At 69.3% G+C, this 56,420-nt stretch carries 54 protein-coding genes (2 of these 54 only partly in view); 37 read left to right on the top strand and 17 right to left on the bottom strand.

The genetic code is table 11. From position 1 onward, the window contains the following. Together xseA and BLS97_RS02305 are read right to left on the bottom strand one after the other, a co-directional pair. Positions 1-1,249, bottom strand: partial view of an exodeoxyribonuclease VII large subunit gene (xseA, locus tag BLS97_RS02310; protein ID WP_090474393.1) — the 5' portion only. 89 nt of this gene lie to the left of the window's left edge; the window shows 1,249 of its 1,338 coding nt (coding positions 1-1,249); the start codon lies at positions 1,247-1,249; the stop codon falls past the left edge of the window. Next, positions 1,246-1,827 carry a lipid droplet-associated protein gene (locus BLS97_RS02305; RefSeq protein ID WP_090474391.1) on the bottom strand — a complete coding sequence of 194 codons (582 nt, stop codon included), beginning with the start codon at positions 1,825-1,827 and terminating at the stop codon, positions 1,246-1,248. Before BLS97_RS02305 ends, xseA begins: the two co-directional genes overlap by 4 nt. A 105-nt stretch (positions 1,828-1,932) precedes the next feature. Here BLS97_RS02305 and BLS97_RS02300 point away from each other — a divergent pair, with 105 nt between their 5' ends. After that, the gene (locus BLS97_RS02300; RefSeq protein ID WP_090474389.1) at positions 1,933-2,901 is read left to right on the top strand and encodes a 4-hydroxy-3-methylbut-2-enyl diphosphate reductase; all 969 of its coding nucleotides are present in this window, start codon (positions 1,933-1,935) and stop codon (positions 2,899-2,901) included. Between the two features lie 58 nt (positions 2,902-2,959). Here BLS97_RS02300 and BLS97_RS02295 read toward each other — a convergent pair whose 3' ends face one another. Beyond that, entirely contained in the window at positions 2,960-3,421 is a 462-nt protein-coding gene (locus BLS97_RS02295; RefSeq protein WP_331710770.1) for a DUF6542 domain-containing protein, read from the bottom strand. A 117-nt stretch (positions 3,422-3,538) separates the two neighbouring features. Beyond that, positions 3,539-4,684: a DNA recombination protein RmuC gene (locus BLS97_RS02290; RefSeq protein WP_090481119.1), complete on the bottom strand. Its 1,146-nt coding sequence runs from the start codon at positions 4,682-4,684 to the stop codon at positions 3,539-3,541. A gap of 351 nt (positions 4,685-5,035) precedes the next feature. Here BLS97_RS02290 and BLS97_RS02285 point away from each other — a divergent pair, with 351 nt between their 5' ends. Genes BLS97_RS02285 through BLS97_RS02240 form a run of 10 tightly spaced genes read left to right on the top strand, consistent with a single transcriptional unit; the run spans position 5,036 to position 14,361 of the window. Then, positions 5,036-6,796, top strand: coding sequence for a nitrite/sulfite reductase (locus tag BLS97_RS02285; RefSeq protein WP_231988314.1), 1,761 nt, complete (start codon positions 5,036-5,038; stop codon positions 6,794-6,796). 31 nt (positions 6,797-6,827) lie between these two features. After that, positions 6,828-7,061 carry a hypothetical protein gene (locus tag BLS97_RS02280; RefSeq protein ID WP_090474383.1) on the top strand — a complete coding sequence of 78 codons (234 nt, stop codon included), beginning with the start codon at positions 6,828-6,830 and terminating at the stop codon, positions 7,059-7,061. Further along, positions 7,058-7,762 carry a phosphoadenylyl-sulfate reductase gene (locus tag BLS97_RS02275; RefSeq protein WP_090474382.1) on the top strand — a complete coding sequence of 235 codons (705 nt, stop codon included), beginning with the start codon at positions 7,058-7,060 and terminating at the stop codon, positions 7,760-7,762. Before BLS97_RS02280 ends, BLS97_RS02275 begins: the two co-directional genes overlap by 4 nt. Further along, positions 7,759-8,340: an adenylyl-sulfate kinase gene (cysC, locus tag BLS97_RS02270; RefSeq protein ID WP_090474381.1), complete on the top strand. Its 582-nt coding sequence runs from the start codon at positions 7,759-7,761 to the stop codon at positions 8,338-8,340. Before BLS97_RS02275 ends, cysC begins: the two co-directional genes overlap by 4 nt. Continuing rightward, on the top strand, positions 8,337-9,269 hold the full coding sequence (gene cysD, locus BLS97_RS02265) for a sulfate adenylyltransferase subunit CysD (RefSeq protein ID WP_090474379.1): 933 nt from the start codon (positions 8,337-8,339) through the stop codon (positions 9,267-9,269). The genes cysC and cysD overlap by 4 nt, the downstream gene beginning before the upstream one ends. A gap of 8 nt (positions 9,270-9,277) precedes the next feature. Beyond that, positions 9,278-10,741, top strand: a complete 1,464-nt coding sequence (locus tag BLS97_RS02260; protein ID WP_231988313.1) for a sulfate adenylyltransferase subunit 1 — start codon at positions 9,278-9,280, stop codon at positions 10,739-10,741. A 25-nt stretch (positions 10,742-10,766) separates the two neighbouring features. Then, complete coding sequence (locus tag BLS97_RS02255; protein ID WP_090474377.1) at positions 10,767-11,873, top strand: ABC transporter substrate-binding protein; 1,107 nt, start codon at positions 10,767-10,769, stop codon at positions 11,871-11,873. A gap of 4 nt (positions 11,874-11,877) precedes the next feature. Further along, a complete protein-coding gene (locus tag BLS97_RS02250; protein ID WP_090474376.1) occupies positions 11,878-12,723 on the top strand; it encodes an ABC transporter ATP-binding protein in 846 nt (281 codons plus the stop codon). After that, on the top strand, positions 12,710-13,630 hold the full coding sequence (locus BLS97_RS02245; RefSeq protein ID WP_090474374.1) for an ABC transporter permease: 921 nt from the start codon (positions 12,710-12,712) through the stop codon (positions 13,628-13,630). Before BLS97_RS02250 ends, BLS97_RS02245 begins: the two co-directional genes overlap by 14 nt. Next, positions 13,627-14,361 (top strand): sirohydrochlorin chelatase, encoded by a 735-nt coding sequence (locus BLS97_RS02240; protein ID WP_090474372.1) that lies wholly within the window; start codon positions 13,627-13,629, stop codon positions 14,359-14,361. The genes BLS97_RS02245 and BLS97_RS02240 overlap by 4 nt, the downstream gene beginning before the upstream one ends. A gap of 174 nt (positions 14,362-14,535) precedes the next feature. Here the strand turns inward: BLS97_RS02240 and BLS97_RS02235 are convergent, their stop codons facing one another. Both BLS97_RS02235 and BLS97_RS02230 read right to left on the bottom strand, forming a co-directional pair. Beyond that, positions 14,536-15,045, bottom strand: a complete 510-nt coding sequence (locus BLS97_RS02235; RefSeq protein WP_090474371.1) for a methylated-DNA--[protein]-cysteine S-methyltransferase — start codon at positions 15,043-15,045, stop codon at positions 14,536-14,538. Beyond that, positions 15,042-16,634, bottom strand: a complete 1,593-nt coding sequence (locus BLS97_RS02230; RefSeq protein WP_090474370.1) for an AlkA N-terminal domain-containing protein — start codon at positions 16,632-16,634, stop codon at positions 15,042-15,044. Before BLS97_RS02230 ends, BLS97_RS02235 begins: the two co-directional genes overlap by 4 nt. Positions 16,635-16,998: 364 nt before the next feature. Here BLS97_RS02230 and BLS97_RS02225 point away from each other — a divergent pair, with 364 nt between their 5' ends. Then, positions 16,999-17,730, top strand: coding sequence for a class I SAM-dependent methyltransferase (locus BLS97_RS02225; protein ID WP_090474369.1), 732 nt, complete (start codon positions 16,999-17,001; stop codon positions 17,728-17,730). Between the two features lie 11 nt (positions 17,731-17,741). Continuing rightward, on the top strand, positions 17,742-18,821 hold the full coding sequence (gene ychF / locus BLS97_RS02220) for a redox-regulated ATPase YchF (RefSeq protein WP_090474367.1): 1,080 nt from the start codon (positions 17,742-17,744) through the stop codon (positions 18,819-18,821). Here the strand turns inward: ychF and BLS97_RS02215 are convergent, their stop codons facing one another. The 3 genes from BLS97_RS02215 to BLS97_RS02205 are packed head-to-tail and all read right to left on the bottom strand — an operon-like array spanning position 18,822 to position 22,748. After that, positions 18,822-19,814 (bottom strand): helix-turn-helix transcriptional regulator, encoded by a 993-nt coding sequence (locus BLS97_RS02215; protein WP_090481113.1) that lies wholly within the window; start codon positions 19,812-19,814, stop codon positions 18,822-18,824. A gap of 55 nt (positions 19,815-19,869) precedes the next feature. Further along, the gene (locus BLS97_RS02210) at positions 19,870-21,012 is read right to left on the bottom strand and encodes a cytochrome P450 (RefSeq protein ID WP_090474365.1); all 1,143 of its coding nucleotides are present in this window, start codon (positions 21,010-21,012) and stop codon (positions 19,870-19,872) included. Further along, positions 21,009-22,748, bottom strand: a complete 1,740-nt coding sequence (locus BLS97_RS02205) for a hypothetical protein (RefSeq protein ID WP_157695123.1) — start codon at positions 22,746-22,748, stop codon at positions 21,009-21,011. The genes BLS97_RS02210 and BLS97_RS02205 overlap by 4 nt, the downstream gene beginning before the upstream one ends. 278 nt (positions 22,749-23,026) lie before the next feature. Between BLS97_RS02205 and BLS97_RS02200 the strand changes: the two genes are divergently transcribed. Then, complete coding sequence (locus BLS97_RS02200; RefSeq protein WP_157695122.1) at positions 23,027-24,292, top strand: mannosyltransferase; 1,266 nt, start codon at positions 23,027-23,029, stop codon at positions 24,290-24,292. 10 nt (positions 24,293-24,302) lie between these two features. Next, entirely contained in the window at positions 24,303-25,124 is an 822-nt protein-coding gene (locus tag BLS97_RS23335) for a (deoxy)nucleoside triphosphate pyrophosphohydrolase (RefSeq protein ID WP_197676367.1), read from the top strand. Between the two features lie 154 nt (positions 25,125-25,278). Here BLS97_RS23335 and BLS97_RS22585 read toward each other — a convergent pair whose 3' ends face one another. Continuing rightward, on the bottom strand, positions 25,279-25,584 hold the full coding sequence (locus BLS97_RS22585) for a hypothetical protein (protein ID WP_157695121.1): 306 nt from the start codon (positions 25,582-25,584) through the stop codon (positions 25,279-25,281). A gap of 4 nt (positions 25,585-25,588) precedes the next feature. On the opposite strand from BLS97_RS22585, the gene BLS97_RS22580 reads away from it, so the two are divergent. The 3 genes from BLS97_RS22580 to BLS97_RS02180 all read left to right on the top strand — a co-directional run bounded on the left by BLS97_RS22580 (position 25,589) and on the right by BLS97_RS02180 (position 28,056). After that, complete coding sequence (locus BLS97_RS22580; RefSeq protein WP_157695120.1) at positions 25,589-26,254, top strand: ABC transporter substrate-binding protein; 666 nt, start codon at positions 25,589-25,591, stop codon at positions 26,252-26,254. A 93-nt stretch (positions 26,255-26,347) separates the two neighbouring features. Further along, positions 26,348-27,184 (top strand): amino acid ABC transporter permease, encoded by an 837-nt coding sequence (locus tag BLS97_RS02185; protein ID WP_197676366.1) that lies wholly within the window; start codon positions 26,348-26,350, stop codon positions 27,182-27,184. Positions 27,185-27,186: 2 nt separating this feature from the next. Further along, complete coding sequence (locus tag BLS97_RS02180; RefSeq protein ID WP_197676365.1) at positions 27,187-28,056, top strand: amino acid ABC transporter ATP-binding protein; 870 nt, start codon at positions 27,187-27,189, stop codon at positions 28,054-28,056. An 88-nt stretch (positions 28,057-28,144) separates the two neighbouring features. Here BLS97_RS02180 and BLS97_RS02175 read toward each other — a convergent pair whose 3' ends face one another. Next, positions 28,145-28,939 (bottom strand): maleylpyruvate isomerase family mycothiol-dependent enzyme, encoded by a 795-nt coding sequence (locus BLS97_RS02175; RefSeq protein ID WP_090474353.1) that lies wholly within the window; start codon positions 28,937-28,939, stop codon positions 28,145-28,147. Between the two features lie 596 nt (positions 28,940-29,535). On the opposite strand from BLS97_RS02175, the gene BLS97_RS02170 reads away from it, so the two are divergent. Then, the gene (locus BLS97_RS02170) at positions 29,536-30,513 is read left to right on the top strand and encodes a hypothetical protein (protein ID WP_090474352.1); all 978 of its coding nucleotides are present in this window, start codon (positions 29,536-29,538) and stop codon (positions 30,511-30,513) included. Positions 30,514-30,595: 82 nt separating this feature from the next. On the opposite strand, the gene BLS97_RS22575 is transcribed toward BLS97_RS02170, so the two are convergent. Next, a complete protein-coding gene (locus BLS97_RS22575) occupies positions 30,596-30,745 on the bottom strand; it encodes a hypothetical protein (protein ID WP_157695119.1) in 150 nt (49 codons plus the stop codon). A gap of 479 nt (positions 30,746-31,224) precedes the next feature. On the opposite strand from BLS97_RS22575, the gene typA reads away from it, so the two are divergent. The 5 genes from typA (at position 31,225) to BLS97_RS02145 (ending at position 39,996) form a co-directional block, all read left to right on the top strand. Then, on the top strand, positions 31,225-33,120 hold the full coding sequence (gene typA / locus BLS97_RS02165) for a translational GTPase TypA (protein ID WP_269457486.1): 1,896 nt from the start codon (positions 31,225-31,227) through the stop codon (positions 33,118-33,120). Between the two features lie 81 nt (positions 33,121-33,201). After that, positions 33,202-34,884 (top strand): ABC transporter substrate-binding protein, encoded by a 1,683-nt coding sequence (locus tag BLS97_RS02160; protein ID WP_090474349.1) that lies wholly within the window; start codon positions 33,202-33,204, stop codon positions 34,882-34,884. A gap of 333 nt (positions 34,885-35,217) precedes the next feature. Next, positions 35,218-37,227 (top strand): ABC transporter substrate-binding protein, encoded by a 2,010-nt coding sequence (locus tag BLS97_RS02155; protein WP_157695118.1) that lies wholly within the window; start codon positions 35,218-35,220, stop codon positions 37,225-37,227. Between the two features lie 187 nt (positions 37,228-37,414). After that, positions 37,415-38,929, top strand: a complete 1,515-nt coding sequence (locus BLS97_RS02150) for an ABC transporter permease subunit (protein ID WP_197676364.1) — start codon at positions 37,415-37,417, stop codon at positions 38,927-38,929. Beyond that, positions 38,929-39,996: an ABC transporter permease gene (locus BLS97_RS02145; RefSeq protein ID WP_090474343.1), complete on the top strand. Its 1,068-nt coding sequence runs from the start codon at positions 38,929-38,931 to the stop codon at positions 39,994-39,996. Before BLS97_RS02150 ends, BLS97_RS02145 begins: the two co-directional genes overlap by 1 nt. A 32-nt stretch (positions 39,997-40,028) precedes the next feature. Here BLS97_RS02145 and BLS97_RS02140 read toward each other — a convergent pair whose 3' ends face one another. After that, on the bottom strand, positions 40,029-40,637 hold the full coding sequence (locus BLS97_RS02140) for a PH domain-containing protein (protein ID WP_090474341.1): 609 nt from the start codon (positions 40,635-40,637) through the stop codon (positions 40,029-40,031). 92 nt (positions 40,638-40,729) lie between these two features. Here BLS97_RS02140 and BLS97_RS02135 point away from each other — a divergent pair, with 92 nt between their 5' ends. The 6 genes from BLS97_RS02135 to dapC are packed head-to-tail and all read left to right on the top strand — an operon-like array spanning position 40,730 to position 46,589. After that, positions 40,730-42,547 (top strand): ABC transporter ATP-binding protein, encoded by a 1,818-nt coding sequence (locus tag BLS97_RS02135; RefSeq protein ID WP_197676363.1) that lies wholly within the window; start codon positions 40,730-40,732, stop codon positions 42,545-42,547. A 59-nt stretch (positions 42,548-42,606) separates the two neighbouring features. Beyond that, on the top strand, positions 42,607-43,740 hold the full coding sequence (locus tag BLS97_RS02130) for an MFS transporter (protein ID WP_090474339.1): 1,134 nt from the start codon (positions 42,607-42,609) through the stop codon (positions 43,738-43,740). Between the two features lie 20 nt (positions 43,741-43,760). Further along, positions 43,761-44,597, top strand: coding sequence for an N-acetyl-1-D-myo-inositol-2-amino-2-deoxy-alpha-D-glucopyranoside deacetylase (mshB, locus tag BLS97_RS02125; protein ID WP_090474338.1), 837 nt, complete (start codon positions 43,761-43,763; stop codon positions 44,595-44,597). Next, positions 44,594-45,076, top strand: coding sequence for a hypothetical protein (locus BLS97_RS02120; RefSeq protein WP_090474336.1), 483 nt, complete (start codon positions 44,594-44,596; stop codon positions 45,074-45,076). Before mshB ends, BLS97_RS02120 begins: the two co-directional genes overlap by 4 nt. A 53-nt stretch (positions 45,077-45,129) precedes the next feature. Next, positions 45,130-45,456, top strand: coding sequence for a ferredoxin (gene fdxA / locus BLS97_RS02115; RefSeq protein ID WP_090474335.1), 327 nt, complete (start codon positions 45,130-45,132; stop codon positions 45,454-45,456). A gap of 32 nt (positions 45,457-45,488) precedes the next feature. Further along, positions 45,489-46,589, top strand: a complete 1,101-nt coding sequence (gene dapC / locus BLS97_RS02110) for a succinyldiaminopimelate transaminase (RefSeq protein WP_090474333.1) — start codon at positions 45,489-45,491, stop codon at positions 46,587-46,589. A gap of 40 nt (positions 46,590-46,629) precedes the next feature. Here dapC and BLS97_RS02105 read toward each other — a convergent pair whose 3' ends face one another. The 3 genes from BLS97_RS02105 to BLS97_RS02095 all read right to left on the bottom strand — a co-directional run bounded on the left by BLS97_RS02105 (position 46,630) and on the right by BLS97_RS02095 (position 49,643). Then, positions 46,630-47,655: a CHAD domain-containing protein gene (locus tag BLS97_RS02105; RefSeq protein ID WP_157695117.1), complete on the bottom strand. Its 1,026-nt coding sequence runs from the start codon at positions 47,653-47,655 to the stop codon at positions 46,630-46,632. A gap of 68 nt (positions 47,656-47,723) precedes the next feature. After that, on the bottom strand, positions 47,724-48,680 hold the full coding sequence (gene dapD / locus BLS97_RS02100; protein ID WP_090474331.1) for a 2,3,4,5-tetrahydropyridine-2,6-dicarboxylate N-succinyltransferase: 957 nt from the start codon (positions 48,678-48,680) through the stop codon (positions 47,724-47,726). Between the two features lie 39 nt (positions 48,681-48,719). Beyond that, a complete protein-coding gene (locus tag BLS97_RS02095) occupies positions 48,720-49,643 on the bottom strand; it encodes a hypothetical protein (RefSeq protein WP_157695116.1) in 924 nt (307 codons plus the stop codon). A gap of 249 nt (positions 49,644-49,892) precedes the next feature. On the opposite strand from BLS97_RS02095, the gene dapE reads away from it, so the two are divergent. Continuing rightward, complete coding sequence (gene dapE, locus BLS97_RS02090; RefSeq protein ID WP_197676362.1) at positions 49,893-50,972, top strand: succinyl-diaminopimelate desuccinylase; 1,080 nt, start codon at positions 49,893-49,895, stop codon at positions 50,970-50,972. A 4-nt stretch (positions 50,973-50,976) separates the two neighbouring features. Here the strand turns inward: dapE and BLS97_RS02085 are convergent, their stop codons facing one another. Then, entirely contained in the window at positions 50,977-51,615 is a 639-nt protein-coding gene (locus BLS97_RS02085) for a GPR1/FUN34/YaaH family transporter (RefSeq protein ID WP_090474326.1), read from the bottom strand. A gap of 151 nt (positions 51,616-51,766) precedes the next feature. Here BLS97_RS02085 and BLS97_RS02080 point away from each other — a divergent pair, with 151 nt between their 5' ends. From BLS97_RS02080 to BLS97_RS02055, 6 genes are all read left to right on the top strand, one after another. Next, positions 51,767-52,546, top strand: a complete 780-nt coding sequence (locus BLS97_RS02080) for an LOG family protein (RefSeq protein ID WP_090481105.1) — start codon at positions 51,767-51,769, stop codon at positions 52,544-52,546. Between the two features lie 73 nt (positions 52,547-52,619). Next, positions 52,620-53,846: a chorismate synthase gene (gene aroC / locus BLS97_RS02075; protein ID WP_090481102.1), complete on the top strand. Its 1,227-nt coding sequence runs from the start codon at positions 52,620-52,622 to the stop codon at positions 53,844-53,846. Positions 53,847-53,851: 5 nt separating this feature from the next. Next, entirely contained in the window at positions 53,852-54,493 is a 642-nt protein-coding gene (locus BLS97_RS02070) for a shikimate kinase (protein WP_231988312.1), read from the top strand. Beyond that, entirely contained in the window at positions 54,490-55,605 is a 1,116-nt protein-coding gene (gene aroB / locus BLS97_RS02065; RefSeq protein WP_090474324.1) for a 3-dehydroquinate synthase, read from the top strand. The genes BLS97_RS02070 and aroB overlap by 4 nt, the downstream gene beginning before the upstream one ends. Before the next feature lie 119 nt (positions 55,606-55,724). Continuing rightward, on the top strand, positions 55,725-56,198 hold the full coding sequence (gene aroQ / locus BLS97_RS02060; RefSeq protein WP_090474322.1) for a type II 3-dehydroquinate dehydratase: 474 nt from the start codon (positions 55,725-55,727) through the stop codon (positions 56,196-56,198). Then, positions 56,195-56,420, top strand: partial view of a M24 family metallopeptidase gene (locus tag BLS97_RS02055; protein ID WP_090474321.1) — the beginning only. It continues 866 nt past the right edge of the window; only the first 226 of its 1,092 coding nucleotides appear in the window; the start codon lies at positions 56,195-56,197; its stop codon lies beyond the right edge, outside the window. The genes aroQ and BLS97_RS02055 overlap by 4 nt, the downstream gene beginning before the upstream one ends.

Raw genomic sequence — 56,420 nt, 5'->3', positions numbered from 1 at the left:
AACTCCGGGCCCGCACCACGCCGTCAGCGACCCGGATCCGGAGCGCTGTACCGTCCGGCGCCTGGTGTACCGATCGCAGGACGTGGGCTCCGACCTGGACGACCGCGTACCCGCGGGCCAGGGTGGCCGCCGGGCCGAGCGCGAGCAGCTGGGCCCGGCGGTGGGCCAGATCACGTTCGATTCCGTCCAGGGTGCCGGCGATGACGGCTCGTCCGCGCTGCCGGGCCCGCGCCACCTGCTCGGCCCTGATCTCGATCGGGCCGAGCGGATCGGTGAGCACGGTGGCCGCGGTGAGGCGGGCCAGCCTTGCCGCCTCGGTCTGCACCCAGTTGGTCAGCGCCCGGCGGCCCCGCATCCGGAGCTGTTCGACGCCGCGCAGCTCGGCCGCGGCATCGGGCACGATGCGCTTGCCGGCGTCGGTCGGTGTCGAACACCGGACGTCGGCCACGTCGTCGACGATCGGGTGGTCAGGTTCGTGGCCGACGGCCGACACCACCGGGGTCCGGCAGTCGACCACCGCGCGGCACAGTGCCTCGTCGGAGAACGGCAGCAGATCCTCGACGCTGCCGCCGCCGCGGGCCAGCACGATCACGTCGACCTCGGGGTCCCGGTCCAGCCGCTGCAGGGCCTCGATCATCGAGGTGACCGCGGTGATGCCCTGCACCGGAGTGTTCTCGATGCGGAACCGGACGGCCGGCCAACGAGCCCTGGCGTTGGCCAGCACGTCGGACTCGGCGGCGCTGGCTCGCCCGGTGATCAACCCGACGGTGCGGGGCAGGAACGGCAGCGGCTTCTTGCGCTCCCGGGCGGTCAGGCCCTCGGCCGCGAGCAGCCGGCGCAGCCGCTCCAGGCGGGCCAGGAGTTCGCCGAGCCCGACCGGGTGCAGTTGGTCGACGCGGAAGCTCAGTGACCCGCGGGGTGCGTAGAACTCGAACTGGCCGTGCACCACCACCCGGGAACCCTCGGCCGGCGGCGCGGCCTGAGCGGCGAGCAGGTTCTTGGAGCAGGTGACGCTGATCGAGAGGTCGACCAGCGGATCGCGCAGGGTCAGGTACACGGTGGACGCCCGCACGCTCAGCTGCGCGATCTGGCCCTCGATCCAGGCGGCCGGGGCCTTGGAGACGTACTCGACCATCCGTTGCGAGAGGGCCCGCACCGGCCAGGGGTTCTCCCGGGACGTGTCGCCGGCCTTGAGCGGACGGGGGAGCGGGGCCGCCGGATCGGCGCCCGGAGGGGTTGGGCGGTTCACGACGACTGCGGTTGCCCGTTCTGCTGGCCGAGAGTGGTGAGCCGGTTCTCCAGGAGGGTCAGGTAGGCCGCCCGGCCAGGGCCGGACCGTTCCAGCACCAGCAACTCCTGGACGACCGTGATGTCCATGTCCTGCAACCGATCCTTGAGCTCGGCCAGGCTGAACAGGTGATCGCCCCGGATGGGCGTCGGTGAGGGCGTCGGCGGCTGGTCAGGATCAGCGGTCGCGGTCGGGCGCCGGGCCGGCCGCGGCTTCCGCGGGCCAGGGGCGGACGCGGGCGAGCCGGCGGCGGGGTTCGCGGTCGGGGCGTCGGGTCCGGGGGTCGCCTCCTCCTCGTCGTCGAAGGTGGCCCACGCCGGGTGCTCCTCGGGTCGGCCGGTGATGCCGGAGAGCAGTTCGTCCCCGCGGGTGGCCAGTTCGGCCAGCTCCTGCTGGACACGCAGCGAGGTCCGGACGGCCTGGCCGGCCAGGGAGACGCCGATGGCGGGGAGTTCTCTGGGCAGGGTGACGAGACGGTCGACGGCGGCGCCGAGGACGCCGACGGCGACGCGGACACCGAAGGGCAACGTGATGGCCATGGCATCTACAGTGCCTCATCGTCGGCGCCGGTGGTTGTCCGGGTTCGCTCCGGCTCGGTCCGCGGTGATCCGGCCCGCGGGCCCGACCCGCCTACGATGGGTCCCATGAGCCCCACCAAACGAGTCCTGCTGGCCCGCCCGCGTGGATACTGCGCCGGTGTCGACCGAGCGGTCGTGACGGTGGAGAAAGCGCTCGAGCAGTACGGCGCCCCGGTCTACGTGCGCAAGCAGATCGTCCACAACAAGCACGTCGTGGCGACGCTGGAATCGCGGGGGGCGATCTTCGTCGAGGAAACCGACGAGGTCCCGGAGGGGGCCCTGGTCGTGTTCTCCGCCCACGGGGTCTCACCGGCCGTCCACGAAGAAGCGGCCAAGCGTGAGCTTCGCGTGATCGACGCCACCTGCCCGCTGGTGACCAAGGTGCACAAGGAAGCCCGGAAGTTCGCCTCCGAGGGTTACGACATCCTGCTGATCGGCCATCGCGGCCATGAGGAGGTCGAAGGCACCCAGGGCGAGGCTCCGGACGTCATCCAGCTGGTGCACGACGCGTCCGATGTGGACCGGGTCGACGTCCGTGATCCGGAGAAGGTGATCTGGCTGTCCCAGACCACGCTCTCGGTGGACGAGACGCTCGAGACGGTCGACCTGCTGCGGCGCCGTTTCCCGCTGATGAGTGCGCCGCCCAGCGACGACATCTGCTACGCCACGCAGAACCGTCAGGAGGTGGTGAAGCAGATCGCCGCCGACTGCGACCTGGTCATCGTCGTCGGCTCGCAGAACTCGTCGAACTCGGTGCGGCTGGTGGAGGTCGCCCTGGATGCCGGCGCCCGGACGTCCTACCTGGTCGACTTCGCCCACGAGATCGACGAGGCGTGGCTCGCCGACGTCAACACCGTGGGCGTCACCTCGGGCGCCTCGGTGCCGGAGGACCTGGTCGAAGGGGTCCTGGACTGGCTGGCCCAGCGTGGCTACGCCGACGTCCAGGAGTTCACCGCGGCGACCGAGACGCTGACCTTCTCGCTGCCCAAGGAATTGCGCAAGGATCTGCGGCCGGCCGGTTCACCGCAGGTGTGACGCCGAGGTTCCTGGGCGACTCGTCGGTCCTGAGATCGATCAGGCGTCGTGAGATCGATCAGGCGTGCGAAGGGTGCGCCATCGGTGTCTTGCGCGAATTCCGGAGCGGCTGCGCGAAGATCCGGACCACGCACAGCAGCACGGCCAGCACGGTGCCGATCAACATGGTCGGGAACGCGTCCACGACCTGAATCAGGGTGATGGTCGTCCGGGTGTTGGGCGAGGCGATCAGGCGCAGCGCGATGAAGATGATGACGACCATCACCAGAGGCGGCTGCACCATGGCCGTGAAGATCGATCCGCGCCGGACCAGGACGGCGGCCAGGCAGACCCCGAGCACGAATCCGATCTTGAAGCCCCAGGTGACGACGCCGTTGACCAGACCGTCGAAAGTGGCTCCGGCGGCCGTCAGCACGACCGCGACCAGAACCGCACCCCAGGCCCGCAGACCGGTGATGGTGGGCACCGCGGACGCGTTGACCACGGTCGGCCGGGAGGTCGCCGGGCGCGGCGCAGGCATGTTCACCCCTCCACGGTAACGGGCCGACGTCAATTCTCGGTGATTGGCGCCGCCGGAGAGCCCGTTCGGGTCATGCCGGGCGGGGCTCCGTGCGCAGGTCCGTCGTGCCCAGGCCGGTCAGCCGGCCGCCTCGTCCTCGGCCTGGGGGCCCGATCGCAGCACGCCGGACGCCACGTCCTCCAGGGTGGGCCGCCTCCGCGACGGCTCCTCGATCCATTCGGCCGCCTGCACCCGCCGCGCCGCGGTCTGCACCGGCTCCGGGCCGGGCAGATCACCGGTCGTCACCCCGAGGTCGTTGAACTTGCGGGCGGTGACGAAGACGCGGCTCTCCACCGAGCCCACCGCGGCGTTGTACGACTCGACCGCCCGGTCCAGGTTCGACCCGAGGCGACCCAGATGTCCGCCCAGGGTGGCCAGGCGGGTGTGCAGTTCCCGCCCCAGGGCCAGGATCGACGCGGCCGAGGCGGAGAGCTTGTCCTGGCGCCAGGTGAAGGCGATTGTCCGCAGCAGCGCGATCAGGGTGGTCGGCGTGGCGATCACCACGTGCCGGGCGAAGGCGTATTCCGTCAGGCCGGGGTCGATCGTCATCGCCGCGTCCAGCAACGGCTCACCCGGGACGAACATCACCACGAACTCCGGAGCCGGCTGGAAGTGCTGCCAGTAGGCCTTCGATGCCAGGGCGTCGACGTGGGCCCGCATGGCCCGGGCGTGCATCGTCATCAACTGGACCCGCCGGTTCTCGTCGACCCCCTCGCGGGACTGCAGCCAGGCATCGAACGGGACCTTGGCGTCGACCGGGATGTGTCGGCCTCCGGCCAGCCGCACGATCATGTCGGGCCGCACTCCGGCCGCGTCGGCCACGGCCGCGCTGACCTGTGTGTCGAAGTCGCAGTGCTCGACCATGCCGGCCAACTCGACGATGCGCTGCAGTTGCACCTCGCCCCACCGACCGCGGACCTGCGGGGCGCGGAGAGCGTTGACCAACGAGCGGGTCTGCTGGCCGAGGTCGGCCGATGTGCGGTGCAACGCAGCGACCTGTTCGTAGAGCCCGGCGTAGGCGCCGGTCCGATCGCGTTCGACCTCGCGGAGCCGTTGCTCGACCCGCACCAGGGCATCGGACGCCGGGGCCAACAACGCCGCCACCTCGAGCGTCGGATTGCCGCGCCCGGCATGGGGGCGCCACCAGCCGGCGGCCAGGGCGATGCCGATGCCGATGCCGACCACCAGCAGCAGGGCGCCGATCAGAAGTCCGGTCGCGTTCATGACACGCAGCATGCCCGGGGGGACCGACAGTGGCGCCGGAGGCGCTCCGGGCTGGCTCCGCCTCCCGATCTCTCCCACGGACTGAACGAGCATCCCAACCAGTGAAACGAGGCATGGGGTCGAATCGGCCCGGGGACGGTATGCTGCCAGACATGTCCGTTCAGGGAGTGCCTCTGGTGTGCCGGCGCGAGGTTGACCTCGTGCGCGTCGCCAGCTCTGCCTGTCGCGCCATTCGCTGAATCCCGCCGCTCATCGAGCCGTCGGGTGTTCCTCGATGGCGCCGGATCGCCGATTCCGGACTGACTTGTATCTGTCGAGGCACGCCCAGGCCAATTCCGCAAGGACTGCCCCGTGCCTGCTGCTTCACTCCGGACCATCGCGTCCGATCACGCCACCGCACCCGCCGTCGGGAACGACGGCGCGGCCGCGCGCCCGGCGGGCGCGCCGCGTCCGGCCCGCAAACGTCCTGACGCGGGCCGCGGCCAGGGTCAATGGGCGCTCGGTCACCGGGAGCCGCTGAACCCCAACGAGCGGATGAAGAAGGACGATGACGGGCTGCACTGCCGGTCGCGGATCGAGAACATCTACCGGTACACCGGTTTCGACGGCATCGACCCGGGCGACCTCCGGGGCCGCTTCCGCTGGTGGGGTCTGTACACCCAGCGCGCGCCGGGCATCGACGGCGGCCGCACGGCCGTCCTGGAACCGCACGAGCTCGAGGATCCGTTCTTCATGCTGCGGGTCCGTGTCGACGGTGGGCTGCTGACCACGGACGCGCTGCGCACCATCGGCCAGGTGTCCACCCGGTACGCCCGGGACACGGCCGATCTGACCGACCGGCAGAACATCCAGCTGCACTGGGTCCGCATCGAGGACGTTCCGGACATCTGGGAGGCCCTGGAAGGGGTCGGGCTCAGCACCGCCGAGGCCTGTGGCGACGTCCCGCGGGTGGTGCTCGGATCTCCGCTGGCCGGCATCGCGGCCGACGAGATCATCGACGGTACCCCGGCCATGCAGGCCATCCTGGAGAAGTTCATCGGGACCGACGAGTTCTCGAACCTGCCCCGCAAGTTCAAGACCGCCATCTCCGGGTCGCCCCGTCAGGACGTCGCCCACGAGATCAACGACATCTCCTTCATCGGCACCGTACATCCGGAACTCGGCCCCGGGTTCGACGTCTGGGTGGGCGGCGGGCTGTCGACCAACCCGATGCTGGCCCAGCGCCTCGGTGTGTTCGCCACCCTGGAGGAGATCCCGGAGATCTGGAAGGGTGTCATCTCGATCTTCCGTGACTACGGGTATCGCCGGCTGCGCAACCGCGCGCGGCTGAAATTCCTGGTCGGCGACTGGGGTATCGCCAAGTTCCGTGAGGTGCTGGAAACCGAGTACCTGCACCGGACACTGACCGACGGCGACGCCCCGCCGGTGTACGACGGGCCGCGGGACCACGTCGGCGTGCACCTCCAGAACGACGGCCGCTTCTACGTGGGCATCGCGCCGACCGTCGGCCGGGTGAGCGGGAAGCTGCTCACCGACCTGGCCGACCTGGTCGAGGCCCACGGGTCCTCCCGTCTGCGGGCCACCACCGAGCAGTCGCTGGTGATCCTGGACATCGAGGCCGACCGGTTGGACTCGCTGCAGGCCGGACTGGCCGAGTTGGGACTCTCGACCACCCCCAGCACCTTCCGTCGGAACATGATGGCCTGCACCGGCTTGGAGTTCTGCAAGCTGGCCATCGTGGAGACCAAGGCCCGCGGTATCGCCCTGGTCGACGAATTGGAGCGGCGCCTGGGAGACCTCGACGTGCCGCTCACGATCAACATCAACGGCTGCCCGAATGCCTGCGCGCGCACGCAGATCGCCGACATCGGGCTCAAGGGAATGATCGTCACCGATGCCGACGGCGAGCAGGTGGAGGGTTTCCAGGTGCACCTGGGCGGCGGTCTCGGGTTGGACGCCGGATTCGGCCGCAAGGTCCGCGGCCACAAGATCACCGGCGACGAGCTGCCCGACTACGTGGAACGGATCGTCAACTCCTACACCGCATCTCGTGAACCGGGCGAACGGTTCGCCAGCTGGGTCGCGCGATCGGACGAGGACGCTCTCCGATGAGGCGACGGCCCGGCCGCCGTCAGGATCCGGCATGAGCGAGAACCGGGCTCCGGCGCAGTACTGCCCCTACTGCGGTGAGACGAACCTGTGGCCGCACGAGGAGTCCCACGGCGCGTGGAGCTGCCGCGACTGCCGGCGCGTGTTCGCCGTCCGATTCATCGGTCTGGCCGGCGCGGGCGGGCCCGATTCCGGACGCCCCGCCGGAGATTCCGCCGGCGCGGGTGCCCCCAGCGATACCTCGGCTCTGGAAGGAGCATCCGAATGATCACCACGGTGCGTTCGCCGGAGGACCTGGCGGCCGTGGCTGCCCGGGGCGCGACCGACCTCGAAGGGGCCACCGCCCGGGAGATCCTCGGCTGGGCGGCGGAGGAATTCGGCGACGGGCTGGCCGTGACGGCGTCCATGCAGGACACGGTGCTCGCGCACCTCGCGGCCCAGGTCAAACCGGGTATCGACGTGCTGTTCCTGGAAACCGGCTACCACTTCATCGAAACGATCGGCACCGCCGACGCCGTCGAAGCGGTTTACGACATCACGCTGCGGCGGCTGCTGCCGTTGCAGACGGTGGCCGAACAGGACGCGCAGTACGGGCCGGACCTGTTCTCCCGCAACCCCGATCTGTGCTGCGCGTTGCGGAAGGTGGCTCCGCTGAATGCGGCCATGAGCGGGTACGACGCCTGGGCCACCGGGCTGCGACGGGCCGAGTCGGCTGCGCGGGCCGACACCCCCGTCGTCTCGTTCGACGTCAAGCGGGGGCGGGTCAAGATCGCTCCGCTGGCCGCATGGTCCGACGAGGACGTCGACCGCTACATCGTGGAGAACAACGTTCTGGTGAACCCGTTGCTGTCGAACGAGTACCCGTCGATCGGGTGCGAGCCCTGCACCCGCCGGGTTGCCCCCGGCGAAGACGCCAGAGCCGGTCGCTGGGCCGGCCTGACCAAGACCGAATGTGGGTTGCACACATGACGAGCACGCAGACCGCCGAGGCGAAGACGTTGGCGCCCAGCGCCGACGGCCTGACCCTCTGGCTGACCGGACTGCCGAGTGCCGGCAAGACGACCTTGGCTTTCGCGGTGGCCGAGAAGCTCCGCGGGGCCGGGGTCGATGTCGAGATCCTCGACGGTGACGAGGTCCGGACGCATCTGTCGGCCGGCCTCGGGTTCACCCGGGCCGACCGGGACACTCACGTCGACCGGATCGGGTTCGTCGCGGAACTGCTGGCCCGGCACGGGGTGGTCGTCATCGTCCCGGTGATCGCGCCCTACGCCGCGGCGCGGGACAAGGTGCGGGCGCACCACGCCGCCCACGGGACCGCCTTCGCCCTGGTGCACGTCTCGACCCCGGTCGAGGTCTGCGCCGAGAGGGACGTCAAGGGGCTGTACGCCAAAGCGTTCCGCGGCGAGATCACTTCGATGACCGGGGTCGACGACCCCTACGAGATCCCGGAGAACCCGGAACTGCGGATCGACACCGCCGTGGTCGACCAGGCCGGTGCGGTCGATCGGCTGCTGGGCCTGCTGGCCCGGGAAGGAGTACAACGGTGACACTCGAGGCCATTGCCGGGCTGTCCGCGGCCGGCCACGCCCGGGGCCACCTGCGTGCGCTGGAATCGGAGGCCATCCACATCCTCCGGGAGGTGGCCGGCGAGTTCGAGCGGCCGGTGATCCTGTTCTCCGGCGGCAAGGACTCGATCCTGGTGTTGCACCTGGCGCGCAAGGCCTTCCATCCGGCGCCCATCCCGTTCTCGTTGCTGCACGTGGACACCGGGCACAACTTTCCCGAGGTCATCGCCTACCGCGATGCCGTGGTCGCCGACGGCGACTTCCGGCTGAAGGTCGCCCATGTCCAGGACTGGATCGATGACGGGCGGCTGACCGAACGTCCGGACGGAACCCGCAACCCACTGCAGACCGTCCCGTTGGTCGACACCATCGCCGACGAGCGATTCGACGCCGTCATCGGTGGTGCCCGCCGCGACGAGGAACGCTCGCGGGCCAAGGAGCGGATCTTCTCGCTGCGAGACGCGTTCGGCGGCTGGGATCCCCGTCGTCAGCGACCGGAGCTGTGGGATCTGTACAACGGCCGGCACGCGCCGGGCGAGCACGTCCGGGTGTTCCCGATCTCGAATTGGACCGAGCTGGATGTCTGGAACTACATCGAAGCGGAACAGATCGTGCTGCCGGACATCTACTACGCCCACCAGCGCGAAGTGTTCCTGCGCAACGGTATGTGGCTGGCGCCGGGACAGTGGGGTGGCCCGGTCGGTTCCGAAGTGCTGGAGTATCGACAGGTCCGGTACCGCACGGTCGGGGACATGTCGTGCACCGGCGCGGTGGAGTCGTCGGCATCCGACGTCGGGTCGGTGATCGAGGAGATCATCGCGACCCGGATCACCGAGCGTGGCGCGACCCGTGCCGACGACAAGCTCAGCGAGGCGGCCATGGAAGACCGCAAGAAGGAAGGCTACTTCTAATGGTCGAAATGACGGGCGAGATCCTCATGACCGAACCGAAACTCCCAGCCTCCGACCGTGATCGCGCGTCGTCGTCCCCGCCCCGGGGGTTGCTGCGGTTCGCGACCGCCGGTTCAGTCGACGACGGCAAGTCCACCCTGGTCGGCCGGTTGCTGCACGACTCCAAGTCCGTGCTCTCGGACCAGCTCGACGCGGTGGAACGAACCTCGGCAGCGAGAGGGCTGGACAGTCCCGACCTCTCGCTCCTGGTCGACGGACTGCGGGCCGAACGCGAACAGGGCATCACCATCGACGTGGCCTACCGGTACTTCGCCACCGGGGTCCGCAGTTTCATCCTGGCCGACACCCCCGGACACGTGCAGTACACCCGGAACACCGTCACCGGTGCCTCCACCGCCGACCTGGTCATCATCCTGGTGGATGCCCGCACCGGTGTGGTCGCCCAGACCCGTCGGCACGCCGCGGTGGCCGCCCTGCTGGGCGTCCCGCACCTGCTGCTGGCGGTCAACAAGATCGACCTGGTCGACTTCGACGAGCAGGTGTTCGACACCATCGCCGCCGAGTTCGACCGGTACGCGGTTGATCTCGGGATCGGCGAGATCACCGCGATCCCGATCTCGGCGCTGCACGGCGACAACGTGGTGACCCGGTCGGAGCGGATCGACTGGTACACCGGCCCGAGCATCCTGGAACACCTCGAGCAGGTCGAACTGACCGACACGGCCAGTGCCGGGGCCCTGCGCTTCCCGGTGCAGTACGTCATCCGGCCCCGGTCGGAGGCCTACCCGGACTACCGCGGGTACGCCGGCCGGGTCACCGCCGGGAGCGTGCGGCCCGGTGACGAGATCGTGGTGCTGCCGTCCGGGCGGCGCAGCGTCGTCTCGGCCATCGACACCGCCGACGGGGTTGTGGATGTCGCCGTCGCCGGGGACTCGGTCACCCTGCTGCTGGCCGACGACGTCGACCTGTCGCGCGGAGATCTGATCTCGGGTGTAGCCGATGCGCCGGAGGTCGTCACCGAGTTCTCGGTGACGGTGACGCAGTTGGCCGACAAAGGTCTGCGGCCCGGCCTGCGCGCTCTGCTGCGGTACGGGACGGCGACCTACCGGGTCATCGTCGGATCCGTCGACCACCGGCTGGACATCGACACCCTGGCCGAGGTCGAGGCGCCGAACGTGTTGTCCCTCAACGACATCGCCCAGGTCACGCTGCGCACGGTCGAACCCGTCCCGGTGGAGCCGTTCCGGCCCGGGGGTGCGGTCGGCTCGCTGCTGATCATCGACCCGGCGGACGGCACCACCCTGGCCGCCGGGATGGTCGGCGACCGCCGCGGGGCCCTGCGCCGGGCGCCGGCCTCCACCACCGACGACGTGCGATGTCGTCCCGACACCGATCTCCTTCCCCCGGGTACCGCGTCCGCGCCTCGTGAGGTGGCCGTCCCGTCCAACAGCTTCCCGACTCCCGGTCCGTAACCGACGGGCTGTGAAAGGTTCTGCCATGTCCCGCATCTCCATCTCGCACCGCACTCGTCACCGATTCCTCACCGCGCCCCTGCTGGCCGGCCTGGTCGTGCTGGCCACCGCCTGCGGGTCCAGTTCGGCCAGCACCCCGTCGTCCTCCGGCGCGACCGGGACGCCGACCGGCGCCGCCGGCACGCTGCGCCTCGGCTACTTCGCCAACGTGACCCACGCGGCCGCCGTGCTCGGCGTGGCCGACGGGTCCTTCACCAAGGCCTTGGGAAGCACCAAGCTGGAGACCCAGGTGTTCAACGCCGGACCGGCGGCCATCGAAGCGCTCAACGCGGATGCCATCGACGCCGCGTTCCTCGGGCCCAGCCCGGCCATCAATTCCTACGTGAAGTCCGGCGGCGACTCTCTGCGGATCGTGGCCGGTGCCACCGACAACGGGGCGTCACTGGTGGTCAAGCCGGGTATCAATTCCGCCGCGGACCTGAAGGGAAAGACGATCGCGACGCCGCAATTGGGTGGTACGCAAGATGTCTCCCTGCGTGAGTACCTGTTCAAGGCCGGCTTGAAGGTGCAGACGAACGGCGGCAGCGACGTCGACGTGGTGAACCAGGACAACGCGCAGACCCTGGGCCTGTTCCGGACCGGCCAGGTGGACGGCGCCTGGCTGCCCGAGCCCTGGGCGTCCCGGCTGGTCGAAGCCGGCGGCAAGACGCTGGTCGACGAGAGCACGCTGTGGCCGAACAAGGAGTTCCCCACCACCATTCTGGTCGTCGGGAAGAAATTCCTGGACGAGCACCCGGACACCGTGCGGGCGTTGATCTCCGGTGAGATCACGGCGGCCGGCGAGATCGCCGCCGATCCGGCCAAGTCCTCGGCCGCGATCAACGATGCGATCGGGAAGCTCACCGGCAAGAAGCTGTCGGACTCGGTGATGGCCAGTGCGTTCAAGAACATCAAGGTCACCGTGGACCCGCTGGCCGCAACGTACAACGTGTCGAGCCAGCACGCGGTCGACGGTGGGCTGCTGAAGTCGGTCCCGGATATCAACGGCCTTTTCGATCTGCGCATTTTGAACAAGCTGCTCAAGGCGTCCGGCAAGAGCCCGGTCAGCGCTGACGGTCTCGGACAGGAGTGAGTCGATGACGACCCTTGCTGAAGTATCGGCGGATCTGGACGATCTGGAGTTCAACCACGACGATCCTCGGGTGGTGCCCCTGGCCCCGGAGCCGGCGCCGGAGGTGACGCCCGGTGTGCTGATCGACGGGGTCAGCAAGGTGTTCCGGGGCCCGGGGGGTGCGGTCGCGGCCTTGGACAACATCAATCTGTCGGTGGCCCCGGGCGAGTTCGTCTGCCTGCTCGGCGCCTCCGGTTGCGGCAAGTCGACCCTGCTCAACCTCATCGCCGGCCTTGACCAGCCGACCGTCGGCTCGGTGGCCACCGCTGGGCGCCCGGCGCTGATGTTCCAGGAGGCGGCCCTGTTCCCGTGGCTGACCGCGGGGGCCAACGTCGCCCTGGCCTTGAAGCTGGCCGGCGTGCCGCGGCCGGCCCGCTCGGCGCGGGTCGACGAACTGTTGGAGCTGGTTCGGCTCGGGGGAACGGCCAAGCGCCGTATCCACGAGTTGTCGGGCGGCCAGCGGCAGCGGGTCGCATTGGCCCGGGCGCTGGCCCAGAGCGGCCAGGTGCTGCTGATGGACGAGCCGTTCGCCGCGTTGGACGCCATCACGCGTGACGTCCTGCACGACGAGCTGACCCGGGTCTGGAAGCAGACCGGCAACAGTGTCGTCTTCGTGACCCACAACGTCCGCGAGGCGGTGCGGCTTGGCCAACGGGTCGTTCTGCTGTCCTCCCGGCCGGGCCGGGTCGTCGGGGAGTGGCGGGTCGACATCAAGGGCCCCCGCACCATCGAACATCCCGAGGTCTCGGCCCTGGCTGCGCAGATCACGCTCCGGCTGCGGGAGGAGATCGCCAGTCATGCCCACGCTTGATCTGAACAAGCCCGGCGCGGCCGTCGACGTCGAGGAGCCGGTCGAACGCGAGGACACGGCGGCGGTCGGGGCGGGCCTGGATGCGCTGGAGTCACACGTCGTCGCCCACTCACCGGTATGGAAGCGATTCCTGTCCGGGGCCTACCCGCCGCTGATCGCTCTCATCGCGTTGCTGGGCCTGTGGCAGTTCGCGTACGCGCAGAAGTGGAAGCCGGACTACGTCCTGCCGTCGCCGTCGAGCGTCTGGACGTCCTTCGCGGCGATGGTGTCGGACGGGTCGGCGTTCACCGTCATCTGGACCAGCATCAGCCGGGGCCTGATCGGGTTCGCCGCCTCCATCGTGCTCGGATCGCTGATCGGGGTCGCGCTGTTCCGCTTCCGGTGGCTCCGGTCCTCGGTCGGGCCGCTGCTGACCGGGCTGCAGTCATTGCCGTCGGTGTCCTGGGTACCGATGGCCGTGCTGTGGTTCGGCCTGACCAACTCCGCCATCTACGCGGTGGTGTTGCTCGGCGCGGTGCCATCCATCGCCAACGGGCTCCTCTCCGGCATGGATCAGGTGCCGCCCTTGCTCACTCGGGTCGGCAAGGTGCTGGGGCTCGGCCCGGTCGGATTGATGAAGGACGTGCTGATCCCGGCCTCGCTGCCCGGATATCTGTCCGGATTGCGCCAGGGCTGGGCCTTTTCCTGGCGGTCGCTGATGGCGGCCGAGCTGATCGCCACCTCCAGCAAGTTGGGCCTCGGATTGGGGCAACTACTGGACCAGGGTCGCGATCTGGGGGACGCTCCGACCATGTACACCGCGCTCATCCTGATCTTCTTCGTCGGCATCGGCGTCGAGTTGATCTTCTTCCGACCGGTGGAGCGCGCCATCCTGGTCGCCCGCGGGCTGACCCCCGGAGCCCGATGACCCAGGGGTCCGGGCGGGACGGGACCCGGCCGCTGGTGGGGTTGGCCCACGGCAGCCGGGACCCACGGGCGGCAGTCGCCATTGACGAGCTGATGGCGGCCGTCGCGGCGTTGCGTCCGGGTTTGCCGGTCGCCTCGGCGTTTCTCGATCTCTCGGAGCCGGACCTGAGCACGGCGGTGGCCCGACTGGACGTGCCGGAGGCGGTGGTCGTCCCGCTGCTGTTCGCCCAGGCCTTCCACGCCAGGATCGACGTGCCGCAGGCGGTGGTGGCCGCCTCGGCCCGTACCGGCACCGAGCTGGTCACCAGCGAGATCATCGGCCTGGGCCCTGATGTGCTGGGGGCCCTGCAGGATCAGGCCCGTCAGGCCGGGATCACGGCGGACCAGGAGATCTTGCTGCTGGCCGTGGGGACCTCGGACGCGGCGGCCAACGCGGCGATCGACGACCTCGCGCAGCTCTGGTCATCGGGCCGGCGAGGTCCGGTGCGGGCGGTCTTCGCCACCACCGCCCCTCGCGCCACGGACGCGCTGGCCGAATCGTGGACTACCGTCCCCGGCGTCGTCTCGCTGTTCCTGGCTCCGGGTCTGCTGCTCGACCAGGTCCGGGCGGTGGCGGAACCGCGAGGTGTGGTGGTGACCCCACCCCTGGGGACGGCCATGGCCCGCAGCGTGCTCGACCGGTACGACGCGGCCGTGCTCGCCGCCCGTTCGGCCGGTACGGTTCCGCGGTAGCCACGGCCCCGATCCGGCCGCGCTCCGGTCCGATGCACCGGTCGCGCGCTGCTCGGACTGCGTGCCACTCGGGCTGCGCAGTGCTCGGATTGCCCGGTGCTGGGATTGCTGCGTGCTCGGACTGACTCCGAGGTCCGGGTCCGTCGGGTCATCCGTCGGGGTCATCCGTCGCGGTCACTCCTCTCGCTCGTGGTCGAGCAGCCACTGCTTGGCCGGCAGCCCCCAGCGGAATCCGCGGAGCGTGCCGTCCGAGCCGAGAACGCGATGGCAGGGTACGAACAACGCGGTCGCGTTGCGGGCGCAGGCCGCCGCGGCGCCGCGGATGGCGGTCGGTCGACCGCACAGTTCGGCGAACGCGGTGTAGGTGACCGGACGGCCCGGCTTCACATGACGTAGGACGGCCCACGCGTGGGTCAGGAACGGTCCCGAATTCTGTTGTACGGCAACATCATCGATTGCGGTCAGGTCACCCTCGTGGTACCGGACGACGGCGTCGGTGATCCCGTCGATGGACGTCGCCCGCGTGGTGGACAGGGGGCGCAGGGCGGGCGAGATCACCGGGAGCAGATCTCCGATGTCGCCCGTCCAGCCGGAGGCCAGGACGGCCGGACGCTCGTCGTCGGTGGTGACGACGGTGAACGGACCGATCGGTGTGCTGACGGTGGAGGTGAGTGCGTTGGTCATGCCGGACCTTTCGTCGGGAGAGCCATGGGATTCGATGTTCGGGTGCCGGCGATGCGCCACAGGTGCAGACCGGCGTAGGACCGGAAGGGACTCCAGATCCGTGCGTATTCCTCAAGTGCGGTCGGGCCTGTCGGGAGCCCGGCCTGGCCGGCGCCTTGGCGCAGCACCAGATCGCCCGTCATCAGCACGTCCGGATCGCCGAGGACCCGCAGACTGACGTACTGCGCGGTCCACGGCCCGATCCCGGGAAGGGCGACCAGTTCGGCCGCCAGGTCGGTGCTGCGTCGGCCGGCGTCGATGCGCAGTGCGCCGGTCGCGATCGACGTGCTGGCCGCGACGACGGCCGCCGCGCGGCGGCGGGGCCCGGGAATGCGGGCGGGATCCAGCTCGGCCAGATCGGCCGGGTTCGGGAACAGATGGGTCAGGCGCGGGTCGGGTTCCGGCCCGAACGCGGCCAGGTCCAGCGGCCGACCGACGTCGGCGGTCAGTCGACCCAGTGTGGTGCGGGCGGCCGCCACCGACACCTGCTGGCCGAACATGGCCCGCAGGAGAATCTCCGGCCCGTCGACCGCGCCCGGAACGCGCAGCCCGGGACAGGCCAGCACCGAGTCGGCCAGGTGCGGGTCCGCGGCCAGTTGTTCGTCCACCCGGATCGGATCGGCATCGGCGTCGAGCAGTCGGCGGCAGCGGTCGACCGCGGGCACCAGATCGGACAGGTGCTCCAGCCGGAGGGTCGCCGTCACTACGGCCGCCGCCCCCGGTCCAGGGAAGTCCAGCACCACGGTTCCAACTCCGGCCGGCAGGGCCAGCGTGCGGGCATACCGTCGCCCGTCGACGTATTCGACTCCCGCAATCGCCCGGGAGGCCAGGAAGTCCAGCAGGGCATCGCCGGCGAAAGGCTCGCGGACGGCTAGCCGCAGAGTCAATGCCCCGGGGGCGACGCTGCGTCCGGAGTGGTGCGACCGCAGGGCGCTGGGATCGGTGGCGTAGATCTGCTGGATGGTGTCGTTGAACTGCCGGATGCTGGAAAAGCCGGCCGCGAAGGCGATGTCGCCGATGGGCAGGTCGGATGTGGTCAGCAGCACCCGTGCCGTGTGGGCCCGGCGGGCACGGGCCAACGCCAGCGGACCGGCCCCGACCTCGGCGGTCAGCATCCGCCCGAGGTGACGAGGGGTGTAACCCAGGCGGGAGGCCAGACCCGGCACGCCTTCCCGGTCGACCAGACCGTCCCCGATCAACCGCATCGCCGCACCGACGGTGTCCGCTCGGAGATTCCATTCCGGCGAGCCCGGTGTGGCGTCGGGCAGACAGCGGCGGCAGGCGCGGAATCCGGCCGCCTGGGCCGCGGCGGAGGTGGGGTAGAACTCGACATTGCGCCGCAGCGGGGTTCGGGCCGGGCAGGCCGGACGGCAGTAGATGCCGGTCGTCGTCACGGCGGTGAAGAACTGCCCGTCGAACCGGGCATCGCGGGTTTGCACGGCCCGGTAGGCGGCGTCCAGATCGTTGATCACACCGACCACTATGCCCGCGTCGAGGACACTCGGCTGGCGGTTTTCGGACACCGCACCAGCGCGGTCCGCGAACGTCATGGCGTCTGGTGTTCGCACTGGCGGTCGGCGAGTTCGGCATGGCCAGGAAGCTAGGACGGGGCACCGACAATCGGCGCACGATCGCGCTGACGACGCCGAAATGCCCCTCATTTCAACGGGTTCCGGCTCATTCGGGCGTGGATCAACATCGCAGGCGGGGATGAACTTGTTCACTCCTGACCCACCAGTCCCAGAACGTGCAAGTTCACCCCTGCCTGCGAAGTTGATCCACGCCGCACCCGGAAGTTGATCCACACCGCACCAGGGGGAAAGTCGATCCGTGCCGCACGCGAGGCCCGGCACGGCGAGCGGAAGGGTTCGACACCGACGACTCGACGTCGGCGGACGTGCCAGAGTGGGACCCATGCCCGACGAACACCCGCCGCCCGCGACCGACACCGAGGCTCCGGCCACCCTCTGGGAACAACAGGTGGTGGGGGAGCGCTGGACGTTCTACGCCGAGCGCTTCGACAAGCTGTTCGCCGAGGGCAGCGACGTCGAGGGCGAGGCGCGGTTCGTCGACGCGATGCTTCCGCGCGGGGCGGCCGTGCTGGACGCCGGCTGCGGCACCGGCCGCATCGCCAACGCGCTGCACCGGATGGGTCACCACAGCGTGGGCGTCGACAAGGACGCGGGTCTGATCGCCATCGCCCAGCAGCGGTATCCGGGCGTTCCCTACCTGGCCTGCGACCTGTACCAACTGCGGCCCGATCAGCTCGCGGCGGTCGGCGCACCGACGCAGTTCGACGTCATCGTGCTGCCGGGCAACGTGATGGTCTACATGGCCCCGGGCAGCCAGCGACGGGTGCTGGCCGGTCTGGCCACGATTCTGAAACCGGCCGGCCGGTTGGTCGCCGGATTCGCCACCGATCGGGACTACCGTCCGTCCGACTTCCGCGCCGATGCGGCCGCGATCGGTTTGAGCGTCGAGCTGCGGTTCTCCACCTGGCAGATGGACCCGCTCGACGATGGTTCCGGCTGGGCGGTCATCGTGCTGCGCGCGCCGGGAGCGTCCGCGGCTGCGGGCCGCGACGCCAACTGGGCGCCCGCGTCGGCCTGGGCGCAAGGCGCCGGAGCGCCGCCGCCGTCCCCGTAGACTGACCTCTCGTGAGTCTCACCCTCGGCATCGTCGGCCTGCCCAACGTCGGCAAGTCCACCTTGTTCAACGCCCTGACCCGTTCCGACGTGCTGGCCGCGAACTATCCGTTCGCCACCATCGAGCCCAACATCGGCATCGTGCCGCTGCCCGACCCGCGGCTTGATCAACTGGCGAAGGTGTTCTCCTCCGTCCGGACCGTGCCGGCCACCGTCTCGTTCGTGGACATCGCCGGGATCGTCAAGGGGGCCAGCGAGGGTGCCGGCCTGGGCAACAAGTTCCTGGCCACCATCCGCGAGGCAGATGCGATCTGCCAGGTGGTTCGGGTGTTCGACGACGGCGACGTCATCCATGTCGACGGCAAGGTCGACCCGCTGGCCGACGTCGAGACGGTCAACACCGAGCTGATCCTGGCCGACATGCAAACCATCGAGAAGGCGTTGCCGCGCCTGGAGAAGGAAGCCCGCACGGCCAAGGACCGCAAGCCGGTGCTGGAGGCCGCCCAGGCTGCCGCCGCGGTGCTGGACTCCGGCCGCACCCTCTTCTCGGCCCGCGACAAGATCGACCTCGGGCTCATCCGCGAGCTCACGCTGCTCACCGCCAAGCCGTTCCTGTACGTCTTCAACTCCGACGAGGGCATCCTCACCGACCCGGAGAAGCGGGCCGAGCTGGCCGCCGCGGTGGCCCCGGCCGACTCGGTGTTCCTGGACGCCAAGGTCGAGTCCGAACTGCTCGAACTGGACGAGGAGTCCGCGCTCGAGTTGTTGGAATCGGTCGGGCAGGATGAGCCGGGTCTGCACGCCCTGGCTCGCGCCGGCTTCCACACCCTGGGCCTGCAGACGTACCTGACGGCCGGCCCCAAGGAGTCGCGGGCCTGGACGATCAAGCAGGGTGCGACCGCGCCACAGGCGGCCGGGGTCATCCACTCCGATTTCGAACGTGGCTTCATCAAGGCCGAGGTCGTGTCCTTCGCCGATCTGATTGCTGCCGGGTCCATGGCCGCGGCCAAAGCGGCGGGCCGGGTCCGGATCGAGGGCAAGGACTACGTCATGGTCGACGGCGACGTGGTGGAGTTCCGCTTCAACGTCTGATCAAACGCCCGGCGCACCTTTCTGCGCTGAGCCGTCGAGCGGCCGAGCCGCGGCCAGCAGCCGCTCGCCCAGGGCATGAACGGTGGAGCGCAGTTCGGGGCCGCCGATCACCCGGAACGCCGCCGGGATGACGGTCAGTTGTTCGGCGTACCAATAGGGATTGCCGGTACTGCCGGTCAATCGGGTCCGCCGGGCGTCGATCGCCTCCAGCCGCCCCAGAGCCCGCGGCACGCACCGCCCGACCGCGGTCAGCGGCGCGTCGATCTCGACCTCGGCCGCGTACTCCCAACCGGACGCCAGATGATCCTCGAGCATCCCCACCGCATCCAGATCGGTTGGTGGAGTGAAGGTCTCCTCCAACAGCGCGACCCGCCCGACCCGATCGATCCGGAACGCCCGCACCACATCGCGCGGCGGTGTCAGCCGGCACAGCAGGTACCAGCGTCCGTGCCGGACGACGACGGCCCACGGATCGACCTCGGCCTCCCACTGCGTCCCGCCTTCGGACCGATACGACAACCGGGTCCGTCGGTGCTGCGCGCAGGCCTGGACCAGTTCGCTGGTGATGCCCGGGTCGGGCCGGGCGGCGCCCCGGTCGGGGGCGGACGCGGTGGTCCGCCGCACCACCTCGGCCGTGGCGGCCGCGGGTTCGGGCAGCGCCCGGACGATCTTGGCCAGGGCCCGGCCGACCGGATCCTCCGGGTCGCCGGCGGCGTGACTGCCGTCGAGCACAGCCATCACCAGGCCCAGTGCCTCGGTCGAGCTGAACACCAACGGCGGCAGGCGAATTCCGCGACCGACGCGGTACCCGCCGTACGGGCCGCGCACCGATTCGATGGGGATCTCGGACTCCCGCAGAATGGCCACGTAACGGCGGGCCGCGCGTTCGGAAATGCCGAGTCGGTCCGAGAGCCGGTCGGCGGTGATACCCGGATTGCTCTGGATGATCTCCAGCGTGAGCAGCGCGCGGGAGGTGGGGCTGGTGTCGACCACGGCATCCTCCTCGATCCGGAAGGGCAACGTCCGCAGGAGCACCGTAACGCGTCGGTCAGGTGTCCCACCGGGCGCGGACGGAAGCCGGCTTGCGGAAGACCAGGCCGGTCGGGGCGCAGGTGCCGGAGCGGTCGAGACGAACCTTCGGCAGGCCGAGGACCGCGGTGGCGGCGCTGCGGGCCTGCAGCCGGGCGACGTGCAGACCGATGCAGACGTGCGGACCCTGGGCGAACGCCAGCTGGCGTCGCAGGTTGTCCCGACGCGGATCGAACCGGTCCGGCTCGGGGAAGACGGCCGGGTCGCGATTGGCCCCGGCCAGTGACACCACCACCAGATCACCCCGGCGAATCACCACGTCGTCGATCCGGACATCCTCCGTGGCATAACGATCCACCACAGCGGCGGCCGGCTCCAGCCGCAACGACTCCTCGATCGCTGCGTCCAGCAGGCCGGGTTCGGAGCGCACCTGGTCGACCAGCGACGGATCGGCGAGAAGATGCAGCAGCAGATTCGCGATCATGCCCTCGGTGGTCTCGATCCCTCCGAAGAGCAGCACCGCGGTGTTGGCGAGCATCTCCGCCGTGGTCAAGGCGCCGGCCGCGTCGGCCACCTCACGGAGGAACCCGTGTCCGGTCCGCGTGGCCTCCAGTACGGCGCCGCTCAACGATGCGTAGGCCGTCCGTCCGGAGTCGGGGAGCGGCGCCCCGGCGGTGATGTCGGCGACGGCCGACACGATGTCGCCGTACCAGGAGAGCAGTTCGGTGACCGGGATCTGTTCGAGCCCGAGTGCCATCTGCATGCAGGCCGTAGCCAGGGGGGCGGCCAGTTCGGTGCGCAGTTCGGCGGTACCGGTGCCGGCCAGCCCGCCGACCAATCGCGCCGATTCCCGCGCCACGAACTCGGCGAAGTGGGCTCGGGACGCCCGGGGCGAGAACGGGGACACGAACGGCTGCCGGTGGCGGGTGTGATCGGCGCCGTCGGTCGACAACATGCTCGCGCCCACGACCCGGCTGGTGGTGAATCGCGGATCGTCGACGGTGAACCGCTCCGGGTCACGCATCACGGCCGTGGCCAGGCCGTGACCCACGACCATCCAGCCACCGATCGACTCCACCCAGGCGATCGGGCCGTCGCGGCGGAGCGTGGCCAGGGCCGGATGCGGATCGGTCGTCAACTGCTCGACGGTGGGAGCCGTCATCGCACGACCCGGCAGAGGAAGACATCGCTGACCCGCTCCGGGGTACACCCGGCGATCTCCGGCAACACGGCCAGCACCGACTCTTGGTGGCTGACCTGATCGGTGACGATGACGTAGTCGCCGACGCCGTCCAGCAGGCTCTGACGGGCGGCGGCGATGTCCGCCGGCGTCGGCGCCACCCCGGAGTTCCCGACTGCCTCCAGCGTGGTGGCGTAGGCCGGTACCTGCGCGTCGTAGTGCGGTGTCCCATCCCGGCTGAAGAAGCTGTAGCCGCCGATGATGGAGAACCGCAGATCGGCGTCGATCTGCCACTTCATCACCGCGGCGGCGCCGTTCGCCGAGGACGACTGCGGCAGTGCGAGCACCACGGCGCCGGGGGTGACGGTGTCGACCGCCCGGCTGGCGAAGAAGGCCGGCGTGGCGACGACGACCTGATCCTTGCTGCCCGGGGCCGGCCAGCAAGCGGCCAGTGCGACGACCACCAGCACGGCACCGCCGAATCGCACCCGGTGGCCACGCGGACCGAGGTCGGCCCGGGCCACGGTGGCGACGGCGAAGGCCAGCAGCGCGGACACGAACAGGATCGTGGCCACGCTGAACCGGGCCGGGACCAGCGTGTCGACCACCGGCAGTCGACAGAAGATCAGCCAGGGCATGGGTATCCACGTCTGCGTTCCGTTGACCCGCACCGTGGTGCCAAGGCTGAGCGCGAGGGCCAGGGCAGCTGAGGAACCCAACCAGAAGGCCACCCGGCGGCGACCGGCCCGGACCAGTACCACGACCGCGATCACGGCGACCAGGATCAGCAGGATGCCGAGGTATCCGGTGTTCTCCACCCCGCCGGTGACGAACCGCCGGTTGGCCGCGATATCGGCGCTGGTGGAGAAGAGCATGGACGCGCTGGGCCGAACCGTGGACAGCAGATCCAGCGAGAGACTGGAGTGGATGCCCTCGGTCATCACCAGCGGCCCCAGGAACTGGTAGGCCAGCGCCGGGCCGCAGATGCACACCGCCACCCCAGCCGCCCAGCCCACGCACCTGGCCACGAACGGGAGCCGCGCGCGGACCTCACGGCGGTAGCGCAGAGCCAGGGCGACGATCGACACCAACGCGACCAGACCCGCGATGGCCACGATCTCTTCCGAGATCAGCATCGTCACGCCGACCACGACCCCGAGACGCCAGCCGACCTGCCGCCAACTCCGCGTTTCCGGATTCACCAACTGGTAGCCGAAGTACAGGATCAGCGGCAGCAGCGCGGCCCCGAGGGTGAGGTGAACGTGTCCCTGTTGGCCGTTGTAGAACGGACCGAACCCGTACAGGGTAGCCCCAACCGCGGAGCCGCCCAGATGACCGGTGAGCTTGTACAACACCCAGTAGCAGATGCCGGCCGCGGCGAGCGGGGCCGTGATCATCAGCAGACCGACCGACGTGGTGGCGCCGAACGCGGCCGTGATCGGCGTCATGAGGAACGCCGGCAGGATGATGGCCGTGTTCCACATGATGTTCAAGCCGGTGGGCGCGTTCATCGCGGTGGTGAAGAACGGGTTGTGGCCGTTCCAGAGCGAGACCTGGATCTCCTTGAAGTACCACGAGTAGAGGATCGAGTCGGCCCCGCCCGGCAGCGGACCACTCAGATTGCGGAGCAGCGGCGCGAAGAGGATGTAGGTCAACAGCAGCCACAGCGGTACCGGAATCGCGGCGAGCAGAGAGCGCCGGAGCCGGACCACCGTCACCGGGCGGCCTTCCCGGACGGGCCGGGGCCGGGCGGGGCGGTTGCGGAGCACATCACCGATGTCCTTGTCGACGTCTCAGGGGCGGTCCGCGCCCGAGTCCTGGTGGCTTGCCGGCCGGGCACCGAGTGTCACGGACACTGTGGAAGGACCATGTTAACGCGGCCACCACCGGGCTCCGGGGGATGACGAGCCGGGGGAGGCGCCCGGTTCCCCGTACGATCGGCGCGTCATCCCGCATCCGGCTCATCGGACCGAAGACCTTCGAAAGGCTCGCCCTCGTGCTCGTCGCCCTGCCCGCCCGGCTGGTGGCGTCCCGCTGGGCGCCGTGGATGTTGCTGGTGCTGAGCGTGGGGTCGCGGGTGGTGATCACCCTGGCGGGGACCAGCCCGTACAACATGATCGACCTCAAGGTCTACGTCGAAGGCGCCCGGCACCTGACCGGCGGGTCGCTGTACGACTTCGTCTCCGGTGCGTCCCAGTTGCCGTTCACCTACCCGCCGTTCTCGGCCCTGGTCTTCACACCGTTGGCCTGGTTGCCGTGGACGGTGGTGCGGGTGCTGTGGCAACTGGCCATGCTGGCCTCGCTGCCCGCGATCGTCTACCTGACGTTGCGGCTGTTGGGCAGAGCCGGCCCCGGGGCCACCGACCCCGTGCGACCTCTGCGCGGGTTCCTGGTCGTCGCGACGGCATTGGCCTTCTGGCTGGAGCCGGTCACCACCACCGTGGGGTACGGGCAGATCAACCTGTTCCTGGTGCTGATGGTGCTCGGGGCGGCGGTGACGGCCAAGGACTTGCTGGCCGGGGCGGGCGTCGGCCTGGCCGCCGGGATCAAGCTGATCCCGGCCGTCACCGGGCTGTACTGGCTGGTCCAGCGGCGGATCCGGGCGTTGATCCTCTCGGTGGTCTTCTTCCTGGCCACCGTCGCCGTCATGTTCGCGATGATCCCGGCCGAGACCAGGCGCTATTTCACCAAGTTGATCTTCGACCCGTCCCGGACCGGACCGGTCTTCTCGGCCATCAACCAGTCCTGGAGGGGGGCGTTGTCCCGCCTGGCCGGCCACGACGTCAGCGCCGGCTGGGTGGTGGCCTGCGTGGTCACCGTCGTCCTCGGCGTGTGGGCGGCGGTGGTGGCCGCCGGGGTGGGCGATCGGGCGGCCGCGTTACTGGCCGCGCAATTCCTGGGCCTGCTGGTCTCGCCGATCTCGTGGTCCCACCACTGGGTGTGGGTGATCCCCCTGCTGATCTGGGGTTTCTTCGGGCCGCAGCGGCAGAGCCGCGCCGTACGCGGCTTGATGATCGGGTGGCTGATCGCGCTGTACAGCTACCTGATTCCGTTCCTGGTGGCGCTGCAGGGCAAGGTCCCGTCCAACAGCCGACCCGGGTGGCAGTCATGGCTGGGCACCGCCTACGTGGTGCTCGGCGTGGCCACGTTGATCGTGATCGGTGTGGTCGGTCGCTCGTCGGCCGCTCCGGTCGAGGCTCCGGGCCGAGGGTCCGGTCCGCGCCGGGGAGTCGGCCCGGAGGCGGGAAACCTCGATGGTTAGGTTGGGGACGGTGAGGAATCGACTGCACGTGCCGATCCGCTGCGCGGCCTTGATCGATGCACCGGAAGCGGCCGTGCGCCGGGCCCTGTTCTCCCGGCAGGTGTGGATCCGGACGGCGGTGGCGCTCGGGGGGACGGCGGAGTTCGCGGCCGCCGGTTCGCGGATTGTCGCGGGTGATCTGGCCCGGTTCACCGCCCGGCCCGGTGGCCGGCCGTGGCTGCTGCGCGTGGGGGAGGTGAATGGGCGGCCGACGCTGGACAGCGTGACTTCCACCGGACGATCGACGGTGAGCGTACGGTTCGACACCTCGTCGAGCGGTGCTGGCTGCCTGGTGACCGTCGAATTCACGGTGTCATCCAGAGTGGCTTTCCTGAATGCGTGTTATCGGCCGATCTTGATCCGATACGGCGAGATGCTGCTGGGAATGACGACTCTCGTCGCGCGCGAACCGGTTCGAGTGGTGGCCGGCGCCTGGATCGCGGAAGGAAAGGTGCTCGTCACCCGTCGACGGGACCCGACCGGCCGGTGGGAGTTGCCCGGCGGCAAGGCGGAACCGGGTGAATCGGACGAGGAGGCCCTGATGCGCGAGCTCCAGGAGGAACTCGCCATACGCAGCAAGGTGTTTCGTCGCATCGGCCCGGTGGTCGCCGTGGCTCCGGGGGTCGAGATGGTTTGTTACCGGGTGGCCGCGACCCACGACGACCCCATCCAGCTGACCGACCACGACGCCTACCGATGGGTCGAAGCCGCCGGTCTGTCGACGGTCGACTTCCTCGATTCCGATCGTGAGTTGCTCGATTCGTTGCGCATTGCGCTACAAATGCCCGCCTAGTGTCGCGATTCGACCGTCAATCGAGCGCCTGACCCATTTCGTCATCCAATCGACATATCCGGCGTGGCAGGATGCCACGAACGCGCAACCTTCCTCCCCCGCTCCGGGGGAGGAAGTCCCTCTGCATTCTCTTGGGAGAAAACGTGGCATCGATTCACTCTCGCTCAACCCGGGCAGCGCTGCTGGCAGTGATCGCCGCGAGTGCCCTCGTGGTGTCCGCCTGTGGTTCCAGCTCGTCCAGCTCGTCCTCCAGTTCGTCCGCCGCGGCCACGTCGAGTGCGGCTGCCGGTCCGGCCTCGTCTGGTGGCGCGCCTGCGTCCTCGGGCGCCTCAGCGTCGTCCGGTGCGAGCAGCTCCGCCTTCGTTCCGCCGAGCACCGCTGCTCCGACGGCCCTGACGCCGGCCATGATCTCGGCGGCCAAGGCGACGCTGACCGACCCGTCCGCGCTCACGGTCTGCACGTCGTTGCCGTACGCGCCGTTCGAGGTCGATGACGGCAGCGGCAAGATCGTCGGGTTCGATATCGATTTCATGGACTGGATGGCCAAGGATCTGGGTGTCACCACCAAGATCTCCGTTCAGCAGTTCGTGGCTATCAAGTCGGGTACCGCCACCAAGACGAAGAAGTGCGACATCTCGGCCGCCGCGATGACGATCACGGCCGAGCGCATGGCCTCCATCACCTTCTCCAACCCGTACTACGACGCCTCGCAGGCACTGATGGTGCTCTCGTCCAGCTCGGCCAAGAGCCTGGCCGACCTCAAGGGCAAGAAGCTCGGCGCCCAGACCGGCACCACCGGTCTTGCCTACGCGCAGAAGTACGCCGAGCAGTACGGCTACACGGTCCTGGAATACGCCCAGATCTCGGACGAAGAAGTCGCCCTCCAGGCCAGCAAGATCGATGCTGCCATTCATGACCAGCCTGCACTCAACGAGTACAGCAAGCAGCAGGCCGGCAAGGTCAAGATCGTCGACAACTTCAACACCGGCGAGGAATACGGCTTCGGCGTGGCACTGGGCAACACCGCCCTGGCCACCGTCGCCAACTATGTCATCGCGAAGTCGAAGGCCGACGGCACCTACCTGGCCAGCTACAAGAAGTGGATCGGCGGCACTCCGCCCACGAAGTAATCGCATCCCGGACGGGGCCCCGAGCGCGACGCGCGTCGGGGTCCCGTCCGATTCGGTTCACCCCACCAGCAGACCTCGGACAGGAGATGGCCCGTGACAGCACCTGCCACCGCGCAGCGGGGCATGACCAGGAAGCAACGCACCACCATCATCCGCACGGCGCAGTACGCGGTGATCGTTCTCATCGTCGTCGTCATGGCCCTGGTCGGACACTGGCACGACTTCAAGGTTCAGTTCCTGGACTGGCACGTCATGGGACAGATCCTGCCGCGCATCATCAAGACCGGCTTCGTCAACACGCTCATCTACACGGCCAGCGCATTCGTCTTCGGCCTCATCGTTGGCCTGATCATCGCGCTGATGCGCATGTCCGAGGTGCGGCTGTACCGGTGGATCGCCACCGTGTACGTCGAACTACTCCGCGGCCTGCCGACCCTGCTCGTGCTGTACCTGTTGACCTACGGCATCCCGATCGTCTTCGGCAACAACAACAAGTTCTTCGGCAACTTCTACGTGCTGGTCACGTTGGGTCTGGGCTCGGTGGCCGCGGCCTACATGTCGGAGACCATCCGGGCCGGCGTGCAGGCCGTGCCGAAGGGCCAGATGGAGGCGGCCCGCACGCTCGGTATGTCCCGCGGGAGCGCCATGCGCCTGGTCATTCTGCCGCAGGCGTTCCGGATCATCATTCCGCCGCTGACCAACGAGGTCATCCTGTTGATCAAGGACTCCTCGCTCGTCTTCGCCGTCGGTCTAGCATCGAGTCAGTACGAGCTCACGTTCCTGGCCAACACGGCGGCCAGCGGTGGCATCACTGGCATCGATTCCAGTTCGTCACCGCTGATCCTTGCCGGGCTGGCCTACCTCGTGATTACCCTGCCGTTGTCCCAGGCGGTACGCGCCCTGGAACGCAACCAAGCGAAGAGGCGATGACCATGACTCAGACTGCCGATTTCCAGGGCCAGGGCGCTATCTCGGTCAAGGGACTGGTCAAGCGCTTCGGCGCGGTCGAGGTGCTGAAGAACATCGACGTCGAGATCAAGAAGGGCGAGGTCGTCTGCGTGATCGGGCCTTCGGGCTCCGGGAAGACGACCATGCTGCGTTGCGTCAACCTGCTCGAGCAGCCAACCGCGGGCAAGATCATCGTCAATGGGTTCGAGGTCACCGACAGCGAGTGCGACATCGACGCCATGCGGCGCAGCATCGGCATGGTGTTCCAGCAGTTCAACCTCTTCCCGCACCTGACTGTCCTGCAGAACCTGACGATCGCTCAGATGAAGATCTTGAAGCGGTCCAAGGACGAGGCCGAGAAGACCGCGCGGCACAACCTCGAGCGCGTCGGGATGGCGCACAAAGAGGCGGCCTACCCGCCGCAGCTCTCGGGCGGTCAGCAGCAGCGCATCGCCATCGCGCGCTCGCTGTCGATGAACCCGGATCTGATGTTGTTCGACGAGCCGACCTCGGCGCTCGACCCGGAGCTGGTGGGTGAGGTGCTGGCCGTCATGAAGGGGTTGGCCAAGGAAGGCATGACGATGATGGTCGTCACCCACGAGATGGCCTTCGCCCGCGACGTCGCCGATCGCGTGATCTTCATGGACGGCGGATATGTCGTCGAAGAGGGTTCGGCCGAGCAGGTCATCGGCAACCCGCAGCACGAGCGCACCAAGTCGTTCATGTTCCGCGTGCTGCACCCGACCCAGGTCGAGGAGGGCGATGAGTTCCCGGCGCCGTCAGCGGCCGCTGGTCTTCCGAGCACTCCGGGTCTGACCCGCGCTCTGGACACCAATATCAACAGCGGAATGTAGATCCTCGCGACTTGATCACGAAGGGCACCCCAAGCTCCACGGGGTGCCCTTCGTCATGCCGGTACCGGCAGTGACGACACGAGGACGGTCAGTACCCCGGGAAGATCTGCCGCAGTTTCTCGAGGGTGATGTCGCCGTTCACCGTCACGCCGGCTGGGGTGTGGGTCGGTTGCAGGCGACCGGTGGCCAGCCGGAGCCAGCTCTCGGCAGGCAGGACGAGTTCGGCGTCGGCGTCGTCGGGGGAGTCGACCAGCCCGACCTTGTCGGTGATCTCCAGGCCGAAATCGCGGGTCGGGTCGCTGGTTCGGACGGTGACGGCGACGCCGTGCCCGCCGAGTACGTCCGCCGGCTTGCCGATCCAGCCGATCAGCAGCGGCACGGTGGTCAGGAGCGGCTCGACGGCCTCAGGCGCCAGAGTCGCGTCCGGATCGAAAGTGACGGCCACGTCCCAGCTGTGCAGCGCGAACTCGGTCAGCCGGAAGCTCGCGGCGGTCGCCACGTCGACCGGAGCCGGGAGGAACCCCAGATCGACGGTCCCGTTGGTGCGGGTGGCGTCGTCGAGCTTCTCGTAGGCCCGGACCAGCTTCTCGTTGGACATCATGAAGTGGTGGGCCTGGTCCGGGGGCGTCATCGCATCCCAGCGGTCCCAGACGCTGCGGTTGAAGCCTTCGGCCGGCTTCTCGGCGCCGTGGAGCGAGGCGTTCAGCGCGGCCAGGCCGATCTCGGCGCCGCTACCGAGATGACTCAGCACCTGGGCCACGGACCACTCGGCGGCGCCGGACCTACCGGCGATTTGCTCGGGCGACAGCGTGTGCACGAGGGCGACCAGCGAGTCGTGCCCGGAGCGCAGCGCGGCGATCGGCTGGTCAGCGGTGTTCGTCATGGATCTTCCTCACGGTTGGCGGTGATCGGGTGCGGCGGGTGGTCGGGTGCGGCGGGTGGTCGGGCCCAGCGGTGGTGAGGTGCGGTGGTGGGTCGGGCGGGGTGGTTCCTCGGCCGCGTGGTTGGTCGAGCGCGCACGGTTGGCGGTCGCAAGTGCGCCGACCTGCGCGACTGACATCATGCCCGGCTGGCAATGGACGCGCACGGCCCGGTACCGCAACGGATCGGCGTCCGACCGACGGGCCGTTCGCGGTACGAGGCGCCAAGGCGCGGCGCGGACAGACAAGCCATCGACGCGGGGTGCGCAGGGCCACGGCACCGACTCGTCATGCCGAGTGTCGCTCGTCGCGCCGTGGGTGGCCTGACCAGTGCACACGCGGCATGACAAGTGCTCCGGTACGAGGATCCGGGACGAGGCACAAGCTCGTCGACGCACGAGTCGTTGTGGACCAGCTTCGGTGCGAGTGACGCCTGGGGCGAGCAGTGCGAAACGAGAGAAGGCCAAGGCCGGCGGCGGGTTGTCCACACACCTCGGGATTCTCCACAAACATGACTCTGGTCTGATCCGCGATTGATTTCCGAGGTCGACTGGGAGGCATGACATCGCCTCGCCCGTGGACCAGCCGTTCGTCGCTGTTGGCCGGTGACCTGACCGATCGGGACATTCGACAGGCCCAGCGTCGCGGAGAACTCCATCGCTTCCGCCCCGGCCGCTACGCCGACGGTGACCGGTGGGACCGTGCGGACGGTGCTGCCCGGCACCGGATTCGTGCCCTCGAGATCGGAGACTGGCTCGGCGAACGCGCGGTGATCAGCCATACGTCCGCGGCCACGGTGCTCGGCATCTCACTGCCGCGCGTGGAGTTCGGCCGTGTTCATGCGACCTGGCCGTCGGCGGCCGGGCGTGGCCGGACGACGAACATCAACCCGCATCGCAGCCGTCTACGCGACGTGGACATCGCGGTGGTGGACGGAGTGCTGACGACCAGTCCCGCCCGCACCGTGTTCGACATCGCCCGATCGTTGCCGTGGGAGTACGGGATCGCCGCGGCGGACAGTGTTCTTCACCTGGGGATGTGCACCTCCGACGATCTGTTCGACGCGCTCGAAGCGGCGGCGCGCACTCCGGGCGCCGGGCGGGCCGCCCGGATCATCGAATTCGCGGACGCCGGATCGGAGAGCGTGGGCGAGTCGATCTGCCGCCTCCGGTTCGCCCAGGTCGGATTGCCCGCACCTCGGCTGCAGGCCGCCATCGGACTGGCCGATGGAACGCACGCTCGCGTCGATTTCGATTTCGACGGCTACGCGACTGTGGGCGAGTTCGACGGCCAGGTGAAATACGGACGTCTACTCAAACCGGGACAGGACCCGGGGGACGTCGTCTTTGCCGAGAAGGTTCGCGAAGACCGGATCAGGGACACGGACCGGCAGTGCGTTCGGTTCATCTGGCGGGACTTCGGCCATCGTGCGTCGATCCTGTCCCGAACCGCGTCGGCGTTCGCGCGTGCGGGACACAAGGAATGGACGCGCGAGCCACCGCGATTCATGGAACCTGGGCGGCTCCTCCGGGTCTGACCTCGACCTAGGCCTCTCCGCCGGTGCGACGGGTGGGCTCGACGACGGAACCCGGATTCACCGTGCTCGTCAGGACGAGCGATCAGTGCTGGTCAGGGGCCGATCGGGAGACGTCGGCGACTTCTTCCTCCGGACGTGGCGCGATGTCCTCGTCGAACTCCAGCATCTCGATCGGTGGCTCGAATCCGGGTTCGCCGGGGGCCGGATGCTCTGGTTTCGGCTCGTTGCTCATGTCGCCTGCTCTCATGGTCGCCCGTTGGATCTCGACTCTAGGCCGCCTTAGGAGGGCCCGGGCGTTCGAACTCACCGCTTCGCGCCGCGCACTGCGCGGCGAGGGTGCGGCGAGGGTTCTGCAGCGACGTTGGTACTCGTAACGCCTGAGACGCACTCGTACGGCCGCCGGTGGGATGGCATGTTCAGGCCGGCATTACGAGTGGTCCCGGCCCGGCCCGGCGTGGCCCGGCCCGGCGTGGCCCCGGCCCCGTCCCCCCGGGCCCGTCCCGTCCGGCCGGCGGGAGCGGCCGTCCGGCCCCGGGCCGGGTGGCGTCCGGCACGCGGGAACTGCCGCGCGTGGGCGCCTGTGACGCAGTCGGGAGAGCAGGGGACCAGGAGTGCACCCCGCCCCCGGTAGACTCGATGACGCTGCACTGTGTCAAATTCGACTCGGGTGGCCGCCGTGGCCCACGTGCCGCGGCTTTTGTCATGCGCCCGGTGAGCTTCAGATCCGGGTGCCCCGGAGTCAAGAGGAGCATTCCCGCTGTGGCTGTTAGGTCAGATCTACGAAATGTCGCCATCGTCGCGCACGTCGACCATGGCAAGACCACCCTGGTCGACGCGATGTTGTGGCAGTCGGGCGCGTTCCGCGCCGGGAGCGCCCACACCGACCGGGTGATGGACTCCAACGACCTGGAACGCGAGAAGGGCATCACCATTCTCGCGAAGAACACCGCCGTGCATCGCGGCGACATGATCATCAACATCGTCGACACCCCTGGCCACGCCGACTTCGGCGGCGAGGTGGAACGCGCGTTGATGATGGTCGACGGTGTCGTCCTGCTGGTCGACGCCTCGGAAGGCCCGCTGCCGCAGACCCGCTTCGTGCTGCGCAAGGCCCTCGAGGCCCGCCTGCCGGTCGTCCTGGTGGTCAACAAGACCGACCGCCCGGACGCCCGGATCGACGAGGTCGTCGACGAGACGTACGCCCTGTTCCTGGACCTGGACGCCGACGACGAGCAGATCGAGTTCCCGATCGTCTACTGCGCCTCGCGCGCCGGGCGGGCCAGCCTGAACAAGCCGGGCAACGGCGAGATGCCCGACCACGAGAACCTCGACCCGCTGTTCGACGTGCTGCTGGAGGCCATCCCGGCTCCCCAGTACACCGAGGGTGCGCCGCTGCAGGCGCAGGTCACCAACATCGACGCCTCCCCGTTCCTCGGCCGTATCGCCATGTGCCGGGTTATCGAGGGCACCATCACCAAGGGCCAGCAGGTCGCCTGGATGAAGCTGGACGGCAGCGTCGTCCGCACCCGGGTCTCCGAGCTGTTGATCACCGAGGCGCTCGACCGGGTCCCGGTCGAGTCGGCCTACGCCGGCGACCTGATCGCCGTGGCCGGCATGGCCGACATCACGATCGGCGAGACGCTGGCCGACGCCGAGAACCCGGTGGCCCTGCCGCCGATCACCGTCGACGAGCCGGCCATCTCCATGACCGTCGGCATCAACACCAGCCCCCTCGCGGGGAAGGACGGCGGCAAGAAGCTGACCGCCCGCCAGGTCAAGAACCGCCTCGACCAGGAGCTGATCGGTAACGTCTCGATCCGCGTCCTGAACACCGAGCGCCCCGACACCTGGGAAGTCCAGGGCCGCGGTGAGCTCGCGCTGGCCATCCTGGTCGAGACCATGCGCCGGGAGAGCTTCGAGCTGACCATCGGCAAGCCGCAGGTCGTCCTGCGCGAGGTCGACGGACACAAGCACGAACCGTTCGAGCGCCTGACCATCGACGTGCCCGAGGAGTACCTGGGCGCCGTCACGCAGCTGCTGGCCGTCCGCAAGGGCCGCATGGAGACCATGACGAACCACGGCACCGGCTGGGTGCGCCTGGAGTTCCACGTCCCGTCCCGCGGGTTGATCGGCTTCCGCACCGACTTCCTCACCGACACCCGCGGCACCGGTATCGCCAGTGCCATCTTCGACGGCTACGGCCCGTGGGCCGGCCCGATCCGCGGCCGCGCCAGCGGTTCGCTGGTCGCCGACCGCGCCGGCAAGGCGACTCCATTCGCCATGCTCAGCCTGCAGGAGCGCGGCGCGATGTTCGTGCCGCCGACCACCGAGGTGTACGAGGGCATGATCGTCGGCGAGAACTCCCGCGCCGACGACATGGACGTCAACATCACCAAGGAGAAGCAGCTCACCAACATGCGCAAGTCCTCCAGTGAGGAACTGGTGCACCTGGTGCCCAACCGCGTGCTCAGCCTGGAGCAGGCGCTGGAGTTCTGTGCCGACGACGAGTGCGTGGAGATCACCCCGATCGCCGCTCGCATCCGCAAGGTCGTCCTGAACGCCGGTGAGCGGGCCCGCACCCGTTCGCGGAGCAAGGTCTCCTCCTGACCCACCCCGAGTGAGCATCGCAGGCCGGAGCGGAGCGATGCGCGCTTGCGCGAAGAGTCAGGATTCAACACAGTGACGAGCATGAGAGACCGCGGACGGCGAGCACGACGCCGTCCGCGGTCTCTCGTCGTTCTGGCTCTGCTGGCTCTCGCGACGACGGCCTGCACCCCGCCGGGGCTGCCGGCCCCGATCGCCCCCACCGCCGCATCGGCCGCGGGAAGCGCGCAGCCCTCGGAACCGGCCGTCACCATCGGGGTCGACGGCACCGTCGAGGGGTTCAACCCGCACACCATCGCCGACTACTCGCTGGTCGACTCGGCCGTCTCCCAGCTGGTACTGCCGTCGGTGTCCACGGTCGCGTCCGACGGTTCGGTCCAGCTCAACTCGGATGTGGTGAGCAAGGCGGAGGTCACCTCGACCGATCCGTTCACGGTCACCTACACGGTGGACCGCAACGCCGCCTGGTCCGACGGAACCCCGATCACCGGCGAGGACTTCAGCTATCTGCGCGACCAGATGCTGATTCAGCCGGGCACGGTCGACCCGGCGGGCTACCGCCTGATCAGCGGGATCGTGTCCCGCGACGCCGGGAAGACGGTCCAGGTGACCTTCACCCACTCCGTGTCGGACTGGAAGACCCTGTTCTCACCCCTGCTGCCCTCCCACATCCTCAAGGACTCGCCGGGCGGCTGGACCGAGGGGCTGGCCACCAGCCTCCCGGTGTCGGGCAACCGGTACAAGATGCAGAGCTACGACACGGTCACCGGCGAGATCACCCTGGTGCGCAACGACAAGTACTGGGGCGCCGCCCCGAAGCCGGGCACCGTGATCATCCGGATCGGCACCTCCTCGGCGTTGATTGCCGCGCTGGGTCGAGGTGACGTCCAGGCCGTTTTGCTGCAGCCGGGCGAAGCCGACCAACGAACCCTGCTGGCCCGGGTGCCGGCCACCAGGCGCGCCGTCGTGCCCCTGCCCGGGACGCAACAGCTCGTCTTCAACACGGTTCGCGGTCCGGCCGCGGATCCGAACGTCCGCCGGGCGGTGGCCGCGACCCTGGACGTCGCGGCCCTCCGGTCAGTACTGGACGGTGGCAACTCGGCCCTCGGGCAGTCGTCCTCTTCATTGGTCTCACTCGGCGGCTCGGCCAGCACGCAAGCGCCCGACCGGTCGGCCGCCCTGTCCTACCTGGCCGCCGCCGGATATCACCGGGAATCGGTCTACATGAGCAAGGCAGGGCAGATTCTGCGGTTGACCCTGACCTATGCCGCCAACGACGCCCGGATGGCCGCCGCCGCCGCGCTGGTCCAGACCCAACTGGCGGCGATCGGCATCGAGGTCGACCTGATCCGGGACGACCAACGGGCCATGGTGAACAGCCGCCTGGCCCTGGGTACCGCGGACCTCGGATTGCTGATGGTGCCGCGCGGTCCCTCCGACGGTCTGGCCGTAGGGTCGGCCTTCGGGTGCCCGGTCGGCACCGGGTCGAGTGGGGGAGTCGCGGGCCGCAACCCGGTGCCGCGTGCGGGCAACCTGTCCGGGTTGTGCACGACGGGGATCCAGGCCCTGCTGGACCAGGCGTCGGCCGGGACGGTGCCCGCCGGGCTGCAGAGCGCCCTCGCGACGGCGCTCCCGGTGATCCAGATCAGTCGTCCGTCGGCCATCTTCGCCACGTCGTCGCGTTACGGCCTCGCGGCCGGGAAATCCGGGCCCGGGTGGGCGTTCTCGGGGCCTCTTTCCACCCTGCCGACCTGGCCGGCGAGCTAACCTCCGGTGCGCGGTGACCTGGACATATACCGGTCACAGAGAGCGATCGCCGCAACTTTTCCGGCGCCGGAGAGTCCTGACTGGAAGAGCTGCGCCGACGTAGTTCGCGTGCCCCAGATGTCCGATTGGTGTTTCCCTAATGCTAACCACCGGTCACCTTTTGGTGACGATCACTGTTGTCGCCTGGCCCAGATGGTGAGACAGTTCGTAAAGTCTGGCGGTCAGACATACATGGTTGCTCTGCAGCCCGAAGGATGCGGCGGTCGATGGGGGCCGACGTTGACGGGTTGCGCAGCGCTCCGAGGAGGAACCTTCATGACAAGAACACGAGCAGTGACACTCACTGCTCTCGTAGCGGCATCGGCGATGGTCTTCGCCGCGTGCTCCAGCTCGCCTGGTCAGTCGACGCCGTCCAGCAGTTCGGCCTCGTCGAGCAGCACCCCGGCCGCCAGCGGATCCTCCAGTGCGGCGCCGGTGTCCAGCGGCGCACCCTCGAGCGGGGCCGCCACCAGCGGCGCCGCGACGAGTGGCGCCCCGCAGTACACCCCGCAGCCAGCCGGCAGCGAGGGCTGCGGCAAGCCGCACGGCCCCTACACCGACCCGGGCGAGCCGAAGGGTGCTGTCACCACCGGCAGTGCCGAACTGGCCACGTCCTGGAACAACATCACCTCGCACGGCAACTCGGTCTACAACGCCAACCCGCAGTACCTGACCCAGGCGCAGGAGAACTACTACGACAAGGACCTGAACCTGGTCAACAACGACCAGTTCATCCAGTGCGTCGTCGTCTCCAAGAGCCCGTTGACCGTCAAGTACACGATCAACGCGGCCGCCAAGTGGTCCGACGGCGTGCCGGTCACGGCGGCCGACCTGATCCTGGCCTGGGGTGCGCAGTCCGGTAACTTCAACACCGGCGAGGTGAAGACGGACAAGGACGGCAACCCGATCGCCAACACCAGCGCCGTCGCCTTCGACTCGCAGAGCCAGGGCCTGGCCCTGATCACCAAGTTCCCGGAGGCCTCGGCCGACAACAAGTCGCTGACCGTCGTCTACGACGAGCCGTTCGTCGATTACGCGCTGAACCTCACGGTCGGCGTTCCGGCCCACGTCACGGCCATGCACGCCCTCGGCATGACCGACGCCGCCGCGGCCACGACCGCCCTGGTCGCCGCGTTCAAGAACAAGAAGACGGCCGACCTGGTCAAGATCGCCAACTTCTGGAACACCGGCTTCGACTTCACGGCGCTGCCCAGCGACAAGTCGCTGTACCTGTCCGACGGCGCGTACCTGTTGACCGACTTCAAGGCCAACCAGTACATGACGTTCACGGCCAACCCCGACTACACCTGGGGCCCGAAGCCGACCGTCAAGACCATCACCTACCAGTACCTGCCGGACGCGACCGCGGCCGTCCAGGCCATCGCCAACGGTGAGGTCGCGATCTACGAGCCGGAGCACCCGACGGCCGACACCACGAAGGGTCTGGCCGCGCTGTCGGGCCAGGGCGTCAAGTACAGCGTCGGTGTCGGCGGCTCGTATGAGCACGTCGACCTGGTCTTCAACAACGGCGGCCCGTTCGACCCGAAGACCTACGGCGGCGACGCCACCAAGGCCCTCGAGGTCCGTCAGGCCTTCCTGAAGGTCATCCCGCGCCAGGGCATCCTGGACCGCCTGGTCAAGCCGATCAACCCCTCGGCCGTTCTGCGTGACTCGTTCACCCAGGTCCCCGGTTCGCCGCTGTACGACACGGTGACCAAGTCCAACGGCATGTCGGCGTACGACACGGTGGACATCGCCGGTGCCAAGGCCCTGCTGGCCAAGGCGGGCGTGACGAACCTGAAGGTGCGTTTCCTGTACTCGGCCACCAACCCGGTGCGTGGCCAGGAGTTCGCGCTGATCGCCGCGTCGGCGAAGGAGGCCGGCATCACACTGGTCGACGGCAAGGACCCGAACTGGTCCTCGAACCTGCCGAACATCGCCAAGTACGACGCCTCGCTCTTCGCCTGGCAGAACACCAATCTGGGCATCGCGCAGATCCCGCCGAACTACCTCGGCAAGGATTCGGTCTCCAAGACCTGGGGCCAGAACAACTATGGCCAGTTCAACAACGCCCAGGTCAACAAGGACATGACGACGCTCAACGTCACCTCCGACCCGACCAAGCAGAACAAGTTGATCGAGAGCACGGAGAAGGAGCTGGTGGCCAACGCCTTCGGCACGATCCTGTACCAGTACCCGGACATCGTCGGATACGACTCGACCAAGATCTCCAACGTCTCGTCGGTTCCGGTCTCGCCGGGCGTGTTCTACAACTTCTGGGAGTGGAAGCTCGCGGGCAGCTGATCGCCCCCGAGTAGTGCACGAACAGGAGTAACAGCCTTCTCAGCGGGAGGTACCGTACCGGCCATGTCCGGTACGGTGCCTCCCGCGAAGGTTTGTCGTCATGGTCCCGGGCCGAAGTCCGCCCGGGTCACCGGAACCAGCATGGAAGAGTGAGCCCAACTTGTTGACCTTCATCCTCCGACGAATCGTGGCTTCGTTCTTCATCCTGATCGGGGCCACGTTCATCGCCTACGTGCTGGTCAGCAACGCCGGCGATCCGCTGGAGAACGCGCGTGGCCTACCCAATCCCACGCAGCGACTGCAGACCATGGCGACCATCACCCAGACCCTGCACCTGGACGTCAATCCGGTGTTCCGCTACTTCATCTGGCTCAAGGGCGTCGGCGGGTGTTTCGTCGGCAAGTGCGACTTCGGCGTGAACATCGCGCAAGTCCCGGTCAACGGCCAGCTGTCCCTGGCCTTGGGCAGTTCGCTGAAACTGATCACCGCCTCGACGGTGCTCGCCGTCTTCCTGGGTATCGCGATCGGCATCATCACCGCTTTGCGGCAGTACTCCGGGCTGGACTACACGGTCACGCTGATCACCTTCCTGTTCTTCTCGCTGCCGGTGATCTGGATCGGCATCGTCCTCAAGGACATCTTCGCCTTGCAGTTCAACACCTTCCTGCAACGCGGGGCCCAGATGAGTTGGGCGACCATCATCATCGCGTCGGTCCTCATCGGGCTGATCGCCTACTCGCTTTTCGCCGGCGAACTGCGCCGCCGACTGATGACCGGTGCCCTGTCCGGACTCGTCGCCTTCGCCGTCTTCTACTTCATCACCGTCCAGCAGTGGCTGCTCAACCCGAGCCTCGGCCCGGTCGTCATCGCCCTGCTCGGGGTCGGACTGGCCCTCGGCGTCACCGTGCTGACATCCGGCCTGGGGAACAGGAAGTCGCTCTACACCGCGCTGACCACGGTGGCCGTCGGTGTCGCCCTGTGGTACCCGCTGCAGTTCTTCTTCCACAACGGCATGTCCGGCTGGAAGTTGTTCGGATTGCTGGTGATCGCGCTGATCGTCGGGTCGGTGATCGGATACCTGTACGGCGGCGACGACCGTGGACTGTCGGCCCGGAACGGCGCCATCACCGCCTTCACCACCAGCTTCGTCATCTTCGTGGACCGGATGTTCCGGGCGTGGCACTCCTACAACACGAACACGGCCATCAACGGGCGTCCGATCCGGACGCTGGGCCCGAGTACACCCAACCTGCAGGGTGACTTCTGGATCCAGCTGACCGACACCATGACCCACCTGATCCTGCCGACCATCACCCTGATGCTCATCTCGCTGGCCACCCACTCGCGGTTCTCGCGGGCGAGCATGCTGGAGGTGATGAACATGGACTACATCCGCACGGCCCGGTCGAAGGGTCTGACCGAGCGGACCGTCGTCATGCGGCACGCACTGCGCAACGCGCTGATCCCGATGGCCACCGTGGTTGCCTTCGACATCGCCGGACTGATCGGCGGCGCTGTGCTGACCGAGACCGTGTTCGGGTGGAAGTCGATGGGACAACTGTTCCAGCAGGGGCTACTCGCCCATGATCCCAACCCGGTGATGGCGTTCTTCGTCGTGAGCGCCACCATCGCCGTCCTTGCCAATCTGCTCGCCGACCTGGCCTATGCCGGTCTCGACCCCCGAATCCGGGTAGGTTCCTGATGTCGACTCCCACTCAGCCGATGCCCGAGCCGGGCGCCCCGGTGATCACCGAGGAGGAGATCTCCCTCGAGCAGAAGGAGGTCGCCGGCCTGTCCCAGGGACAGATCGTGCGGCGGCGGTTCCTCCAGCACCGTGCGGCCATGGTCTCGCTGATCGTGCTGGCTCTGACCCTGCTCCTGGCCATCACCAGCATCGGGTGGGGTCCCGTCCCCGGCTGGTGGAAGTGGAACGCCTACGACGTGGTCGGTTCGCCGTCCGGTCAACGACCGACCCTGGCCTTCCTGGGCATCGGTGGCCATTTCTTCGCCTGGGGCGACTTCCCGTTCGGGGCCAGCGGGCAGTGGGGCACCGACAACTTCGCCCAGGTGATGCGGGGAACGCAGCAGACCATCGTGGTCGTGTTGATCCTGGGCCTGCTGACCACCGTCATCGGGGTGGTGCTGGGCGCGGTCGCCGGCTTCTTCCTGGGCTGGGTCGACTCGGTGATCATGCGCTTCACCGACCTGATCATCACGCTGCCGATCATCCTGATCACCGCCGTCGTCGGCTACCAGTTCAACACCAGAGGGGTGTTGGTGGTGGCCCTGGCCCTCGGCCTGCTCTCCTGGACATCGCTGGCCCGGCTCGTCCGGGCCGAGTTCCTGTCGCTGCGGGAGCGCGAGTTCGTCGACGCGGCCCGGGTGGCCGGAGCGTCCAACGCCCGCATCATGTTCAAGCACATCCTGCCCAACTCGGTCGGCGTCATCGTCGTCAACGTGACCCTGACCATGAGTGGCGGCATCCTGGCCGAGGCGGCACTGTCGTATCTGCAGTTCGGCATCCAGTACCCGGACGTCTCCCTGGGCTCGCTGATCTCCCAGTACCAGGGCTCCATCCAGACCGGTGAGCCCTACCTGTTCATCTGGCCCGGCGTCATGATCATCGTCATCGTGCTGTGTCTGAACTTCATCGGTGACGGCCTCCGGGACGCCTTCGACCCCCGGCAGAAGCGCATTCCCAAGGCTCGCGACCTGCGCAAGTCGCGTCAGCTGGAAGCCATGGCAACCGCGGCCGGGCCGGAGAGTTGAGTTCGATGACCACGGTCAGGGCGCCGTGGGCGTCAGGCCAGGACCGAGCTCAACAGCCCGAGCAGCACCAACACCGCCCCGACCAGGATCGTCCGGTAGTGCCAGAACGACGGTGGCGCCTCGAACTCGATCTTCGGGTCGTCCAGGTGGCCGGCGTCCCGGAGCTCCTCCCAGCGGCGCCGAACGACCAGGGCGGCCGAGCCGGACGGGGAACCGGGCAGGTCGCCCGGACGGATGGAATCGCCGGGCCCGAAGGTGGACTCCGGCAGGCCCTTGAGGTCGTGGCGGCCGGCCATCCGGGAAGCCAGTCCGCCCGGCGCCGGCGCGGCCCAGGCGGTCACCTTTCCGTAGTGGGTGAACAGGGTCAGCGCCCACTTGGTGTCGATCCGCTGGATCGACGGCCAGGGCAGGTCGATGGTGCGCAGCACGTTCACGACCCGGACCCCACCGTCGTCGACGGCCACCTCGGGGCGCCAGTAGATGGCCCAGACCAGGCCGACGGCCAGGGCATCCCAGGGTGCCAGCAGCAGGGCGGCCCGGGAACCGTCGCTGATCAAGGTCATCACCAGGGCGACCGCACCCAGACCGGCGAAGACAACTGTCATGACCCGGCCGAAGCTCGGACGAAAAACCGATCGCATGGGGCCATCGTCCCATCAGCAACGCTCTCTCCCCGCCGGCGCAGCGGCCGCCGTCCCCAGAGCAGTCAACCGCAGTATGGAAGGACCTCGTCGTGACCACGCCCACCGGTGCGCCCAACCTGAACAAGACGAACGCGCCCGTCCTGACCGTCCGTGATCTCGACATCGACTTCTGGGTCGACGGCACGTGGTACCCGGCCGTCACCCGGAACGAGTTCACGTTGATGCCGGGCGAGGTGCTCTCGATCGTCGGCGAGTCCGGTTCCGGTAAGAGCACCACCGCCATGGCCATTCTCGGCCTGTTGCCGAAGAACTCCCACGTCGAAGGGTCGATCAAACTCGGCGAACGCGAGTTGGTCGGTGCCTCCGAGCGGGCGATGCGGGCCATCCGCGGCAAGGAGATCGCGATGATCTTCCAGGAGCCGATGACCGCTCTGAACCCGGTGTACACCATCGGCTTCCAGATCGCCGAGATGCTCCGGGCCCACAAGGCCATGGCCCCCAAGGCGGCGCGGGCCAGGGCCATCGAACTGCTGACCCTGGTCGAGATCCCGGATCCGGAACGTCGGGTCGACTCCTACCCGCACCAACTCTCCGGTGGGCAGCGGCAGCGGGCCATGATCGCGCAGGCCCTGGCCCTCGACCCGATGTTGCTGGTCGCCGACGAGCCGACCACCGCGCTGGACGTCACCGTCCAGGCCGAGATCCTCAAGCTGATGCGGGATCTCAAGCACCGGGTGGACGCCGCGATCATCCTGATCACCCACGACATGGGTGTGGTGGCCGACATGGCCGACCGCATCATCGTGATGAAGGATGGCAAGATCGTCGAGACCGGCGACGCCGAGAAGATCTTCAAGCACCCCGAGCAGGCATACACGATCCAGCTGCTGAACGCGGTGCCGCACCTCGGCTCGATCGTCGCCGACGAGGGTGTTCCGATGGCGGAGGACCTGGCCGAGGGCATCGAAGGCGGCGCGACCACCACCCACCGCCCGGAGGAGGTCGCCGAGGACCCGACCAAACGGGCCGACCTGGCGCCCGGCGTGCCGCCCGTCGTTGAGCTGCACGACGTCGCCGTCGAGTACCCGAAGCGGGGACGGACCCCGGCGTTCCGGGCCGTCGACAAGTTCACCCTGTCCATCGGGCAGGGCGAGGTGGTCGGGTTGGTCGGCGAGTCCGGCTCCGGCAAGACCACCATCGGCCGGGCCCTGGTCGGCCTGCTGCCGTTCGTCCAGGGCACGGCCAACGTGATCGGCACCAATATCGTGGGCGCCAGCAAGAAGGACCTGCTCCAGGTGCGCAAGGACGTCAGCTTCGTCTTCCAGGACCCGGGCTCGTCCCTCAACCCGCGGCTGCCGGTCGGCGAGTCGATCGGCGAACCCCTGCTGCTGCAGAAGATGGCCAAGGGCAAGGACCTGTCGAACCGGGTGGAGAAGCTGCTCGACCAGGTGCAGCTGCCGCGGGCCATGCGGAACCGCTACCCGCACGAACTCTCCGGCGGCCAGCGTCAGCGGGTCGGCATCGCCCGGGCCCTGGCCCTGAACCCGAAGCTGCTGATCGCCGACGAACCCACCTCCGCCCTCGACGTCTCGGTCCAGGCCAGGGTGCTCGACCTGTTCCAGGAGCTGCAGGCGCAGCAGGGTTTCGCCTGCTTGTTCATCTCCCACGACCTCGCGGTGGTGGAGATCCTGTCCCGCCGGATCGCGGTCTTGCACCACGGCCGGTTGGTCGAGATGGGCACCCGGGAGCAGATCCTGTCCAACCCGATCGACGACTACACCAAACGTCTGCTGGCCGCCGTGCCGGTCCCCGACCCGGCCGAGCAGGCGATCCGCCGGGAGCAGCGGGACAAGCTGCTCGCGGCCGGCGTCGGGGTCGAGCCCGACGAGTTCGAGGTCTTCGCCTGACAGCGGTCGAACCGCCGTCCGATCTCCACGGCTCGTCGTCGCTGTGGCGTCTGCGGGGTATGCGTGGTCTGGCTTACCTGTGTGTGCTCGCGTTCGCCAGCTTCTTCCTGACCCTGTCCTCGCTGCCGCTCTACGGCATCCGGATCGGTGCGTCGGCCGGGGCGGCCGGTCTGGTCACCACCGTGATGCTGCTCAGCACGGTGGGGACCCAGACCCTGGTCCCGGCGCTCGTCAACCGGTTCGGGCCGGCTCGGGTGCTGGGTGCGGGCCTGGTCGCGCTCGGCGGCCCCGCGCCGCTGTACCTGATCGGTCACTCGTTCGCCTGGGTGCTGTTCGTCTCGGCCCTGCGCGGGCTAGGTTTCGCCGTCATCACGGTGCTGATGCCGTTGGTGGCCAGCCGCCTGGTCCCGCAGGGCCGGCGGGGTGAGGCCATCGGCATCTACGGCCTGGCCATCGCCGTCCCGAATCTGGCGGCGGTGCCGGTCGGGGTCGCGCTCACCGCGGCCGGCCATTTCTCCGTGGTGGCCGTCGTCGCCGCCGCGCCGCTGCTGGCACTGCCGCTGATCCGGTCCATCACCCGGTCGATGCGGCCGGTGGACGCCCCGGCCGGCCCGGTGGATCACCCGGTCGACGCGGTGGCCACCGTCCGGCGGATCTCCGGCATCACGGCCGTGCTCCTGGTGATGACGCTCTCCGGTGGCGGCGTGTTGACGTTCCTGCCGGTGGCCCGGCCCGAGGGATCACTGGCCACGGTCGGCCTACTGGTCTTCGGGGCCACCGGCGCGCTGGCCCGGTGGCGGGTCGGGGTGCTGGCCGACCGGTTCGGGCATCGGGGGCTGCTGGCCGTCTCCCTCCTGATCGGGGCGGCCGGTCTCGGCCTCGTCGCGGCCGGGCTGAGCGCGTCGTCGGCGACGGCGGTGCTGGTCGGGGCAGCCGCGCTCGGCATCGGGTACGGCGGTGCGCAGAACGTGACCCTGCTGGTCGCCTTCGTTCTGGCCGGCCCGGCGAACGTGACCACCGCTAGCGCGGTGTGGAACGCCGCCTACGACGCCGGTACCGCGATCGGTGCCCTGCTCGTCGGGTTGGTGGCGGCCGGCGGGGTCGGGTATCCCTGGACCTTCGCCGGATGTGCGGTGCTGATCGCGCTCTCACTGCCGCTGGGCGTGCGGGCCGCGCACCGCGCCGGGCGTTGACCGTCGCCTACCCTGACCCCATGTCCCTGCGCCGAGTGCTGGCGGTTCACGCCCATCCCGATGACGAGTCGATCACCATGGGCGGCACCCTGGCCCGGTGCGTCGCCGACGGAGTGGCCGTCACCGTGGTGACCGCCACCCTCGGCGAGGAGGGTGAGGTGATCGGCGAGGAGTTGCAGGGCCTGACCGCCGCGTTCGCCGATCAACTGGGCGGCTACCGGTACACCGAACTGCGTGCGGCGTGCGCCGCCCTCGGCATCACCGACCACCGGTTCCTGGGTGGAGTCGGCGCCTTCCGTGACTCCGGGATGATCGGCACGCCGTCGGCCGACCATCCCCGAGCCTTCCTCCGGGCCCGGTCCGGCGGACCCGACCACGAGCAGGCGGTGCGGGCCCTGGTCGAGGTGATCGAGCAGGTGCAGCCGGACGTGCTGCTGACCTACGACGCCGATGGGGGATACGGGCACCCGGACCACATCGCCACCCACGAGGTGGCCGTTGCCGCAGCCGCGGGACGGGTGCCCAGGGTGCTGGCTGCGGTCCGGTCCGCTGGTGCCGCGCAAGCTGCCCTGTCCCGGCTCGCCGTCCCGGCCGGCTACCGGCCGGCCACACCGGCCGACATGGGCTACCTGGCCGACGCCGGCGACGTCGCGGTGACGATCGACGTCCGTGGGGTCGATGGACATCGCCGGTCGGCGTTGGCGGCCCACGCCACCCAGATCGAGGTGTTGCCCGGCGGATTCGCGTTGTCCAACCGGATCGCCCAGCCACTCACCGACGTCGAATGCTTCAAACTCCTGAGCGGCGCACCACTGCCGCCCGCGGCCACCGACCTGTTCGCCGGGCTCGACTCGTGACCAGGTCACCGCTCGACTGGATCCTGGTCGGCGTCCTCGCGGCGTTGTCCGGGGTGGTCGCCCTGTACGGGGTGTTCTTCCTGCCGGCCTACTCCGGGTCGGTGCCGCTGCCGCTGGTGATCGTGCCGGTGGCGCTGGTGGTGACCCTGCTGCCGCGGCTGACCTATCGACTCACCGGCCGGATGTTCGCCGCCGCCCTGCCGGTCCTGGTGTGGTTCGTCGTCACGGTCTGGCTGTACCTGAGCAGCAACCGCCTCTATGCGGGCGCACCGATCGCGTGGCGCACCGGGTGGCAGTTCATGACCCTGTTGGGCGTGTGCGTACTCGGGGCTGCGGCCTCCGTCGGAACCCTGTGGGGAGACCATCTGCACGCCCAGATCCAGACCCGGTCAGGCCCGCCGGCGACGGGCGACGGCCCGGGTTCGGGCAACCTCACGCCCAACTCGGTGCAACAGGTGTCCGACGACAGGGGATACTGATCACTGTTTGATATTTCGCCGTAGACCCGTACAACCTCGCGTGGAGACTCGCCGTGACCTATGTGATTGCCGAACCGTGTGTCGATGTCCTCGACCGGGCGTGTGTCGAGGAGTGTCCGGTCGACTGCATCTACGAAGGCGATCGGATGTTGTACATCCACCCCGACGAGTGCGTCGACTGCGGAGCGTGCGAACCGGTCTGCCCGGTCGAGGCCATCTTCTACGAGGACGACGTTCCGGCCGCGTGGGGCGAGTACACCCGGGCCAACGTCGACTTCTTCAACGATCTGGGATCCCCGGGCGGTGCCTCCAAGGTCGGAAAGACCGGCACCGACGACCCGTTCATCGCCGCACTGCCACCGATGGGCGAGGGGCACTGACGGACGTAACGGCGACAGTCATGGCGCAACCAATGACCAGGTCCACGCCGGGCGGACGGCTGCCCCAGTTCCCCTGGGATCAGCTGGCCGGGGCGGCCGAGATCGCCCGGGCCCACCCGGCGGGGATGGTCGACCTGTCGGTCGGCACACCGGTCGACCGGGTGCCGGGACCGGTGCGGACAGCGCTCGCCGACGCCTCGAACGCTCCGGGCTACCCGACGGTGCACGGCACCCCGGAGTTGCGGCTGGCCTACTCGAGGTGGATGGATCGCAGCCACGGGGTCGACATCGATCCGATGGCGGTGTTGCCCACCATCGGCTCGAAGGAACTGGTCGCCTCGCTGCCGACCCAGCTCGGGTTCGGCCCCGGGGACGTCCTCGTGATACCCGAGATCGCCTATCCCACCTACGAAGTCGGCGGGTTGATGGCCGGCGCCACGGTCGTCCGGGCCGACGGCCTGACCGCGCTGGGACCCGAGAAACCGGCGATGATCTGGCTGAACTCCCCGTCGAATCCGACCGGGAGGGTGCTGCCCACCGAGCACCTGACCAAGGTCATCAACTGGGCGCGGGCCCGCGGCACGATCGTGGTCGCCGACGAGTGCTACATCGACCTCGGGTGGGATTCCAACCCGGTGTCGATCCTGCATCGCGAGGTCTGCGGCGGCGACTTCACCGGCCTGCTGGCGGTGCATTCACTGTCGAAGCGGTCGAACATGGCCGGGTACCGCGCCGGTTTCATCTCGGGCGACCCGGCCCTGATCGCCGGGTTGCTCGACCTGCGCCGTCACCTCGGGATGATCCTGCCGGCACCGATCCAGGCCGCGGCCGCGGCCGCCCTGGACGACGACGGCCACGCCATGGCCCAGCGTCTGCGGTACGGCGACCGGCGGTCCAAGCTGATGGAAGCCTTCGACGACGCCGGGTTCACCATCGGGAACTCCGAAGCCGGGTTGTACCTGTGGTGCACCCGCGGCGAACCGGCCATGGACTCGGTGCACTGGCTGGCCGAACGGGGGATCCTGGTCGCGCCGGGCACCTTCTACGGACCGGCGGGATCCAGTCATATACGGGTCGCGTTCACCGCGACCGACGAGCGGATCGACAGCGCGGTCGCACGTCTGTCGTCCTGACGGCCAGGCTCAGTCGGGTCCGGCGTCCTGACGGCCAGGCTCAGTCCGCCCGGTAGGCGGATCGGGCGGCGCGGGCCACTGCCTTCCACGCCGCCGGATAGGCGGCCCGAGCCTCCCGCTTGCGGCGACGGCCACCCTCGATGACGCGCCCGGCGGCGATCGCCGCCGCCGGATCGCCGGAGGCGGCGACCATGGCGCGCAGCTGATCCTCCAGGACGCTCGCGTCCTGGTGGTCGCCGAGTACCTCCTGGAAGTGGGCCAGCGCCTCCAGGAAGGCGGCGACGGGCTTGGTCTTCTTCTGCAGTTCGGCCGCGTACCGGGCGCGCTTGCCCCAGATCCGGAGAGCGTGCAGGTCGTCGTCGGGTGGATTGCCCCCGAACTGCCGGGCCAACCGGTGATGGGCCCGGGCCAGCTTGTCGTACTCGGCCGCTCCGAGGGCGGCCAGATCGGTCCAGGGATCGGCCACCGGCGGACGGCGGGCCGCCTCGTCGAGTTCGGCCAGCAGCGACTGGTAACCCGGATCGTCGAGCTGCTGGACCAGGGCCCGGCGGGCCACGCCTCGGTCGGCGTCGAGCCGGCCGATGAGCTTTTCCAGAGCGGACGTGTCCGGCTCACCCAGAGCCGCCGCCTCGGAGTGCATCCGGGCGATCATGACGTCGAGGTCCCGCACCTCGCCCAGGGCGCCAGCCAGGTCCGACAGGTCACCGCGCAGCCCATCAGCGGCCGCGGCGTCCAGCGCCGGTTTGGCCGCCTTGAGGTAGGCCCGGATGCGTCGGGTGGCCACCCGCATCTGGTGCACGTTCTCGATGTCCGCACCCGCGCGGCTGCCCGTCTCGTGCTCACGGATCGCCTCGGTGGCCTTGGTCAGGACGGTGGAGAGGGCGTCGGCGATCTCGGTGGGAATGAGGCCGGGACGGCGCGGGGCCGGACGGGGCGGGGCGAGCACGGCGTTGTCCAGCGGCGGGTCGACGTGAAGGGTGACGGCCGGGTGGGGCGCCGGCCGGGGGGCGGAACGCCGGCGAACGGTGGTCGAACTCTGCGGGCTGGACCCAGGCGTCGTCGGCACGTTCGCGAGTATTCCGTACCCGGATGAACGAGCCGGTCCGGCGCGCGGGACGGCCCGACGATGCCCGGCTACTGCGCGTGCAGCACCGAGTTCAGCCCGCCCCACGAGCCGGACCGGGGAACCGCCTCGACCGCGCCGGACAGCGAGTTGCGGCGGAAGAGCAACCCGGCCGCGCCGGAGAGTTCGCGTGCTTTGACCACGCGCGATTCGCCGTCGGCGATCAGCGTCAGCTTCGTTCCGGCGGTGAGGTACAGGCCGGCCTCGACCACACACCCGTCACCGAGCGAGATACCCACCCCGGAGTTCGCGCCCAGCAGGCAACCGGCACCGATGGTGACCTGGTCCTTGCCGCCGCCGGACAGGGTGCCCATGATCGAGGCGCCGCCGCCGATGTCGCTGCCGTCGCCCACGATGACGCCCTGAGAGATCCGGCCCTCCACCATCGAGGTGCCGACCGTGCCCGCGTTGAAGTTGCAGAAACCCTCGTGCATGACGGTGGTTCCGGCGGCCAGGTGCGCGCCGAGCCGGACCCGGTCGGCGTCGGCGATCCGGACGCCGGACGGGACGACGTAGTCCGTCATGCGCGGGAACTTGTCGACTCCGTACACGGTCAGCCGCTGGCCGGCCACCGCGGCGTTCAGGCGGACCTGCTCGACCGTCTCGACCGGCACCGGCCCCACGGAGGTCCAGACGTTGTTGGGCAGCAGCGCGAAGATGCCGTCCAGGTTGATCGAGCGGGGCCGCACCAGTCGGTGCGACAGCAGGTGCAGCCGCAGGTAGGCGTCGGCGGTGTCGACCGGCGGTCCATCCAGATCCGTGATGGTGGCGGTGAGCGCGACCACGTCGACGCCGCGGACCGCGTCAGCGCGTTCGGCTGGCGCGAGATCCGGTTGACCGCCCGCGATCTGGCCGTCCGTGACGAGAACCGGCGCCGGGAACCAGACGTCCAGGATCGTCCCGTCGGCGGTGCGGGAGGCCAGGCCGGCGCCGTGGGCGCCGAGGGGAGCAACAGCGTCGGTCGTCATACCCCGACCCTATCGACCCGGGCCGGCGGTTCGACGCACCTACGAGGTGGTGATCGACACCTGGCCCGCGGGCCGGGTGGTCGGCGCGGCCTGCCACACGTGGTCGGTCCATTCCTGGGCCTCGACCGACACGTCGGTGACGGCGAACCCGGTGCTGTGCGCGACGGCCCAGGCAGCCAGGGCCCGGCCGGCCTGAGCCGCGGAGACCCCGGGCACGCTGACGCTGAGTACGGCGGTGGAACCCTGGACCGACACCACCTTCAGGCCGCCCAGTTCGGCTTGGGCCGCGGCCAGCACCGTCTTGATCGCGGTCGGCGCGGAGCCGGTGCCGGCCAGGGCCTTGCGAACGGGGGCGTCGGCCGTCGGGGCCTGGGCGCCGGCGATGCAGGACAGCCGGAGCTCGGCGTCCCCGCCCAACGCCGCGGCCAGGGTGGCGGCCTGCCCTTCCCACTTCGCGTACGCGGCCGGGAAGCCGGAGTACTGCACGGCCTGGGCTGCCTTGGTCAGCGACATCCGCTGCCAGCCCTTCACCTGCACCAGGGCGTCGTAGAACTTTCCGGCCGCGTACACCGGGTCCATGATCTGCGTCTTCGTTCCCCAGCCCTGCGAGGGCCGTTGCTGGAACAGGCCGAGCGAATCCCGGTCACCGGAGGGCAGGTTGCGCAGCCCCGACTCCTGGTAGGCGGTGGCCAGGGCGATGATCCGGGCCCGCTGCGGCAGCCCGCGGGACATCCCCACGGCGTTGATGGTGGACGCGTTCTGCAGCTGGACGGCCTGCGGGTAGGTGTCAACCGGAGTCGCCGCCGCAGTCGACGTCGAGGCCGGAGCATCGGAGGGAACCGTGCACTCCGGGCCCGCGGCCACCGTTCCCGAGTTGAACGCGTGCACGGCCAGCACGACACCGGCCACCACCACCCCGATCAGGACGACGGCGGCCACGGACCAGATAATCGGCTTACGCACACCGGTCACCGTACGGGCGCACATGCAAAGGGCTGGTCAAGCGTCGACCGGGGCTGGTCAAGCGTCGACCGGGGCTGGTCAAGCATCGACCGGAATGATATTCACCGGAAACGGCCGCTGGAGCGCAAATGTCATTCCGGTCGACGGCCTGGGGGACGGCCGGGCCCGGGGATGACGACGGCCTGGGGGACGGCCGGGCCCGGGGATGGCGACGGCCTGGGGGACCTGGGCTGACTACGATCTGAACCCATGTCGTCCCCAGCGCCCGTCGTGGTCCCGCTCGATCTGTTCGCCGACCCGGCCGACCTGACGCGGACGCTGGTGGACATCCCGTCGGTGTCCGGCGCCGAGGGCCCGATCGCGGACGCCATCGAGACCGCGCTCCGCGCCCTGGGACGGCTGGAGGTGCTGCGGCTGGGCAACTCGGTCCTGGCCCGGACGGCGCTCGAACGCCCGACCAGGGTGCTGCTGGCCGGCCACATCGACACGGTGCCGATCGCCGACAACGTGCCGTCGGTGACCGAGGGCGACATCCTGCGCGGTTGCGGCACCACCGACATGAAATCGGGCGACGCGATGTTGCTGCACCTCGCGGCGACCCTGGAGAACCCGTCACGCGATCTCACCTTCGTGTTCTACGACTGCGAGGAGATCGAACACGAACGCAACGGCCTGACCCGGATCGAGCGCGAACGGCCCGAATGGCTGGCGGCCGACCTGGCCATCCTCGGCGAACCGACCAACGCCCAGGTCGAGGCCGGTTGCCAGGGGACCGCCGCGGCCGCCGTGACGGTGCGCGGCCGCCGCAGCCATGCCGCGCGATCCTGGTTGGGGGACAACGCGATCCACGGCGCCGCCGAGGTGCTGAACCGGCTCCGGGCCTTCCCGGCCCGCAGCGTCGACATCGACGGCTGCCTTTACCGGGAGGGGCTCAACGCCGTCTCGATCAGCGGCGGCGTCGCGTCCAACGTCATTCCGGACGAGTGCACGGTCAAGGTCAACTTCCGGTTCGCCCCCGATCGGGACGCCGACGACGCGGTCGGCCTGCTGAAGGAACTGTTCGACGGCTTCCAGGTGGACGTGCTCGATGTCGCGGCCGGCGCCCTGCCCGGACTGTCGGCGCCGGCCGCGGCCGAATTCGTGGCCGCGGCCGGCGGGGTGGCGGTGGCCAAGTACGGCTGGACCGACGTCGCCCGCTTCGCCGCCCTCGGCATCCCGGCGGTCAACTACGGACCCGGTGATCCGTCGCTGGCCCACACCCGCGAGGAGTGGGTGTCGATGCAGCAGATCCGCGAGATGACCGAAGTGCTGCGGACCTTCCTGGCCTGACCGGTCAGTGCTGGACCGGCCGGCCCAGGGGCAATGCCCGGCCCCCGGTGGTCTGCACGCAGGCGTCGACGAACAGGTACGCGCCGACCGCCGCGAAGGCCAGAGCCAGGTAGCCGCCCAGATGGGCCAGACCGGTGGAGGCGTTGACCGTGGCCAGCAGCGTGGCCAGCAGCGAGAGATCGATCAGCACGAACACCGCGGTGAAGGCCAGCGGCAGCCGCAGCGTTCCGACGGTCAGCAGCACGATGATCACCAGCCACGCGATCAGGAACAGCTCGACCGTGTCGGTGACGTCCGCGGGGGCGAGCGCGAACCAGTTGTGGTCAAGACCCAGCAGCAACAGCCCGTAGCTCAGCCAGAAGCCGGCGAAGATCGCGAACACCCCGGCCACCGCGCTCTGACCGAGGGCCATGGCCCAGATCGCGGCCAGCAGCGTGCCCAGACCGGTGGCGGCCAGGATGATGGCCAGCGGCGCTCCGCCGGCCGCGGCCGAGACGAATCCGACCTGTTGCAGCCCCAGGGCGACGCTTCCGACGACGAACAACGGCACCCCGACCACGGTGGGGTTGCCGACCGGGGCCGGCGGCTGGTCGGGGATGGTGCTGAGCGAGTCGGCGGTGGGAGGGCTGATCGTGGCAGTCATGGGACTCCTTCGTTGGACCGTCCGTGACACTCGTCGTTGGGCGCCACCGCGTGATCACACCGCAGCACCCGAGGTGAGGGCTGTCTCGTTCTGAGACGAATCGCGTGGACCAGCGGCCGCGCGGGAACTGCGACGCCCTACTGTGGCGGTCGTGACGAATAACGAGATCTCGCTCGACGGGCGCGAGCCGTCCGGGGAGAAGCACCGCGGCCCCGTGGTCCTGCGCGGTGAGCAGAGCCGCAGCACCAGCACCACCGACCAGCGGCTGCTCGACTCCCGCGGCCCGACGGACTGGGTACACACCGACCCGTGGCGCGTCATGCGGATCCAGGCCGAGTTCGTCGAAGGCTTCGGCGCCCTGGCCGGCCTGCCCCGCGCGGTGACCGTGTTCGGCAGCGCCCGGACCAAGCCCGACCACCCGGACTACGCCAAGGCCATGGCGATCGGCAGCGCCCTGGCCGGTGAGGGCTTCGCGGTGATCACCGGAGGCGGGCCCGGGATCATGGAGGCGGCGAATCGCGGCGCCAAGGAGGCCGGCGGCATGTCGGTCGGACTGGGCATCGAGCTGCCGTTCGAGCAGGGCATCAACCAGTACGTCGACCTCGGCATCAACTTCCGCTACTTCTTCGCCCGGAAGACGATGTTCGTCAAGTACTCGCAGGCCTTCGTCTGCCTGCCCGGCGGCTTCGGGACCCTCGACGAGCTGTTCGAGGCGCTGACCCTGGTGCAGACGAAGAAGGTCACCAAGTTCCCGGTGGTGCTGTTCGGCACCGAGTACTGGGGCGGGCTGGTCGACTGGATCCACCGATCGGTGGCCGGAGCCGGCAACGTCGGCATCGCCGATCTGTCGCTGATCCACCTCACCGACGACGTCGACGACATGATCCGGGTCGTCCACGACGCCTACGCCGCCTGGGTCGCCGCCCACTGACGCCGCGACCCGGTCGTGACGGTCGGAGTCGGCGGGGGAATCGGGTTCGTCGAGCCGTGGGAGAATGACCAACGTGTTGCGCTGGATCACGGCAGGGGAATCACATGGACCTGCACTCGTCGCCGTCCTCGAGGGACTGCCTGCCGGTGTACCGGTAGGGACTCCCGACATCGCCCTGCAACTGGCCCGGCGCCGCCTCGGCTACGGCCGCGGCGCCCGGATGAAGTTCGAGCAGGACGTCGTGTCACTGCTCGGCGGGGTCCGTCACGGGATCACCCTGGGTGGGCCGATCGCGGTGCAGATCGCCAACACCGAGTGGCCCAAGTGGGAACAGATCATGGCCCCGGACCCGGTCGATGCCGACGTGCTGGCCGGCCTGGCCCGCAACGCGCCCCTGACCCGCCCGCGCCCTGGTCACGCCGACCTGGCCGGCATGCAGAAGTACGGGTTCGACGACGCCCGCCCGGTGCTGGAACGCGCATCGGCTCGGGAGACCGCGGCCCGCGTCGCCCTCGGCACCATCGCCCAGCAGTTCCTCCGCGAGGTCCTCGGGGCCGAGGTCGTCTCGCACGTCGTGTCCATCGGTGACGCCGACGCGGTCGACGGCCCCCTTCCCACCCCGGCCGACCGCGAGACCATCGACCAGTCCCCGGTCCGCGCCCTCGACCCGCGCTCGACCGACGCGCTGGTCACCGAGATCGAGGCGGCCAAGGCCGACGGCGACACCCTCGGCGGCGTGGTCGAGGTACTGGTCTACGGCCTGCCGCCGGGGCTCGGCTCCTTCGTGCAGGGTGACCGCAAGCTCGACGCGCGGCTGGCCGCGGCGCTGATGGGCATCCAGGCGATCAAGGGCGTCGAGATCGGCGACGGCTTCGCCACCGCCCGCCGCCGGGGGTCCCAGGCCCACGACGAGATCGATCCGCGCCACCCCGGGGTGACCCGCCGCTCCAACCGGGCCGGCGGCATCGAGGGCGGTATGACCAACGGCGAGGTGCTGCGGGTGAGGGCGGCGATGAAGCCGATCTCCACCGTGCCGCGCGCCCTGGCCACCCTGGACGTCGTCACCGGCGAGCCGGCCGTGGCCATCCACCAGCGCAGCGACGTCTGTGCCGTCCCGGCGGCCGGCGTGGTCGCCGAGGCCATGGTGGCGCTGGTCGTCGCCGACGCGGTGGTCGAGAAGTTCGGTGGCGACTCGGTCACCGAGACCCGCCGCAACGTGACGTCATACCTGGCCACCCTGGCCGACACGCTGCCGATCCCGGCCGATGCGGCGCACTCCGACGCCGCCGCCGCGTCCTGAGCTCGATGTCCGACCCGACGGTCCGCCCGGGCCCCGGCAGTGCGTCCGACCGCGCCCGGGCCATGGCCCGGCGGGAAGCTCCGGACGCGCAGTCCGAAGCCTCAGCCGAGCGGGACGACACGCTCGCGGGCGCCGTCGACCGTCCGGCCGTCGTCCTGATCGGTCCGCCCGGTTCCGGTAAGTCGAGCGTCGGCGCGGCCATCGCCCGGGCGACCGGACTCGCGCTGCGCGACACCGACAACGACATCGAGCAGATGGCCGGCAAGAGCATCCCGGACATCTTCACGCAGGACGGCGAACCGCACTTCAGAGATCTCGAGCGCACCGCGGTGCGCCGCGCCCTGGGCGAACACCGCGGTGTGCTGGCCCTCGGTGGGGGAGCGATCCTCGCCCCGGAGACCCGCGCCATCCTGGCCGGGGCGCCGGTGGTCTTCCTCAGCCTGTCGATGTCGACCGGGGTCCGGCGCACCGGGCTGGCCTCGAACCGGCCGTTGCTGGCCGGGCTGAACCCGCGCGCCACCTACAAGGCGTTGCTGGACGCGCGGCTGCCGCTCTACCGGGAGATCGCCCGACACGAGGTCGAGACCGACAACCTGAGCGTGGCCGAGGTCGCGCGGATCATCATCGAGAAGTTGGAGCTGGCGTGACCGAGCCCGTTGTCGTCGCCGTGAAGAGCGCAGCGCCCTACGACGTGACCATCGGCCGGGGCCTGCTGGACGAGCTGGTCGCGGCGGCGGTGGCGGACCCCCGGACCACCAAGGCTGCCCTGGTCCACGCCCCGACCCTGGCCCAGACAGCCGACGCCGTGCGGGAAGCCCTGCTGGAGGCGGGGATCGACACCCACCTGCTCGAGGTTCCCGACGCCGAGGACGGGAAGAAGCTGGAGGTGCTCGGCTTCTGCTGGGACGTCTTCGGCGAGATCGGTCTGGACCGTAGGGATCTGGTGATCGGCCTCGGCGGCGGCAGCGTCACCGACCTGGCCGGGTTCGCCGCGGCCACCTGGATGCGCGGCGTCCGGCTGATCAACGTGCCGACCACCCTGCTGGCCATGGTCGACGCGGCCGTCGGCGGCAAGACCGGCATCAACACCGGCGCCGGCAAGAACATGGTCGGCTCGTTCTACGAGCCGAGCGCCGTGATCGTCGATCTGGCCACGCTGGAGTCGTTGCCGCCCAACGAGTTGGTGGCCGGCCTGGCCGAGGTCGTCAAGTGCGGGTTCATCGCCGATCCGCAGATCCTGACGATCATCGAATCCGATCGGGCCCGGGCCACCGACCCGACGACGCCGGAGCTGGCCGAACTCGTGCGGCGGGCGGTGACGGTCAAGGCCGAGGTGGTGGCCGCTGATCTGCGGGAGTCCGATCTCCGCGAGATTCTCAATTACGGTCACACGTTGGCCCACGCGATCGAGAAGCGGGAGAAGTTCCGCTGGCGCCACGGCGCGGCGGTGTCGGTCGGCATGGTGTTCGCCGCCGAACTGGCCCGGGCGGCCGGACGGCTGGACGACGCGACCGCGGATCGCCATCTGGAGGTCCTGCACGCGCTCGGCCTGCCCACCACCTACGACCCGGATGCGCTGGGAGAACTGGTGAAGATCATGGGCTCGGACAAGAAAACCCGCTCCGGGATGCTCCGGTTCGTCGTCCTGGACGGGCTGGCCAAGCCGGGCCGGTTGGCCGGTCCGGACCCGTCCCTCCTGGCCGCGGCCTACTCGGTGGTCGCCGGTCGGCGCCGCACCCCCGGCCTCGTCCAGCTGTGAACGCGTGGTCGACGTGCGCGCAACGCGGGCCCCGCTGAGCAGTCGTCTCGGGGCCGGCGGTCGGGTCACCGGCCTCGCCCGCGGTATGGAAACAACTGAACGTGGCTGAAAGGGCAGTGATGACAAAGGTTCTGGTGCTCAACGGAGTCAACCTCGGACGGCTCGGCGCACGGGAGCCGCTGGTCTACGGCTCGACCACCCACTCCGAGCTGGCCGAGCGGGTCACCGCGCACGGTGCCGCCCTGGGGCTCCAGGTCGAGGTCCGGCAGACCGACGACGAAGCCGAGATGATCGGCTGGCTGCACGCCGCGGCCGACGCCGGCACGCCGGTGGTGCTCAATCCGGCCGCCTGGTCCCACTACTCGATCGCCCTGCGTGACGCCGTCGCCCAGCGCACCGCGCCGCTGGTCGAGGTGCACATCAGCAACGTGCACACCCGCGAGGAGTTCCGTCATCGTTCGGTCGTGTCGGCCGTGGCCACCGGCGTGATCGCCGGACTCGGCGTGGCCGGGTACGAGCTGGCCCTGCAGTACATCGCGGCCGACCGGCACCGCTCGGGCGAGGCCTCGGCCGACGCGGAGGCGGCCCGATGAGCGCCACCGCCCGCCGCCGGGCCGCCCTGCAGAAGGTGCTGGCCGATCAGGGATTGGATGCTCTGTTGGTCACCGACCTGATCAACATCCGGTACCTCACCGGGTTCACCGGTTCCAATGCGGCCCTGCTGGTGCGGGTGGTCGGCGAGAGCGTGTTCTGCACCGACGGCCGCTACGAGACCCAGTCAGCGGCCGAGGTCCCCGACCTCACCCGGCGTATCG

Source organism: Nakamurella panacisegetis (assembly GCF_900104535.1).
Classification (GTDB): Bacteria; Actinomycetota; Actinomycetes; order Mycobacteriales; family Nakamurellaceae; genus Nakamurella; species Nakamurella panacisegetis.
Note: the sequence above shows the minus strand (reverse complement) of the source record. Positions and strands in the feature narration are given on the sequence as shown.

Excerpts from the sequence above, each read along its gene's own strand:
- BLS97_RS02305 (WP_090474391.1), bottom strand. The coding sequence starts at position 1,827 with ATGGCCATCACGTTGCCCTTCGGTGTCCGCGTCGCCGTCGGCGTCCTC.
- BLS97_RS02300 (WP_090474389.1), top strand. The coding sequence starts at position 1,933 with ATGAGCCCCACCAAACGAGTCCTGCTGGCCCGCCCGCGTGGATACTGC.
- BLS97_RS02295 (WP_331710770.1), bottom strand. The coding sequence starts at position 3,421 with ATGCCTGCGCCGCGCCCGGCGACCTCCCGGCCGACCGTGGTCAACGCG.
- BLS97_RS02290 (WP_090481119.1), bottom strand. The coding sequence starts at position 4,684 with ATGAACGCGACCGGACTTCTGATCGGCGCCCTGCTGCTGGTGGTCGGC.
- BLS97_RS02280 (WP_090474383.1), top strand. The coding sequence starts at position 6,828 with ATGAGCGAGAACCGGGCTCCGGCGCAGTACTGCCCCTACTGCGGTGAG.
- BLS97_RS02275 (WP_090474382.1), top strand. The coding sequence starts at position 7,058 with ATGATCACCACGGTGCGTTCGCCGGAGGACCTGGCGGCCGTGGCTGCC.
- cysC (WP_090474381.1), top strand. The coding sequence starts at position 7,759 with ATGACGAGCACGCAGACCGCCGAGGCGAAGACGTTGGCGCCCAGCGCC.
- BLS97_RS02260 (WP_231988313.1), top strand. The coding sequence starts at position 9,278 with ATGACGGGCGAGATCCTCATGACCGAACCGAAACTCCCAGCCTCCGAC.
- BLS97_RS02255 (WP_090474377.1), top strand. The coding sequence starts at position 10,767 with ATGTCCCGCATCTCCATCTCGCACCGCACTCGTCACCGATTCCTCACC.
- BLS97_RS02250 (WP_090474376.1), top strand. The coding sequence starts at position 11,878 with ATGACGACCCTTGCTGAAGTATCGGCGGATCTGGACGATCTGGAGTTC.
- BLS97_RS02245 (WP_090474374.1), top strand. The coding sequence starts at position 12,710 with ATGCCCACGCTTGATCTGAACAAGCCCGGCGCGGCCGTCGACGTCGAG.
- BLS97_RS02240 (WP_090474372.1), top strand. The coding sequence starts at position 13,627 with ATGACCCAGGGGTCCGGGCGGGACGGGACCCGGCCGCTGGTGGGGTTG.
- BLS97_RS02235 (WP_090474371.1), bottom strand. The coding sequence starts at position 15,045 with ATGACCAACGCACTCACCTCCACCGTCAGCACACCGATCGGTCCGTTC.
- BLS97_RS02230 (WP_090474370.1), bottom strand. The coding sequence starts at position 16,634 with ATGACGTTCGCGGACCGCGCTGGTGCGGTGTCCGAAAACCGCCAGCCG.
- BLS97_RS02225 (WP_090474369.1), top strand. The coding sequence starts at position 16,999 with ATGCCCGACGAACACCCGCCGCCCGCGACCGACACCGAGGCTCCGGCC.
- BLS97_RS02210 (WP_090474365.1), bottom strand. The coding sequence starts at position 21,012 with ATGACGGCTCCCACCGTCGAGCAGTTGACGACCGATCCGCATCCGGCC.
- BLS97_RS02180 (WP_197676365.1), top strand. The coding sequence starts at position 27,187 with ATGACTCAGACTGCCGATTTCCAGGGCCAGGGCGCTATCTCGGTCAAG.
- BLS97_RS02175 (WP_090474353.1), bottom strand. The coding sequence starts at position 28,939 with ATGACGAACACCGCTGACCAGCCGATCGCCGCGCTGCGCTCCGGGCAC.
- BLS97_RS02170 (WP_090474352.1), top strand. The coding sequence starts at position 29,536 with ATGACATCGCCTCGCCCGTGGACCAGCCGTTCGTCGCTGTTGGCCGGT.
- BLS97_RS22575 (WP_157695119.1), bottom strand. The coding sequence starts at position 30,745 with ATGAGCAACGAGCCGAAACCAGAGCATCCGGCCCCCGGCGAACCCGGA.
- BLS97_RS02160 (WP_090474349.1), top strand. The coding sequence starts at position 33,202 with ATGAGAGACCGCGGACGGCGAGCACGACGCCGTCCGCGGTCTCTCGTC.
- BLS97_RS02145 (WP_090474343.1), top strand. The coding sequence starts at position 38,929 with ATGTCGACTCCCACTCAGCCGATGCCCGAGCCGGGCGCCCCGGTGATC.
- BLS97_RS02140 (WP_090474341.1), bottom strand. The coding sequence starts at position 40,637 with ATGCGATCGGTTTTTCGTCCGAGCTTCGGCCGGGTCATGACAGTTGTC.
- BLS97_RS02130 (WP_090474339.1), top strand. The coding sequence starts at position 42,607 with ATGCGTGGTCTGGCTTACCTGTGTGTGCTCGCGTTCGCCAGCTTCTTC.
- mshB (WP_090474338.1), top strand. The coding sequence starts at position 43,761 with ATGTCCCTGCGCCGAGTGCTGGCGGTTCACGCCCATCCCGATGACGAG.
- dapC (WP_090474333.1), top strand. The coding sequence starts at position 45,489 with ATGACCAGGTCCACGCCGGGCGGACGGCTGCCCCAGTTCCCCTGGGAT.
- dapD (WP_090474331.1), bottom strand. The coding sequence starts at position 48,680 with ATGACGACCGACGCTGTTGCTCCCCTCGGCGCCCACGGCGCCGGCCTG.
- dapE (WP_197676362.1), top strand. The coding sequence starts at position 49,893 with ATGTCGTCCCCAGCGCCCGTCGTGGTCCCGCTCGATCTGTTCGCCGAC.
- BLS97_RS02085 (WP_090474326.1), bottom strand. The coding sequence starts at position 51,615 with ATGACTGCCACGATCAGCCCTCCCACCGCCGACTCGCTCAGCACCATC.
- BLS97_RS02070 (WP_231988312.1), top strand. The coding sequence starts at position 53,852 with ATGTCCGACCCGACGGTCCGCCCGGGCCCCGGCAGTGCGTCCGACCGC.
- aroQ (WP_090474322.1), top strand. The coding sequence starts at position 55,725 with ATGACAAAGGTTCTGGTGCTCAACGGAGTCAACCTCGGACGGCTCGGC.